The sequence below is a fragment of the Cohaesibacter celericrescens genome (assembly GCF_002866925.1).
GTDB classification, from domain to species: domain Bacteria; phylum Pseudomonadota; class Alphaproteobacteria; order Rhizobiales; family Cohaesibacteraceae; genus Cohaesibacter; species Cohaesibacter celericrescens.
The window spans coordinates 346,030-403,700 of sequence record NZ_PKUQ01000016.1 but is presented as its reverse complement, the minus strand read 5'-3'; the positions used below and the strand labels follow the sequence as shown (position 1 = coordinate 403,700).

The window sequence follows — 57,671 nt, the reverse complement described above, 5'->3', positions numbered from 1 at the left end:
AAGTCCAACACGGCGCAAGGCAGCACGCGCTTCAATCTCTGAGGCTTTGGCTGGAAGATCATTTAATCCGAACATCACATTTTTGAGAATCGACAAATGCGGAAACAATGCATAGTCCTGAAACATCAAACCAACACTGCGCTGCTCCGGCGGCACAAAAACCGTGTCCGATGACACTTCTTTATTGTTGATCAAGACCCTGCCGCTACTCAACCGCTCGATTCCAGCTGCGATCCGAAGCATGGTGGTCTTTCCGGATCCAGACTGTCCGAGCAAAGACACAACTTCTCCGGGCTCAACCGAAAGCGTAATGTCCCGCAAAACTTCTTTGCCCGAAAAGGAACAAGCAACGGCATCAAAGGCAAGGCCGGCAGCAATAGACGCACCCGCTGTGCCCCTGTGTCCCCAGCCAATGTTTTTGTCTCTCTCACCCATTCAACCACTCCGCAACCGCTCAAAAAAGATTAAATCGAACCATGCTTGTAGCGTCAGGAGCCCAACAAACTCAACTCTGATCTTCATGTTTTCATTTAAGTATTACAAAGCACGGTTTCAATCATCTGCAAAGGCGGCAGTTTCGAGCGCTTCAATCTCGTCGAATGGATCTTCATCGTCCGTGAGATCTTCATTGTCATCTGGCGAGGGCATGGAAAATGCGGGAGGTAGAGCCGAATCAAGCATTCCAGCACCTCTCAACTCTTCTAGCCCCGGGAGGTCTTGGATCGAATCCAGATCAAAATGCACCAGAAACTTATCGCTCGTTCCAAACGTAACAGGACGCCCCGGTGCGCGTCTTCGCCCCCTGACCCGAACCCATTGGGTTTGTAGCAATACATCAAGTGTGCCTCTTATGGTCGACACCCCGCGAATCTGTTCAACTTCGGCACGGGTTACTGGCTGATGATAGGCGATAATGGCCAACGTTTCCAATGCGGCCCGAGATAGCTTACGCGGTTCGAATGCTTCAGCTTGAAGCATAAAAGACAAGTCCTTGGCTGTACGGAACAACCACTTGTCTTCCACCTGAATCAAATTGACACCTCGGTCTGCATAATCGGATTGCAGCTGCTGCAAAAGCGCCAGCACATCGATTTTGTCGGGCATACGAGCGCGAATATCCAAAAGGCTCAATGGCTCCGCACTGGCAAAAAGCAAAGCCTCAAGCATCCGTTTAAGCTGAACACGCGCCTCATGAGCCAAGGCGGCAAAATCATCATCTTCATCAGGTGCGATATCCTGTTCCGCAATGCCATCATCCATTATTAAGAGCCATCTCTGTTTTGGTTGCTCTTGCCACGCAGATAGATGGTGCCAAATGCACCTGTTTGTTTCAACTCCAAATGCCCCTCCCGAACCAATTCCAGCGACGCGGCAAATGAACTAGCAAGCGCTGTGGCCCGTATATCTGAGAGTTTCAAATAACTACGCAAAATTTCATCCACGGGTGTCCAATCAGAGAGACCACCCACCAACCGTGTCAGCACATCTCTCGCTTCTTGCAGCGACCACACATCACGCTTGCGCACATGAACCAGAGAGACTGATTGTCTTTGCCGCAGCGCGGCATAGGCCGTCAGTAGATCATAAAGCGATGCTTCAAAATGTCGACTACGGCTAAGAGACATATCTTCAGGTTTGCCGCGCAAAAAGAAATCACTCCCAAGCTTTGGTCGCTGCATCAATTTATCGGACGCTTCCCGCATTGCTTCCAGCTTTTGCAGGCGAAACGCCAGCACAGCCGCCAATTCTTCGCCACTAGGTTCGTCTTCATCAGCCGTTTCGGGAATCAAAAGACGAGACTTCAAATAAGCCAACCACGCTGCCATCACCAAATAGTCTGCGGCCAATTCAAGACGCAGTTGTCGGGCTTTTTCGATGAAAAGCAAATATTGCTCCGCCAAAGCCAACATCGAAATTTTTGTCAGATCAAGCTTTTGTTGTCGAGCCATTGCAAGCAAAAAATCCAATGGCCCTTCAAACCCTTCTACATCAACGATGAGAGCAAGCTCGCCGACCCCCGCTTTTTGAACGAGGTCAATACCTTGCATCTGCGTCCACTGATCGAAGGCTCCCTCTTGGCCGTCGTTGGCCCAAGATCCATCTGTTTCAGCCAGCTGTGTAGACGCTGGCGCCGCATCATAATCCGCTGATCCATTTTCGCTGGTTGAACCATTGTTGGTTGACATTCACAATCCAAACCCAAACGAACCAAACCGGTATCGACAGCCTGATCCATTGCCAATCAAAAGAAGGTTACGAAGATTATCGTCACTGTAGGCCCAAACCAAGTGTAGATAAAGAAAAACCCGACCAATTGGCCGGGTTTCAAAATGCTTATATTTGTCGAAGCCTATTTTTGGGCGACCAAGCAATCGCCACCGGCGGCTTTGATCTGACTGCAGAAACTCGTTGCACCGGCACGATCAGCAAAAGAGCCAACGCGCACGCGATAATATGTTCCGCGGGCACCCAGATCAGCTTGCTTGATGTCAGGCTGATACCCTCCCAACACGCTGGGCAATTGTGCCTGAATGCTATTGAAACTAGCACGCGCCTGTTCGACCGAGCGCTGGGACGTCACCTGAACCGTATAACCGCCTGAGGTATTCGTCGCAGCAGGCGCAGTCGCCTGAGGTACTGGCGGTGCAAGCACCAATGGAGCAGTCTGCGTTTGCTGAACAACAGGAGCAGCTACAGTGCGATTGGCTGCTTGAAGAGCAACCAATTCTGCCGGTTTAGCCCGCGGCAACGGCGCTGTAGCACCATTGGCGCCCTGCGCATCTTGCGCGCCCAGCCCTGAAGCATTTCCAGCACCATCGACACCATTGTTGAAAGTCTGCGTCATCGCCTGCTCGGAGGGCGTTGCATTGAGCATCTGCGTGTCAACAGAGGCAACTTGTGTTTCATTGGCAGCAGCCCCATTGGTGTTCACAATGGTTCCATCAGGCCGAACAACAACCGTCCGCACTTGTTTGGGAGCAACCGCACTGGAATTTTGAGCCACGTTCGACTCACCGCCAGACAAAGAAATCACGCGCGGTGTTTGTCCATCCGCAGTCATGGCAAGAGGCGTTTCAGTGGCCGGCATCAAATTGCTTGGCCCTTCATCGCTCTCGGACCCATCGATCCGATCATAAACTGTTTTATTCTGATGCGGAATGACTTTACCACCGGGATCATCCGGCGTTTCTTTTACCGGACCGTTATCGGCCGTCAGCAAAGGAGGCGCTGTATCGCCGCCATTGCCACTATTACCGAATCCCCAAGCAATCAAACCACCAACGGCAACGACGCCCACAACGGCTAAAGCCGCTATAAGTCCCTTACGAGATTTGCGCGGCTGAACCGCAGCAGCAATAGCCGCTTCAGTCTCCAAGGTCTGATAGTCTTCATTCTGATAGTAAGGTGCACTCTCGGCTGCAGCATAGGCCACACCTGGATCAGCATAAGTGCCATAAGCGCCATTCGCCGTGAGATCATCGCGGCCAACGGAACCATTCTGCGCGTCATACTCCGCCGCATAGCCTTGCTCATAGGTTGGTTGTGCAGGATCAGCATAGGAAGCGGTATTGGGGTCTGCATACCGCACATCATCATGATAATGTTCCGTCGGAGCCGCATAATGAGGGCCCTGCCCTGAAACATCGACGGCAGGAGCCGCACCCGCAGCTCTGGAGCGTTCATCATAGCCTGAATAGGGATCAGCTGGTGCCTGATTGAAAGCCGCATAAGGATCCGTTGCCGGATCGCTTTCGATTGGTGCCGTCACCTCTGGCACACTCGCACTGGCGTAGTTGTCGCGATCAATAGAGGGCGCAACATAAGGCTCGCGAGGCGCTGACGCAGTCGGTGTTGCACTCGATACGTGCCTATAGTCAGGAGATGGATCAACTATCGGTGTCTGCCGCGCAATGATCTCGTTCCATGTCTCAGAAACACTTGTTTCAGGTGCCCTAATATCTGGGCCTCTGCTCGCAGAAACCGCGGGCGCAGTCGCCTCAGCCCTTTCTCGAGATTCTGTTTGCGCAGCACGATAGTCAACGGCGGCGGCGTCTGCATAACGATGCTCCGAAGCAGCTGGTGTGGCCGCAACAGCAGGCGCCTCATGAGGTGGTTGCCCTGCCTGTCGGCTTAACTGGCCATAACTTCCGCTGGTTGCCATCGCTTCGCCATGCATGGATGCCGGAGTCGCCGGAGCACTAGCTTCTGGCGCTGGTTCGTCAAACAGATTGCTCCAATCATCAAGGCTAGGAGCCTTGCGAACGGGCTCTGAGGTCGCGTTGGAAGTAGGCATTGTGGCAACTGGTACAGCGGGTGCAGGAACCTCGACTCTAGGTTCCACAAGCGCTTGAGGTGCGGGCCTATGTGTTGCATGAGCCAAAGGATGAGGGCGGCTCAACTGGTCAGCAACAGTCTCAGGTACAGGTGCTGCAGTAGGTCTTGGTGCCTCAACAGGTGCAGGAGCTCGTGTAGCGACCGGAGTGGGAGCTAACGGTTCAGCCTGCGTATGGCCATAGTCTTGAGGGGCAACAGGTTGCTCTGCCTCTTGATGCCCTCGTAATTCGCGAATTAATTCTTGTTCAAGAATACGCAAATCTTCGCTGGAAACAGATGCCGAACGGCCTTCGTTTTGACCAGTAAGACCAAAATCTTGATTTACGATTCGGTCTAGCTCCGCCAGAGGGTCCTCGATTGCCTGTCCAGCACCACGCCCCTCGCGGGCCTGTTCATGGGGAGCAGGCCAACCGGAAGGAGTGGAAGCTGGCTTTTTGTCATTATTATCAGACATGACGATTTGCCTTTTCAATCATACACTTAACTCATAACACTTGGCAAAAGTTAGTCTGGAGTAGCATCTTCATCAGACGAATTTATCTCATTTCTTCTGGTGCCGTCACACCAAGCAGACCAAGCCCCGAAGCTATAACGGAGGCCACAGCCTGAACAAGAGCCAAGCGCGCTTGCGTCAATTCTTCATCTTTAGCGTTAATAAAGCGTAATTGCGGCATTTCCTTGCCCTTATTCCACACAGAATGAAAATATCCAGCAAGCTCATAAAGGTAAAAAGCAACACGATGCGGCTCTTGTGTTTCCGCCGCTCCCTCTACAATACGTGGATATTCTGACAGTTTGCGAATAAGCGCCAATTCAACTTCATCTTTGATTCCAGACAAGTCTACCTTGGCCAAATCATCGGCTTTAGAAGACACATTTGGCACCTCTACAGCGGCTTGACGGAAAATAGATGCCGTCCGGGCGTGGGCATACTGAACATAAAAGACGGGGTTGTCTTTGCTCTGCTCTGTCACTTTGGCAAAGTCGAAATCGATAGTCGCTTCAGACTTGCGGTACATCATCATGAAACGAACCGCATCGACGCCAACTTCCTCAACCACATCACGCAACGTGATGAAGTTTCCGGATCGCTTGGACATTTTGAGCTGCTCTCCATCGCGCATCAGATTGACAAGCTGGCAAATCTTGACCTCAAGCCCGCCATTGCCTTCAGTGATAGCAGAGACAGCCGCTTTGAGGCGCTTGACATAACCGCCATGGTCGGCCCCCAAAATATCAACCTGTTGTGCATAGCCACGTTTGAACTTGTCAAAGTGATAAGCAATATCATTAGCAAAATAGGTATTGCTGCCGTCTGATTTTTTCAGCGGGCGATCAATGTCATCACCAAAGTCCGAAGAGCGGAACAAGGTCTGCTCTCGGTCTTCCCAATCATCAGGAAGCTGCCCTTTTGGTGGAGGCAATGTGCCAACATAGACCTGCCCCTTATCGGTCAGCCAATCAATGGCTTCCTTGACGCGATTATGCTCCCCATGAATAAGACTGCGCTCAGAGAAAAACACATCATGTTTGACATTGAGCGCGAACAGATCGCTACGGATCATGTCCATCATCGCATCAACGGCAAATTCACGCACCAGCGGTAACCATTCTTCTTCGCTTATCTGCTTGAGCTTGGCGCCGTGCTCCTTGGCAAGCGCTTCTCCTACAGGAACCAGATAGTCACCGGGATAAAGCCCGTCAGGGATCGCACCGATATCGTCGCCCAGCGCTTCGCAATAGCGCAGATAGGCAGACCGAGCCAACACATCAACCTGACCACCTGCGTCATTGATATAATATTCGCGGCATACGTCATAACCGGAAAAAGCCAATAGATTAGCGATACAGTCACCCAGAACAGCTCCGCGCGTGTGGCCGACATGCATGGGACCAGTTGGGTTCGCTGATACATATTCCACATTCATCTTGGCTCCCTTGCCAAGATCGCCACGGCCAAAATCCTTACCCATAGCGACGATAGTACCGACAACGCCGCGCCAGAAATCATCAGCCAAGGTTAGGTTGATGAAACCCGGACCTGCAACATCGGCCTTGGCAACGTCAGCATCTTCCAGCAGAATATCGACGATTTTCGTCGCGACATCCCGTGGTTTCATACCAACCTGCTTGGCCAAAACCATGGCCGCGTTTGTCGCTAAATCACCATGAGAAGCATCGCGTGGCGGCTCGACATTCACACGTGTGAGGTCTAGCGCCGCGCCATCACGGCCCGTAAGGTCACTTTTGCCAATGGCAGCAACAACCCGGTCGGTGAAAAGAGTAAAGACGTTCATCGTCGATCCTGTCTGATAGTCTGCCAGATGACTAAATGCGGACGGAACCGGCCTCGCCCAAATGGCAAGCCGTCCCTTTTCCCGCTGTGTCTGGCTCATTTAACATATTGGCGTTGGAACTAACGCAATTCTGGTGTTACGTCAAACAATCGTCTGTGTTCAAGAATGGCAAAACGGTCTGTCATGCCCGCAACATAATCCGCAACACGGCGTGCAAGCACCTCTTTGGAGGACCCATCCAGATCAAATTGCCATTCAAACGGCATTGAATCGGGATGTTCGAAGTGAAACACAAACAGCTCTTTGAGCACCTGCTCTGCATTGCCCATCACTCGCATCACATTAGTTTCGCGATAGACATTCTCGAACAGAAACTTTTTAATCTCAGCCACGGTCTTGGCCATTTCCCCAGAAAAGCCAACGATCGTTTCACTTGCGTTGCGCACTTCCCCGACATTTTGAGGCGAAATGCGCGTCAAATTGGCCATGGAAGTCTTGATAACATCTTCCACCATACCCGTGATCAAACGGCGCACAATTTCATGTACCACGCGAGAGTCATCCAATCCAGGATAGCGGTCATACACTTCCACAAGGGCAGCGCCAATCAAAGGCAAATCACGTAATTGCTTCAAACTGATCAATCCTGCACGCAAACCATCGTCGATATCATGCGCGTTATAGGCAATGTCATCCGCAATTGCCGCAGCCTGCGCCTCGATGCTCGCATATGACTCCAAAAGCAAATCTTGCTCTTGTGCATAAGATCGTATGGCAAACGGTAAACCATTCGCATATTGATCAATGCCCTGCCCTGATGCGTCGGTCAGTGGTCCATTATGCTTAACCAACCCTTCCAGCGTTTCCCATGCCAGATTGAGACCATCAAATTCCGCATAATGCCGCTCCAGAGACGTCACTATGCGTAAGGACTGGGCGTTGTGGTCAAAGCCCCCATAGGGCAACATCAAAGCATCCAGCATGCGCTCCCCCGCATGCCCAAACGGGGTATGCCCCAAATCATGCGCCAGAGCCAATGCCTCGGCCAGATCTTCATCCACGAGCAAGGCCCGAGCAATAGACCGAGCAATTTGTGACACTTCCAACGTGTGCGTCAGGCGCGTGCGGTAGAGATCCCCTTCGTGATACAGAAAAACCTGTGTCTTATATTGTAACCGGCGAAATGCGGAAGAATGAATAATACGATCCCTGTCACGCTGAAAAGGTGTCCGTGTCGGGCTTTCCGGTTCCATAAACAAACGCCCCTTACTGCGTCCAGGGTCCACAGCATAACAAGCGCGTGGTTGCGCACCAAAACCGATTGAAGGCGTCATGTTTTCTTCCATTTTATACTCAAGATTGAGCTCTCACAGAGTCAAAGTCATGGACATAAGGGTTGACTGAGAAAAATTCACCCTTAACTATCAGGCTAACGATAACGCCTTATGAAGGCCAAACCCTCGTGATATTTTATCGTCGGCGCGGCCAGAGGAGAGGCTTATTCACAACTCTATGCCGCACCACCAGGAAATGTGGCTCCGATTCTGCGGCTCAACCAACAATTTGAGCTATTCCAGTGATACTCGATTCGCTTGAATTGCGGCAAACCAATGAAACAAAGCGTCATCCTGTCCCTTGGAAACCCAAGTCGACACCGAAACGCTCAAGACAGGAATGCATCCTATGTCGAATACGATCCTTGTAACCGACAACGCCATTCGGCGCATCGCCACCATTCTCAAAAAAGAGGGCGATGGCTCCATGCTGCGCATTTCCGTGACCGGCGGTGGCTGTTCAGGCTTCCAATATAATTACGATTTGGTCAAATCTCGCGAAGACGATGATCTGGTGATTGAACGGGATGGTGCGATAGTACTCTTGGACCCGCTAACCCAGCAATATATGGAAGGCTCACAGGTCGATTTTGTCGATGATGTTATGGGCCAGTCTTTCCAGATCACCAATCCACAAGCCACAGCCGCTTGTGGTTGCGGCACCAGCTTCGCAATGTGACCCCTCTGACGATCCTGTCAAATCTGAACACATCCTCGACAAAGGCCCTCCCCATGCGCATCGCGACCTGGAACATCAATGGCGTAAAAGCCCGTCATCCCAACCTGTTGCGCTGGCTAGAAGAAGAAAAGCCAGATATTGCCTGTTTGCAGGAAATCAAATCCGTCGATGAAGCCTTCCCTCGCGCAGACATAGAAGCGCTTGGATATACACTGGAAACCCATGGCCAAAAAGGCTTCAACGGCGTCGCCTTATTGTCCAAAACCCCGTTCGAAGAGGTTAACCGGCGGCTCCCCGGTGATGACACAGACGATCAAGCCCGTTTTATAGAAGGCGTGCTCGCAACCGACAAAGGCCCGTTGCGGGTGGTCAGCCTCTATTTGCCCAACGGCAATCCCGTCGATAGTGATAAATATCCCTATAAACTTGCTTGGATGCGCCGCTTGATCGACTGGGCCAAGGATCGTCTCACACTCGAAGAAGCATTTGTTTTGTCTGGCGATTACAACGTCATTCCGACCGCTGAGGATGTGCATGATCATGCAGCTTGGTGGGGTGATGCACTATATCGGCAGGAAACACTGGATTTGTTTCGCGAACTGAAGGCGCTGGGCTTGACCGAAGCCTTCCGCGCAGGCAACGCCACCCCACACCAATATTCATTCTGGGATTATCAAGCCGGCGCATGGCCTCGCAATCTGGGCATTCGCATTGACCATCATTTATTGTCTCCGGAGGCAGCAGATTGGCTAACCGGATGCGTCATCCAAAAAGACACGCGGGATTGGGAAAAACCATCAGACCACGTTCCCGTGGTCCTGTCTCTCGATTGCAACGCCAGCTAATTTTCTAAAAAAAGATCAGACAAGTTGGGTCAGCGTGCGCCGTTGACCCATTCTTCCGCTAATGAGACGGCTTTTTGGCGCGTGGGTTCATCCGCCAGAGCAAAGGCAGCTTCCTGACGATCCAACACCAACGGATTGCCAGAATCCAGTATGCGCGCAATCGTCAACCATTTAAGACCATTCACCGGTTGCCTTGGTACTTGAGTGCCGTCAAGCAACAGATCGCCCAACTGCAACTGGGCTTGAATATGCCCTTTGCGTGCAGCTTTATTCAACCAACGCGCAGCTTGACGTGTATCAGACTTGCCATTTTCCTCACGCAAATACGATATAGCCAGATGATATTGCGCGTCAGGATCGCGGAAGTAGGATGCAGCATACTGCAATAATTCTCGCGCCTTGTTGCGATCCGGGCGGAGTTTTTGATCGATGCCGACAGTCAAAAATGCACTCAACTCTACAAAAGCATTGGATACATAGCGCGCTTCGATAGAACCAGGTCTCGCGTCGCCATACCGCGCCACAATGTCGTTGAACAGATCAAACGCGCGGCTGCGATCTTTTAAAACACCGTCCCCATCCGCATACATGCGCCCCAGTTTCCACTGAGAGACCATGTGTCCATTGTGGGCCGCATAGGTCAAAGCATTGAGCGCAGTGCTCTTGTCACCAGACTTGTAGGCCTGAGCACCAAATCGAAAAGCTTCGTCCGCTTGCGCTCCACCTTCCAGCATCGTGCGTGGGTCAAAGGCATGCGCTGACACAACACCGGCTAAAACCAAAAGGCCAGCCAGAGACACACCACGCAGCTTTTTCACAATACTCATTTGAAGCTTCATCATTTCCAATTCGCCCGTCTCACACAACTTTGATTATGCGCACAAAGCTTAAATTTTATTTTTGACCAGCAGACACTAAAAGCACAATTCCAATCGCGCAGGCCACAAACCAAACCATCGGGAATCATCCAACCGTCGATACGGCAAGACGTCGCTAGAAAAAATGTCAACATTCAGGCGCAACATCCATGTTCCGCAAATACCAGTCGCTCTGCTATGCCGGAATGTGCCAGCATATTGTGGCTGAAGACGGGCAAAAACCATGAAAGAGCATGGTTAACAAAGTATTTTCCAAATTTCCGTGGCTTTTCTGCAACGCTCAAGGACAGCTCTCATACCAATTGCATAGAGCTTCTTGGGTCTCAATCGTTGACAAGTATCACTAGGTGTTAATCTAATTGGCCTAGGTTGCAAATAATCAACAGCCCAGAGAGAAGGACAGGCCGATGCCGATGCAAAGCGAAGAAAAAGAGAATGAACAGCCTGCTCCAACATCTGACGTTGGCCAGACCATCAACCCGGATGAAATTGATGACATCCAATTGACGCCGGAACTAAGCGGAGAAAAATCAAGTTCAAGGGGGTCGGCATTGCATCAATTGGCTGAAATGCGCCACGACCCCAATGCAATCCATCGCGTTTTTGAACAGGGTCTTTATCCCTACAAAACAAAAATGAAACGAATGGCCTATGAAAAGCAAAAAGGCCTTTTGCAGGTAGAATTGCTGAAAGCGCAGAATTGGGTCGAGGAAACGGGCCAGAAGATCGTGGTTCTGTTCGAAGGACGTGACGCCGCAGGCAAAGGCGGCACCATAAAACGTTTCATGGAACATCTAAACCCGCGGACCGCGCGCGTGGTGGCACTGAACAAGCCAACCGACCGTGAGCGCACCCAGTGGTATTATCAACGCTATATTGAACATTTGCCATCCGCAGGCGAAACAGTTCTGTTTGACCGCTCTTGGTACAACAGGGCCGGCGTTGAGAGGGTGATGGGCTTTTGCTCTCCGTCCGAATACCTTGAATTCATGCGCCAAACACCAGAATTCGAGCGCATGATTTGCCGCTCAGGCGTGCGGTTGTTCAAATACTGGTTCTCTGTGACACAGGAAGAACAACGCAGACGGTTTGCCTCTCGCGAGCTAGACCCACTCAAACAATGGAAGTTGTCGCCGGTCGACAAGGCATCGCTAAACAAATGGGATGATTATACCGAAGCCAAAGAAGCAATGTTCTTTTATACAGACACTGCAGATGCACCTTGGACAATCATCAAATCCAATGACAAAAAACGCGCACGTCTAAACTGTATGCAGCATTTTTTAGCGTCCCTGCCCTATCCAAACAAAGACCACCATATCGTCCATGGCCCAGACCCGCTGATCGTTGGCCATTCCGGCTATGTAATCGGAAATGACACACAAATTCTTGGCAAAAGCTTGCATCCCGACACCAAGGAATAAGGGCGAAGAAACTATAAAATGCAAAAGGCCGCAGGGTTTCCGAAGCGACCTTTTGCATTTAAACACAATAAGAACAGTTGCCTTATCCGTAAATGCGATCAGCCCGTTGCTCAAACGCACTGGAGAACTTATGGAAGGCCTTATCAAACACGGCCCCCATAAGCCCAGCCAACATCCGGCTTTTAAACTCATAATCAATGTAAAACACGATCACACTGGCCGCAGCTAGTCCATCAATCGGCTCGAACGTCCAACGATTCTCAAGATGTTTGAACGGGCCGTCCAGATATTCCACCAAGATCTCATTGTCTTGCGGTTTCAGCGTCACCTTCGAGGTGAAGCTTTCGCTGATCAACTTGTAGGCAACCACCATGTCGGCGACCAGAACAGAGCCTTCCGATGTTTCCTGATGCCCTCGCACATGCAATGACTTACATAGCGGAACAAAATCGGGATAGCTCTGCACATCAGCTACCAGATCAAACATCTGACTGGCGGAATGATTGACTTTTTGTCGCGATTGAAATTTCGGCATTCTTTGGTGACAAGTCCCGATCAGTGACCCAGTTTGGTCATGCGTGCTGCCTTCAATTTGGCAAAATCATCACCGGCATGATGGGAAGAACGCGTCAGCGGGCTGGCCGAAACCAGCATAAATCCCTTGGTATAAGCGATGGTTTCATATCCCTTGAATTCATCGGGAGTGACAAAGTTCAAAACAGGATGATGCTTTTTTGATGGTTGCAGATATTGACCAATGGTCAAAAAATCAACTTCAGCCACCCGCAAGTCATCCATCAATTGTAAAATTTCATTCCGCTCTTCGCCCAGTCCAACCATGATGCCGGACTTGGTGAACATCGTCGGATCCAACTCTTTGACGCGCTGCAACAAACGAATGGAATGGAAATAGCGAGCACCCGGACGGACCTTGAGATAATTGGACGGTACCGTTTCCAGATTGTGGTTGAACACATCCGGTTTGGCCGCCACAACAATCTCCAGCGCACCGTCTTTACGCAGAAAATCGGGGGTCAACACTTCAATGGTCGTCTCTGGCGAAGCGGCTCGTATGGCGTGAATGACATCAGCAAAATGCTGTGCCCCGCCATCAGCCAGATCATCACGGTCAACGGATGTGATCACCACATGCTTGAGGCCCATTTGCGCAACAGCACGGCCTGTATTTTCAGGCTCTTTGGGGTCTAGCGCATTGGGAATACCAGTAGAGACATTGCAAAAAGCACAAGCGCGCGTACAGGTCTCGCCCATGATCATAAAACTGGCGTGGCGCTGGGACCAGCACTCGCCCATATTCGGGCAACCCGCTTCTTCACAGACTGTGACAAGATTGTTTTCTTTTACGATACTGCGCGTTTCTTTATAAACCGGTGACCCCGGCGCTTTGACGCGAATCCAGTCCGGTTTGCGCATCACAGGATTGTCAGGCTTATGGGCCTTTTCAGGATGACGAGGGCGAACAGACACAGAGTCGATTGCCTTTGCCTTGTTTGAAACGGTATCAATAATGGTAACCATTCAGCTTTCCTCGTCATCCTGTATTTTTTTGAAGCACTGAGCTTCATACGGTCAGTTGCGACCGGTGGCTCATTCAGCTTCGAATTTTTTGATAGACAAACAGCACCAGAATTGCGCCAAGTGAAGCAACAATGATGCTATCAACCCAACCCATTCCTGTCAGTGTCAGTATTCCAGGAAGTACTTTCTGAGCAAGAAAGCCACCAACCAAGCCACCAATCACACCAACAATTAAGTTGGTCAACAAGCCATGATTGGAGTTCATAACTTTCTCTGCGACAAAACCGGCAACGATACCGACGACGATTGAACCGATTAGACCAAGTCCCAACATTTCTCAAGCCTCTCTCTTTAAGTATGCACCCGGACCACACTTAAGCCCCGCCTTCTACATAACACTTCAATAAATGAGTGCAAGCACCAGACAATGAGGCGGGATAAAATTTCCCGCCTCTTTCGATGCATTTACTTGCAAATTTTGTCTGTCTGGTAGGGTAGAACCCGAACAGCTTAGCTCTGGATCACCATGCCATAGGCATCGCGTACTGATTCAGGCATCATTTCTGACAAGGTCGGATGCGGGAAGATTGTGTGCATCAAATCTTCTTCAGTCGTCTCCAGGCTCATGGCAACAACAAATCCTTGAATAAGCTCTGTCACTTCAGCACCAATCATATGAGCACCGAGCATTTGACCTGTCTTTTTATCAAAGATGGTTTTGATCATGCCCTCAGGTTCGCCCAATGCAATTGCCTTGCCGTTGGCAATGAAGGGGAAGCGGCCAACGCGCACATCGAGGCCTTTTTCCTTACATGCCTGCTCTGTGAGCCCCACCGAAGCCACCTGCGGATGACAATAGGTACAACCCGGAATCTGGCTTTTATCCATCGGATGCACATTTTCAACACCAGCGATTTTCTCGACACAGACGACGCCTTCATGCTCGGCTTTGTGCGCCAGCATCGGAGGGCCCGCCACGTCTCCAATGGCATAAACGCCGGGAACATTGGTGCGACCATAACCATCAATGACAATGCAGCCACGATCGGTTTTGATACCCATTTTTTCAAGGCCTAGATCTTCGATGTTTCCGACCACACCGACAGCAGAGATAATACGATCCGCCTTGATGGTCTCGGTTTTTCCGCCTTTTTTCTCGACATTGGCAACAACATTGTCGCCGCCTTTGGTGACACTGGTCACCTTTGCTTCAGTCAAGATTTTGATGCCCTGCTTTTCAAGCGATTTGCGCGCCATGGCGGAGATTTCATCATCTTCCGGCGGCAAAATTTTGGGCATCATTTCGACCACAGTCACTTCGGCACCCATAGTGCGATAGAAGCTGGCAAACTCAATACCGATTGCACCCGAGCCGACAACCAACAAAGACTTAGGCATGATATCGGGCTTAAGGGCTTCAAAATATGTCCAGATCAGCTTTTTGTCAGGCTCAAGACCGGGTAGAATCCGAGGACGAGCACCCGTGGACAGAATGATGTGAGGCGCTTTGTAAACACCCGCATCATCACCGGTGACCTTGATAGCGCCTTTGCCATCAAGAACAGCAGTGCCTTTGATCACGGTTACTTTGTTCTTTTTCATCAAAAAGCCAACGCCGTTGTTGAGCTGTTTGGAAACGCCTCGCGACCGCTCGATCACTTTATTGATATCAAAGCTTACATTGTCTGCTGACAGACCATAGTCTTTGGCATTCTGCATAAAGTGATAAATCTCGGCAGACCGCAACAAAGCTTTGGTCGGAATACAACCCCAGTTGAGGCAAATACCGCCCAGATCTTTCTTTTCGACGATTGCAGTTTTAAGACCCAATTGCGACGCGCGGATAGCGGTCACATAGCCCCCCGGGCCAGAGCCAACCACGATCACATCAAATTCATTTTGTGCCATTTCCCAGGTTCCTCTACATTGTCTGTTCTTAAAGACAAAAGGCTATAGCGCCTTCTCTCGTTAAACTGATGGCCAGATTGCAGCGTAATGCCAACCTGCTAGCCTGAGTTTCTTTAACCAGCCGCACGGGACATCCCATGACGATCATTTCCATTAAGAGCCGCTCTCTGGCTCTGTTGTGTCTTAGCCAAGTGGCTGTCCTGTCGCTGTGGTTTTCCGCCTCGGCGGTTGCGCCCGGATTGGCCAGTGAATTTGCACTCAGCGGCGATAAAGTCGCGCTTCTGTCCTCGTCCGTTCAGGCGGGCTTTGTCATCGGATGTTTGATCAGCGCCGGTTTTGGTTTGGCTGATCGTACCGATCCTCGTGTTCTCTACGCTGTTTGCGCAGTCTTGGGTGCGCTGGCAAATTATGCCTTTATCTATTCCGAGCCCGGCTCCAACCTTTCGATTGTCTTGCGGCTTGCCACCGGCGCGGTCATTGCCGGCGTGTATCCCGTTGGCATGAAGATCGCCATGAGTTGGGCCAGAAAAGACGCTGGCATGCTGGTAGGCATGTTGGTCGGCTCGTTGATGATCGGCTCTGCAGCCCCTCACCTCATCGCCTTTTGGGGCGATGTGGACTGGCGCGCCGTGCTTCTGGCCACCAGCTGGATATCGGCAATTGGTGGACTGTCTGTCATGCTGGTGGCGATCGGCCCCAACTTTGCCAAAAGCCCCAAATTCAAACTCGGCCTCGCCTTTGAATCCCTGACCAACAAACCCATTCGATTGGCCAACTTCGGATATTTTGGTCACATGTGGGAAGTTTATGCCATGTGGGCGTGGATCGCTTTGTTCCTTGGCGCCAGTTTTGAGTTCTCCGGCGTTGAAAATCCTCAGCGTTGGGCGTCCCTGATGACCTTTTTCACCATTGCGGCAGGCGCTCCGGGTTCCATGATCGGCGGCATGATTGCCGATCGCATCGGACGCACCTTGATGACCAGCGTCGTGCTGGCCATGAGCGGCACTTGCGCCTTGATCATCGGCCCTCTGTTTGGCGGCCCCGTGTTTCTGGTCTGCCTCATAGCCATCTTGTGGGGCGCAACCGTCTCGCCGGACAGCGCGCAATTCTCCACCGCTGTGGGAGAATTGTCCAAGCCAGAAAATCGCGGCACGATGCTGACCATGCAGACCGCCATCGGCTTTTCTCTTGCGCTTGTCTCTGTTCAACTCATGCCCCATTGGATCGCTCTGGTTGGTTGGCACTGGGCTTTCACCCCATTGGTGGCAGGCCCGGTTTTTGGAATAGTGTCGATGCTGAAACTAAGAAAACTACCTCAGTCCCAGCAGCTCGCAGGAGGCAAGCGGTAGAACTCAATCCAACCCAGCTATTCTTCGCACTTCTCTCACTCGATTTGCTGAGAGCCTTCGACACATTTTAATCAATATCATCGGATTCCGGTTTCCCGCGACTTCCTTCGGAGCAAGACTTGACTTGGTAGACAAACCAAACTTATTTCCTTCACAGGCACCTGCTTGCCAGTCAAGACTTTTACTAGTCAGTGAATAACAAGCGTTCCGGCCACTGTTACGAAAATCGAAACAAACTCTTGGCTTCGGACCTTTAGTAACGGACCACCGACCATACCGCAGTTTTTTCATCCCGCTCTGGGCACGGATAGCTGAACCATTCTTACCCAAATAGTAAATAGATACCCTACGCCCCGTTTCCCAAAAAACACGAGAAGTTCCCGCAAGTAAGTGTTGAACTGCCGAACTGCGATCGCCGGGAGCACGTGCTAACTTGGTATAAGTCACCGACCCGCCGAAGCTTGGACCGAAACCAATTATTGAGATACAAATAAACGTAGAAATTGCTATCAGATTATTTTTTGTCATCATTAACCTCTTGATATTGATGCACAGCCAAATGGTAGTTTGGAAAGCTTTGCACCCTGAGGTCGCAGGAGCCAATAGACACCCTTCAATTTCGTTCACTTATTCGCAATTACTTGCAACCATGTAGTGTCAGTCTGCAACAAGCATCAATTACTGACACCACACTTGTTTCTCTAGACCAGCATGCCCATGGGGCTTTCAATATAGCCTTTGAAAGCAGCCAGAAGCTCGGCACCCAATGCACCATCAACCACTCGGTGGTCACAGGACAATGTCACAGACATAACGGTGGCCGCAGCCACTGCACCGTCTTTGATCACAGCCCGCTGTTCACCAGCGCCAATTGCAATAATCGTACCGTGCGGTGGATTGATCACAGCTGAGAAGCTTTTGACGCCCATCATACCGAGGTTGGACACAGCAGTTGTGCCACCCTGATATTCTGCAGGTGTCAGCTTCTTATCGCGCGCACGTCCAGCCAGATCTTTCATTTCATTAGAAATGGCAGAAAGAGATTTCTGTTCGGCCTTGCGAATAACCGGAGTGAACAGCCCGTCAGGCACAGACACGGCAACACCAACATCAGAATGCGTGTGCAACAAACGCGAACTCTCGGTCCAAGTGGCGTTGGCCATAGGCACTTTCTGAAGCGCCATTGCCATACCCTTGATGATGAAATCATTCACCGAAAGCTTATAGGAAGGCTTATCCTCTTTGTTGACAGGGGCCTGACTATTGATCTGCTTACGCAGAGCCAACAGAGCATCGAGCTCAACATCAACTTCGAGATAGAAGTGCGGCACAGTCTGCTTGGATTCTTGCAAACGCTGTGCAATCACCTTGCGCATACCTGAATGAGGGACTTCCTCATAAGAACCCTCTTCATACAGCGCCTTGATAGCATCATCACTTGGAGCCGATGGAGCGTTCGCAGCCTGAGCAGGTACTGCTGCGGCAGGAGCCGGAGCAGAAGCCGATGCAGTTCCGGCTTCAATCGCCGCATCCACATCACGCTTGACAATACGGCCACGAGGACCTGACCCAGCAATCTTGGACAGGTCCAGATCGTTCATTTTGGCTAAACGACGCGCCAAAGGCGAGGAGAAAATGCGATTTCCATCAGCAGCCGTGGCCACAGGGCCAGCGGAAACGTCTGCAGCAGGCGCAGCGACGGCTGTATCCGCTGCCGGAGCGGAAGGCTCAGGTGCAGGAGCCGCAGCAGCTGGAGCAGACGCATCCATTGCCGAGGCGTCTTCGCCTTCTTCCAGCAAAATCGCAATCGGTGCGTTGACAGGCACGTCGGTTGCTCCGGCTTCCACCAGAATTTTACCAATCACACCTTCATCGACCGCTTCCACTTCCATGGTTGCTTTGTCGGTTTCAATTTCAGCGATGACGTCCCCCGAAGAGACCTCATCACCTTCTTTAACCAGCCATTTGGCCAGATTGCCGCTTTCCATAGTAGGAGAAAGGGCCGGCATGGTAATGGTTACGGGCATTATACTCTCTCCTTAAGCGCTATAGGTCACAGCTTTAACAGCCGCGATCACATCACCAATATTAGGCAGCGCCAGTTTTTCAAGATTGGCAGCATATGGCATTGGCACATCTTTGCCAGTCACACGAGCCACCGGAGCATCAAGATAATCAAAGGCATCCTGCATCACGCGGAAACCAACCTCTGACGAAATGGAAGCCTGCGGCCACCCTTCTTCCACGGTGACACAACGTCCGGTTTTGATAACCGAACGCAAAACAGTGTCCATATCCAGCGGTCGCAGCGTGCGCAAATCAATCACTTCGGCTTCAATACCATCCTTGGCCAGCTCTTCCGCAGCGCCAAGCGCATAGGACATGCCGATACCAAAGGAAACGATAGTCACATCTTTACCCTTGCGCGCAATCCGCGCTTTGCCAAGAGGAACGATGTGATCTTCAATGTCAGGAACATCAAAGCTCTGGCCATACAGGATTTCATTCTCAAGGAAGACAACAGGATTGTCTGAACGGATTGCCGACTTCATCAGGCCCTTATAGTCAGAAGCCATATAAGGATGCACGACTGTCAAACCAGGGACCGAACTATACCAGGCAGAGAAATCCTGTGAGTGCTGAGCACCCACGCGCGCAGCGGCACCATTTGCACCACGGAAAACAATCGGGTTGGTGATCTGACCGCCGGACATATAAAGCGTCTTGGCAGAAGAGTTGATAATGTGGTCCATCGCCTGCAGAGCGAAGTTGAAGGTCATAAATTCAACAATCGGCCGCAGACCCGCCATAGCAGCACCAGCAGCAAGGCCAGTGAAGCCATGCTCGGTGATTGGCGTATCAATCACACGGCGTTCGCCGAATTCATCCAGCATACCTTGGGAGATTTTATAAGCGCCCTGATATTGCGCCACTTCTTCACCCATCAAGAAAACACGTTCATCAGCGCGCATTTCTTCCACCATCGCGTCACGCAAAGCTTCGCGCACGGTCTGGGTCTTCATTGGAGTGCCTTCGGGAATTTCCGGATCTTCGTCAACATCAGGCAATGAGATCGGGGCAGCAGCAACAGGCGCCGCAACGGCAGGCGCTTCAGCTTTGCCCTCGTCAGCAGCAGGAGCCGTCGAAGCGGAGGCGGCGGCATCAAGAGAAGATGCATCTTCGCCCTCTTCCAAAATCAAAGCGATCAGGCTGTTTACCTTCACACCTTGCGTACCTTCGGCAACAACGATCTTTCCAAGCGTGCCTTCTTCCACCGATTCCACTTCCATTGTGGCTTTATCGGTTTCAATCTCAGCAAGCACATCGCCGATAGCGATTGAATCGCCTTCACTCTTGACCCATTTGGCCAAATTACCTTCTTCCATCGTCGGAGAAAGGGCTGGCATCAAAACTTGAATTGGCATGATTTCTATCCCTTTTCCTTAAATGGTAATATCGGTCCAAAGCTCGGCAGCATCTGGTTCAGGATTTGACTGAGCATATTCGGCAGCTTCCGAAACAACAGAACGAATAGATTTATCAATCGCCTTCAATTCGTCTTCGCTCGCCATGCCACCTTCAATCAAGCGCTGACGCACCTGCTCAATTGGGTCATGTTCGTTGCGCATTTTCTGCACTTCTTCTTTGGAACGGTATTTTGCCGGATCAGACATAGAGTGACCACGATAGCGATAGGTCAGCATCTCAAGGATATAAGGCCCCTTGCCTGCGCGCGCCCATTCGATAGACCGCTCGGCTGCAGCCAAAACAGCACGCACATCCATACCATCGACTTGCTCACCGGGAATACCAAACGAAGCACCGCGCTGAGAGAGGTCCGTATTGGAAGAAGACCGCTCGATCGAAGTCCCCATGCCATATTTATTGTTTTCAATCACATAAATCGCAGGCAAATTCCAGAGCTTCGCCATATTGAAGCACTCATAAATCTGACCCTGATTGGATGCACCGTCACCGAAATAGATCATCGAGACATTGTCATTGCCTCGGTAGGTATTGGCAAAAGCCAGTCCGGTACCGATCGACACCTGAGCACCAACGATGCCATGACCGCCAAAGAAATTCTTTTCGCGGCTAAACATATGCATCGAGCCACCCTTACCCTTGGAATAGCCATCGCGACGCCCCGTCAACTCAGCCATAACCCCTTTGGGCTCCATGCCACAAACGAGCATGTGACCATGGTCACGATAAGAGGTGACAACCTGATCGCCCTCTTTCGATGCCATCTGCATCCCAACTACAACGGCTTCTTGACCGATATAGAGATGACAGAAGCCGCCGATCAGGCCCATGCCATACATTTGGCCGGCCTTCTCTTCAAAACGCCGAATCATAAGCATTTCACGATAAGCGTGAAGCTCTTGATCTTTGTCGAATTCTACGATTGTACGGTTGATTTGGGTGCGAGTTGACCCTTTTGCCACCTGTTTCTTGGTGGCACTTGTCGCGGATGCTGCCATGCTGCTGCTCCCTAAAGCGTTTCCCTAAAGGCACAATACTTGAGATTGAGGTAATCCGCAATTGCGGAAAAGACTAACTAAGAGGAGGGATTTTATACGGCAAGGTAATGAAAAACATAGACTTTCAAGAATAAACCAATATTCAGTTAACTAAAATACGTAAACTAAAAACAAGTTAATTATTGAAAATTACAATTTCATCCGGATGCGCAACATTCATGTAAGCACGAGCGCGCTCTTCCATCATATCCGGATCAAGCGTTTCACGACGAAACAAAGCAATGCGGTGTTCATTGGTCTCTCTAGCAAGCCGCAAAGCAAGCAAATCCGCCTCCAGACCATCAGTCCGCGCCTTCATATCAGTCAGTGCATACACACCATACCCGCCATGAAGCGCATGGAATACAAAATACCCCAAAATCAGGAGAAAACTAAAAGGAAGCGCCAACTGACGCAAAACAGAATTTCTTCTTTGGCGAGTTGCCATGCCGTACACCCTACAAAATCGGCAACCAAGCAGTACGCAAAACCTTTTCTGCTTGGTTCGACATCCATTAAGCCCCACTAGCGTTAACAAAGGCTTTCCCAAACAAGACTTCTCGCATATTTCTGACACTTTTTTGGTTTACTAAAGATTAACAAAATCAATTGCTTAACGAAGAGTTTACACAATTGACTCAACACGACACATCTTGCGTAATACCCCTAAGAATAAGGCGCCATTCAAAAGCAAGTCATGTAGCATCCATTCGCAATTGATCTTTGTCATAGGATTAAGGCGGCACAACAGCAACAAAGAGAGATACATTGTGTCTGGCGCAACATAATGCCATCAGCACCAAGAGACACACAGCCAATCAAGCGCCCACCGCAAGGCCATGTCATGCACATACACACCCGAAGCCAACCCGTTTTTTCTGACTTGCGCGACTTTATGCAGTTTTGTGAAGAACACGGCGCCCTGATCCGCATATCTGAACCAGTCAGCATGAACCTGCAAGCGACTGAGCTACAAAAGCGTATCATGAAGAAAAATGGCCCTGCCCTCCTGCTAGAACACCCCATCAAGTCAGACGGCACACCCAGCGACATGCCCGTCTTGATCAATTTGTTCGGCACAGTTGAGCGCGTCGCTTGGGCTCTGGGCTGTAAAGACAGCCAATTGGAACAACTAGGAGATTTTCTTGCCTACCTACGCCAACCTCAACCACCCGAACGTTCAGAGATACTTGGCGCAATTGGACCTCTTTTCAAAGCAGCCACCAGTTTGCGCGGCAAAATCCAATCTTCAGCCCCTTGCCAAGAGATTATAAAGACAGGCGACGATATCGACCTTGGTGCGCTACCGATCCAAACCTGCTGGCCAGGCGAACCCGCTCCGCTCATCACATGGCCCATTGTCATCACCCACCCGGAAGATAACGATGACATCAAAGCCTACAATTGGGGCGTCTATCGCATGCAACAAGCAACGCCCAACAAAGCGATCATGCGCTGGCTGGAAAATCGCGGGGGCGCGGCACACTTTCGCACATGGAAGCAAGCAGGCAAAGACATGCCAATCGCCATCGCCATAGGCAGTGACCCCGCAACAATTATGGGCGCCGTCACCCCGATTCCCGAAACACTCAGCGAAGCTCAATTCTCGGGTCTCTTCCGCGGCAAACCAACACAGCTGGTCAAGGCCAAGACTCAACCGGTCCTTGTGCCAGCAAACGCAGAGATCGTCATTGAGGGGACCATCTCTGCGACAGAGACGATGCAAGAAGGGCCGTATGGCGACCACACAGGCTATTATAATTCGGTTGAGGCCTTCCCCGTCATGACAGTAACCGCAATCACCCACAAGCGCGCGCCTATCTATCTATCCACCTATACAGGCCGGGCGCCTGATGAACCCTCCGTAATTTCAGAAGCTCTCAACGACGTTTTTTTGCCACTGGTCAAACAAGCCTTCCCCGAAGTGGTCGATTGTTGGTTGCCACCAGAGGCAGCCTCTTACCGCATTGCCGTCATATCAATCAACAAACGCTACGCAGGACAAGCCCGACGCGTCATGATGGGTATGTGGTCAATGTTGCCACAATTCAATTTCACCAAGCTGATCATCGTGGTAGATGCGCATATCAACGCCCGCAATTGGGATGACGTCATGTGGGCGGTAGCCACCAAGACCGATCCGGGCCGCGATTTACTGCAGGTGAACAACACGCCGATTGACTATCTCGATTTTGCCTCCCCCCTGGAAGGGCTGGGCGGAAAGATGGGCATCGACGCGACCAACAAAATTGACAGCGAGACGAGTCGAGAATGGGGGCGCGAGCTAAAAATGGACGAAGATGTCATCAAAAAGGTCGATGATCTGATGCTGAAAATCGGATTAGAATGACAGCACCACACCGTCGCCACACCATCTCCTCCATGACCAAATGAAAGTTACCCAATGAGAGAACAATCTCCATCAAAGATTGGCATCGTCATTTCAGGTGCGTCAGGGTCGCTGCTGGCACTGCAAGCCTTGCGCATCCTCAAAGCCCTGACCAACAAAAACCCGACGCTTAGCAGCCATTTGATCATCACCCAAGGCGCAAGACGCACTGCAGAGCTTGAGCTGAACGCATCTCAACGTGTAGAGCTGACCGCACTTGCCGACCATATTTATGATGACAACAATCTGACTGCGACGTTTGCCAGTGGCTCCAACCCACTCAGTGGACTGCTCGTTGTCCCCTGCTCCATTCGCTCACTGTCTGCCATCGCCTACAGCCAAACAGATCGCCTGTCGATCCGTGCAGCAGACGTGATGCTAAAGGAACGCCGCCCGCTCGTCCTGGCGGTTCGCGAAACCCCTTTCCACGCAGGACATTTGCAGGCAATGCAATTGATCACTCAAATGGGCGGCATCATCGCACCGCCCGTTCCGGCCTTCTACCTTGCACCCAAGAGCATTGACGAACTAGCCGAACAAAGTGCCGCCCGCCTTCTTGCTCTGCTTGGCCTAGATATGGGCAATTGGCTCAAACAGTGGCAACCGCCGAGCTCGGATTAACCCGTATAAATGGGCGAAAAGAACCTGACAGCATGACTTTGATCCTTTATGGTCACACCCGCAGCAAATCCGAGCATAAGGACAAACCATGTTGTTACTGACAGCGATTAGACAAACCCTTGCAGGCTTCTGGCGCCTTATGGTTGGCATTGTCTTGGGCACCATGCTCTATGTCTATTGCTTTTTATATCGCGAGACCATCTTCACTACGGTTCACCTCTGGACCCGTGATGCGGTTAATTGGCTTGAGGCCCAACCCTACTTGATGGATTATGCCAAATGGTATGAACTCCTGAAAATCGATGACAAGCTAGCCTTTGCACTCTACGTGCTGTTTGCACGCCTCGTTTGGATGTTTTTTGAGTCCATAATAACATTCCTATTCCGCAAGATGCGCCACGGCTGAGCGAACCAAAGGCGGCCGCTCGCTAAAATTCCGCATGCCGCACGACCTTCGCAGGATTTGCTTGCGAAGCATTTTGATGTAATAGAATTACAGTCACCACCAATATGCAAACTTAAGCACCACAACACGGTAGCTGCATACAGGCACCCCGAAACCTGTCAGCGCCTTCTCCTGCACATCACAGACTGCGCTTAACCTCCAAAATCCCGAAAACCAAACAACACAACAAAAGCCCCAGCAAGGCTCAGCTCAAGGTCTGCGTTGAGATTCATTTCATATGCATTGAAATATAATTATTTCATTTCTTATGAAATGCAATACAATGTATCTTCAGCAATTGCTTGTGCTAATCAAATAAAAACCCGGATGCCAGACGGCAAACCGGGTTTAATAAAGCAAATCAATAAGCCAGAGGAGCTTGATTACTCAGCGGGTAAGTGCGTTGCACCGACGGGCTCAACGACAGCAGCATTCAACAATTTACGATACACAGCAAACCAATAAACAATGTAGGCAATGCCGAAGGTGACAAACGAAAGCAATAGCCAGATCAGCGCATGCACAATGATCTGAGCCAGACTAAAATCTACATAAAGACGGCCAATTTTTTGGCCCGCAGAATCAATCACATAGGTCTTGTTGATCGGCGCTTTGGCCAAATAGTAGGGCATGACAAATGCCCCCAGACCGAGCGTTAAAACAGTCAGAATAATCCAAAGAATAACAAGAACGAATGCCTCCAGCAGCTCGAACTCACATTTCAACCCACTCATCTATCTCTCCTGTTTACAATAGCCTCCCTTGCTTAATGCGGGTAGCCAACCATTGCAACCAACATAGCAGCAACCACTACACCCGATTTTGTTACCGCCATGACAAAAACCGGCATACCAATCAAGGTACGCCGGTTTTAAATAGTGCAGTCATTGGCGGCGAAAACCGCCAGCTTCAAGACTGAATTAGCCTTTGAGGATAGAACGGCCAGCGAATTTCGCCATTGGGCCAAGCTCTTCTTCAATGCGGATCAGTTGGTTGTATTTTGCCAACCGGTCTGAACGGGAAAGCGAACCGGTTTTGATTTGGCCGCAGTTAGTTGCGACAGCCAAGTCAGCGATGGTTGCATCCTCGGTTTCACCAGAACGGTGAGACATAACAGCGGTGTAAGCAGCCTTATGAGCCATTTCAACAGCTTCCAGTGTCTCGGTCAATGAACCAATTTGGTTCACTTTTACGAGGATGGAGTTGCCGACGCCCATTTTGATGCCGTCTTTAAGACGCGCGGTGTTGGTTACGAACAGGTCATCACCAACCAGCTGACATTTGTCGCCGATTTTTTCGGTCAGCAGTTTCCAGCCTTCCCAATCGTCTTCGTCCATGCCGTCTTCGATGGAGATGATTGGGTATTTCGCAACCAAAGCGGCCAAATAGTCAGCCATACCAGCGGAGTCCAGAACGGTACCTTCGCCTTTGAGGTTGTATTTTCCGTCATTATAGAATTCAGAAGAAGCACAATCCAAAGCGAGGAACACATCTTCGCCAGGTTTGTAACCAGCAACTTTGATGGATTCCATAATGAAGTCCAACGCAGCTTCTGTTGATTCGATGTTTGGAGCAAAACCACCTTCATCGCCCACAGCAGTGTTGTGACCAGCAGCTTTCAAGCCTTTTTTCAAAGCATGGAAGATTTCTGCACCCCAACGGATTGCTTCAGCAACGGTTTCTGCCCCAACAGGCATAACCATGAATTCCTGAATGTCGATTGGGTTATCAGCATGCTCACCACCATTGATGATGTTCATCATTGGTACTGGAAGAACACAAGCATTTGCACCACCAACATAGCGATACAGTGGCAGGCCAGATGCTTCAGCAGCGGCCTTGGCAACAGCCATAGACGTACCCAGAATAGCGTTGGCGCCAAGACGGCCTTTGTTTTCGGTACCATCAAGCTCGATCATCACCTGATCAATCTGGATCTGGTTTTCAGCATCAAGACCAATGAGCGCGTCAAAGATTTCATCGTTGACAGCTTCAACAGCTTTGGTGACACCCTTGCCCAAATAGCGATCTTCACCATCGCGCAATTCATGTGCTTCGTGCACACCAGTGGAAGCGCCAGACGGTACTGCAGCGCGGCCCATAGAGCCGTCTTCCAATATTACGTCCACCTCAACGGTTGGATTGCCGCGGCTGTCCAGGATCTCGCGAGCCAGGATGTCGATAATTGCGGTCATGGTCGTACCTCAATTTGAATGGATTGAATTAAATCAGATGCCTGCTATCTAGCGAATCTTGAGCCAGAATCATAGAGCATTCGAAACTTTTTATCTGCAAATGGACCCTATGGAACCATTTTGACAGTCCGATTACAGTGTTTTTCCGAGGTCCACATTGATCTGTGTAAAATCAAGCTTTAGTCGTAAGCCTTTTTGCGCAATAGCAGTTATGCAACCAACGCAACGCTCATTTTATAGGTCGAATCATTTCTGTTGGATTTAGCACTTTTTCAGCGCCCACAGTCCTTAAGCGTCAAAAATGGCAGGACAATAGCATCCATTAAGCATGCACCGAATTTTGTACGAATCGGGTATGACCAACAAAGGCAATTCATACGATAGCGAGGCAGCCGGTGAACAGATTGATCATCACAAATGGCGACAGTGCAGCAGACCTTCTCAAAGAAGCAGGAATAGGCGACACAGTTCTACCATGGCGCGATATCTTGCATGAAGGCCCAGTGCCTGACGCTGACGACGATTTGTTTGGGGTTATCCGCGCAAAATTTCTGGCTGACGGACACTTCAATAATGAAGCCGACATTCAGCGCGATTTCAAAGAGCGCCTCAACATCATCAGAAACCACGCAGTCTATGATCGGATCGAGCTTTGGTTTGAGCATGATCTGTATGATCAGCTGCAAATTCTGCAAATTCTGGACATGTTGAGCAGATTCGGACGGATCAACAACGTGTTCATCATACAGGCGCCGACTTATTTGGGCATGCAGAGTGCTGAGAATATTGGCCGCTTTAAAGAGCTTTGTCTGCCCGTTCTGGATCGCATGTTCGGTTTCGCCGCCAAAACATGGAAAGCCTATGTCTCAGGTGGTCCAGAAGCGATCAATGAATTGCGGCAAGAACCGATTCCCGGATTTCCCTTTTTGGAAATCGCCCTTCTGCGCATCCTACAGGAATTGCCTGGAACCGATGGGCTGTCCCGCACCGAACGTCAAATAATCTATAGCTTGGATCGCGGCGTATCTCGCCCAGGCATGTTGTTTGCGCAAGTGCTCAATATGGAAGAAGCCGCCTTCTTGGGTGATTTGAGCTTCTTTAGAATACTGTCTGGCCTTCAATATTGCACACGCCCCGTCTTGAGTGGCTTGCCTCAAAAATTCAATACAAAGATCTTCTCTGACGGCAATCAACGCAAAGAGTTCATCACATCTCCACTCAGTCTCACTGATTTTGGCAAGAATATCCTGACCAAACAGGAAGATTTTTTGTCAGAAAACGGCATTCATCGCTGGTGGGGTGGCACGGAGCTTACAACAGCCAGCCACTGGCGTTGGGACGATGAAGGCGAGCAGCTAACCCACCACAGGGCGTCATAACAGGGCGCCATAAGCACGCTGGCACGCCATGCCCCAACCATGAGAAGGTTATCCGCGTGTAATAAAGACCAACACAGCCAAAGCCGAGAAAGTCAAAGCCAATGCAGGCAGAATAATCGCCGCATAACCCCAAGCCGCAATCGCCAAGCCCCAGACGACAAGCAACACAGTCGCTGCCAGCAAAGACAACAGGCCAACTTTGGTCAATTCACCATTTACAATTTTGCTCATCACAGCTCCTCTATCCATCGCTTTATGAATACGAAAATTTACGTATCTATCGATTCAAAATAAGGCCTCCTGCGCCGATGTCCATCGCAATTACTCAATCTGAGCCAATCTGTCGCACTCAAGCCAAGGTCAACGAAACACATCCAGTAATTGACAGCGCGGTTTGATACAAAAAGCCCCCGAATGGCCATCCATCCAGGGGCTTTTTGCGTTCATCCAGCGATCAAGCCCCAGGGCATCAAGCTTTGGCGATCGCATCAAATTGTTGAAGCTGTTTCAAAAGCGCCTCCAATTCCTGAATCGGAATCATATTCGGGCCATCGCAGGGCGCATTGTCAGGGTCCTGATGGGTCTCCAAAAAGACACCAGCCACTCCGACAGCCACCGCAGCGCGCGCCAAGACAGAGACGAATTCCCGTTGACCACCCGATGTCGCCCCCTGCCCACCCGGTTGTTGCACCGAATGGGTTGCATCAAAAATAACAGGGGCACCGGTTTGCGCCATAGTCGGCAAACCGCGCATGTCGGTGACCAACGTGTTGTAGCCAAAGCTGGTGCCACGCTCCGTCACCATCACATTGGCGTTGCCGCTATCTGTGATTTTTGACACCACATTGCGCATATCCCAAGGGGCAAGAAACTGACCTTTTTTAACATTGATCACAGCACCGGTTTCAGCTGCCGCAATCAACAGATCGGTCTGACGGCATAAAAACGCCGGTATTTGCAGAATATCCACCACTTCAGCAACTGCAACACATTGCCCTGCATCATGAATATCGGTGACAATCGGCAGGCCAAATTTCTCTTTGATCTCAGCAAAGATAGGCAGTGCCTTATCCAAACCGATGCCGCGCGCCGAAGAAAGACTGGTACGATTGGCCTTATCAAAGGATGACTTATAGACGATGCCAATATTGAGATTATCAGAAATTTCTTTCAACGCAGCGGCCATTTCCAAAGCATGGTCACGGCTTTCCATTTGGCAGGGTCCAGCCATAATGGACAAAGGCAATTGGTTGCCGAATTTCACAGAACCGGCAGAAACAACACTGTTGGGTGCAGTCATATCAAAGTCTCTTCAATTGGAGTTTATTCAGTCTCATTTGGCCCGCATCAGCAAACCACACCCGAAAAGCGTTTCCGGTTGGACGACGAGAAGGTCGTTATGACGGAAATAGTCAATCTGCGCAGCAGCTAGTAACTCTTCGGTTTTTTGCAAATCAACACTGATGTTTAAAGCAGCTATACCACCTTCTAATGGCATATTGGTCGGAACATCCAAATCGTAAAAAACCTTCGCAGCAGATGGTGTAAGCACTTCCAAAAGCCCGTGGCCGGTATCGACCACCACACCCGCACTGGTCGAACGCATAATACGCTGCCCAGAGAAGCCACCAAGAAATTCATGGTGATCCGATGGATTGTCAGCCAGAAACAGGACCGACTCGAGGCGTTGTGCCCCATTGGCATGATACTGATAATCCGGCTTCCAAAAATGCTCAGGATCATGACGGTGATGACACACAAAAAATCCTGTGTGTTTCATCAACGGGTGGTGCAGGAAGCCATTTGAAAAACTGACGGTCTTCTTTGAGCCATCCGGCTGCTCTGCTTCGCGCTCAAAGTCAAATGGCGGATAAGTCTCCAGCTCCAACTCATTGAAGATCACGAGATCGCGCGCCACATTGTCCGACTTAAGCACCAGCATGGAAGCCCCCTGCCGATCGTGAAGGAAAGATTGATTAAAACGAGCGAAGGAGAAGCTTCCCTCTCGCGGTTCAGGCATCAAGCTTTCGTCATGGACAGCCAGCAACTCCAAAAATGCGCCATCAAGCTGAACCAACGCGTTCTTGGTGCCAAAAGGGTGATAAGCCGTTGGGGTGACAATAAAACCTAACGCTTCATAAAGCGTGCGCGCTGCATCCAGATCAGAAACAGCCAGCACAATATGATCCACTCCACGCAACATAACCGCTCTCCCTTAATCGCCCTTCGATATTGTATCACATTTATGTGAAAGACATCCAACAAAAGGGATACAACATAGGGCGCGGCCAAACATTGGAACGCGCCCTAAATATATTTGATCAAACAAACCGGCTTTGCAAAACAGCCGCTTCAATGAATGAAGCAAACAAAGGGTGCGGAGCAAAGGGGCGAGATTTCAATTCGGGATGATACTGAACAGCAACAAACCAAGGATGATCGTTTATTTCAACAGTTTCAGGCAAAACGCCATCTGGTGACAGTCCTGCAAAATTCAGCCCGCAAGCTTCAAGCCGCTGTTTGAAATCAATATTGACCTCATAGCGATGACGATGGCGTTCATGAATTACAGTTTCATTGTAGATTGCGGCAATGTGAGACCCCGGTGTTAAGTGAGCTTCATAGGAGCCAAGACGCATGGTACCACCCAGATCGCCATCTTCTTCACGCACTTCTCTTGCGTTGCCTTTACTCCATTCGGTCATCAACCCAACAACATGCTCGCCGTCGCTGGTGAATTCCGAAGATGTCGCATCTGCAATGCCAGCCAAGTTACGTGCAGCTTCAATAACGGCCATTTGCATACCAAAACAAATACCAAAATATGGAATTTTGTTTTCACGCGCATATTTGACTGCGGCAATCTTGCCCTCAGATCCACGCTCACCAAATCCACCCGGCACAAGAATACCGTGCACATTTTCAAGGCGTGGTGTCGGATCATTGCCTTCTTCAAACAAATCACTTTCGATCCAGTCGAGATTGACCTTTACCTTGTTGGCGATACCACCATGCGTCAAGGCTTCGATGAGAGATTTATAGGCGTCAAGCAAAGAGGTATATTTGCCCACGACCGCAATGGTCACCTCACCCTCAGGGTTGCTCAACCGGTCGACGATATTCAACCAAACATCAAAATTCGGCTTTGGTGCACCATCAATACCGAAAGCGGCCAATACTTCATTGTCCAACCCTTCCGCATGATAGGCAAGCGGCACTTCATAGATATTCTTGACATCCAGAGCCTGAATAACAGCTTCAGGACGCACATTACAAAACAGGGATAATTTACGACGCTCCGCCTCGGGAACTTCCCGATCACACCGCACCATCAGAATATCGGGCTGGATACCGATGGACCGCAATTCCTTGACGGAGTGCTGGGTCGGTTTGGTTTTCAATTCGCCCGCACTTGGGATGAAGGGCACCAATGTGAGGTGAATATAGATCGCCTGCCTACGTGGCAGTTCATTGCCTAGCTGACGAATCGCCTCGAAGAACGGTGTCGCTTCAATGTCGCCGACCGTGCCGCCGATCTCGCAAAGGACAAAATCATAATCCTCATTGCCATCAAGAACAAAAGCTTTGATCTCATCGGTCACGTGCGGAATCACTTGCACCGTGCCACCAAGATAATCACCACGTCGTTCCTTGGTGATAATATTCTGATAGATCTTTCCGGTCGTAATGTTGTCCTTCTTGTTTGAAGGTCGACCGGTAAACCGCTCATAATGTCCCAGATCCAGGTCCGTTTCCGCACCATCATCGGTAACGAAGCATTCCCCATGTTGGTAGGGAGACATCGTGCCCGGATCGACATTGAGATAAGGATCAAGTTTGCGTAGCCGAACTGAATAGCCACGCGCCTGTAGAGCCGCCCCAAGAGCCGCAGACGCAAGCCCTTTGCCAAGCGAAGACACCACACCGCCAGTGATAAAAATATAACGCGCCATGGACCTGCAGATTATTCCCTTTGAATCGATTCGACAAACAAATCGATAGAGTTCCAACAACAAATGCGCCCCAAACAAACCGCAGACAGGCTTTTGGACACGAAATGCAATGAATTCGAAGAAGTGGGAGACCAAATTGTAAAATTCTGCCACCCAATAGAAACCGGCCCTCGCATGATTAGCAAGGGCCGGTTGAAACAGTCATATTTAAAGCCGAGTGACTTACGGCCCCTGATGCAACACGGGCCTTACTGAGACGTGGGGACCTGAGGTCCGCTTGGTGTCAGCTTGTTCAGTTCATCAAGGATGCCGCCCTTTCCATCAGTGCCGGGCGTTGGAGCAGTGCTCTCAACTGGCACATTATCCAGAACATCAGACGGCTTGTCTTTCATTCCAGCCAAGATACTCAGCCCCAAAGACGTGATAAAAAAGCCACCGGCCAAAATAGCGGTCGTGCGGGTCAACAGGTTCGCTGCGCTGCGACCCGACATAAAGCCACCACCGCCACCACCGCCGCCGCCGATGCCAAGTCCACCGCCCTCAGAGCGCTGTAAAAGCACGACCACAACGAGCGCGGCAACAATCAGCAAGTGAATGACAATTACTACAGATTCCATAGTCCAACCGTTTCAAAAACAGCCAATCGGGCCAACAAGTAGCTGCGGCCCGACGCAAAAGGTTCATATTTCTAGCGCGTCTTCTACAACAAGACTTCCCGCAATTCCAGTCCAGCGGACCATTTTTCCGGCGTTTGTCTGTATTTGGTGCGAACCACCGTTAAGAACAACCCCCAAAGTCACAGTTGAGGCGACTTTGGGGACAAATCTGTAAAAGCGCAGTCATCTTATTTATAAGCAGCCAGAATGCCCAAGAAGTCAGCGGCTTTCAAGCTGGCACCACCCACGAGTGCGCCATCGACATTGGCGACGCCCATCAGCTCAACCGCATTGGAAGCTTTCACAGAACCACCATACAACAGACGCATGGATGCGCCTTCGTCGCCAAAAGCTTTGGTCAATTCGTCGCGCATAAAGGCATGCACAGCTGCCACATCATCCGCAGTTGGCGTCAGGCCCGTACCAATTGCCCAGACAGGCTCATAAGCAATCACGGTATTAGCCGCTGTTGCGCCAGCAGGAACAGAACCGGCCAATTGTGAGCCAACAACTTTGAGGGTGTCGCCAGACTTGCGCTCGCCTTCGGTTTCGCCGACACAAATGATTGCAACAAGACCTTGGGCCCATGTGGCCTCTGCTTTTGCTTTCACAATTTCATTGCTTTCACCATGATCGGCGCGGCGTTCAGAGTGCCCCACGATAATGGCAGATGCACCGGCATCAGCAAACATTTCTGCGGACAAATCACCGGTATGAGCACCGGACACATTAAAGTGACAATCCTGAGCCCCAATCGCCACTGCCGAATTTGCTGTTTTGTCAGCAAAAGCGCCGACCAGCGTAGCAGGTGGGCAGATCATGGTGTCCACTTTGGCGGCCAAGTCGGCATCAAAGCCAGCAGACAAAGCTTCCAGTTCTGCAACAGCGGCCTTAAGACCATTCATTTTCCAGTTACCGGCGACAAGAGGTTTGATGCTCATGAATCTGCTCCTTTAAAGCTGACATAGACGAAACGAAAAGGCCCATAAGACATAGCACAACCGGCCTGAGAGCCGACGCTTCCTTCTACGCCTTTGGTATATTGCCCCTGTCATACCCCATCTTTTGCAAAGTTGGGACATCACAGCGGGTGTCTTTGGCCGGTTACCCCCTGATTTTCACAAACAAATTACGGTTTTTGCTGACACGAACCGCTTTTTGAACACAAAATCGTTAGTCGCCCCATTTGTGCCCCCTTTTCTGAGCTGTCTGGGTTGCGGGTTTGGGTCGAGCTTTCTATGATCCGGCGAACATTTTAAGAAGGCAGGTGGACAGACATGATCCCGGTTTCCAAGCACATGGGAAAAACTGCTCCGCACTGCGCGAAAGAAGGACACACCATCTCATGATGGAAATAATGCGTTCAATGGCATCAGGTTTTGTTGCCAAAATCCTTATGGGTCTGCTGGTATTGAGCTTTGCAGTCTGGGGAATTGCAGATATTTTTACCAATTTTGGCCAAGGAGCCGTCGCTACGGTTGGTAAAACCGAAATTGATGCCCGCGATTATCAGAGCGAACTGATTCTGGAGGTCAACGCCCTATCCAACCAGCTCGGTCAGCGATTAACGACGTCCCAAACCGCTGCTTTTGGTTTGCCCAATCAGGTTCTGGGCCGGATGATTAGTGAAGCGACGCTAAATGATATGGCAACGAGCTTCAATCTGGGTCTGTCTCCAACGGTTCTGGCAAAAGAAATCTCGACTGAGCCCGCGTTCCAGTCTTTGGGGAAATTTGATCGCAACCAGATGAATTTGGTTCTGCGCAATGCCGGAACCACGGAAGACCGGTATGTGCTAACCCGCGAAGCGCTGGAAACTCGCCGCCAGTTGGCTGCAGCCTTAACCGGCAAATCCACCATACCGACAGCCGCGCTCAAAGCCTTCAACGGTTTTACCTTCGAAAAGCGTGACGTCAATTATATCGCGCTGAAAGAAGAAGCCATCGGGGACATTGAAGAGCCATCTGATGACGCTTTGAACAAATATTTCGAAGAAAAGAAAATCGCCTTCCGCGCACCAGAATATCGCTCTTTTGAAATCCTGAAACTCGAGCCAGGCGACATCATCGACACAGAGTCTGTCACAGATGAAGATGCCAAGATCTTTTATGAGACAGCAGCCAGCCGTTTTGTACAGCCTGAGAAGCGCCAGATGCAGCAGATTCTTTTCAACTCCGAAGAAGAGGCCAAGGCAGCCGCTGACAAAATTGCAGCTGGCGCGAGCTATGAAGACATTATGGCAGAGCGCAATTTGGCCGAAGCCGATGTTGATTTTGGCCTACTCACCAAAGAAGAGATTACGGATCCAGCAGCAGCCGAAGAGATCTATTCCCTAGAAGAGGGTCAGATATCTGGGGTCATCAAAGGTCGTTTTGGTAGCCTGCTGTTGCGGACAGCAAAAATTGTCCCCTCTCAGGCATCTCCCTTTGAAGAACTCAAAGAACAGCTAAAAGCCGAGATTGCAGCTCAACGTGCAACAGGTGAAGTGCTGGATGTTTTTGACAAGGTAGAAGACGAACGCGCTGGCGGGTCAACCTTGAAAGAAATTGCCAACAAGCTGAATTTGCCGCTGCGCACTGTCAATTCAATTTCAAAAGTGGGTGAATTGCAAAATGGCGACAAAGTCACAGATTTGCCAGAGCAGGAACAGCTTCTGCCATCCGTTTTCGAAAGCGATATTGATTTTGAAGCTGATCCCGTTGAAATCGACAATTCCGGTTTTGCTTGGTTCATCGTGACAGACATAGTCAACAGCCGTGATCGCACCATCGACGAAGTCAAAGATGATGTGATTGCTGCGTGGAAAAAAGATGAACTCACCAAACGCAACGCGGCACTGTCGGCTGAAATCCTCAAAGAAGTTAAAGGCGGTAAGAGCCTTGAAGCTGTAGCAACAGAGCGCGGCCTCACCATGGAGACAGCAACAGATGTAACCCGTCAAGCAGGCGGCGCATTGCCTGCATCCGCGGTTCAACAAGCATTCAATGGTCCCCTCGCCTACAAAGCATCTGCAGTGGATGGCGACACCCAATATATACTTGAAGTCGCCAAAGTTACCGAGCCGGAATTTGATGCTGACGCACTGCAACTCAATGCCCTGCGGCAAAATCTCGATACCAACGTTGGCACAGATATGCTCAGCCAGTTGAGCAGCACAGTGCTAAGCGACATTGGTTACACAATCAACGAAGCCTTGATGCAACAGATCGTCAACGGCACCAATTGATGAACCAATAAGCATAGTCCGGGGCTCGCTCTAAAGTGGATCACGTCACCAACGAGCCCCGGAAACGACGACCAAGGCGTATAAGCCAGTTGCCGACAAAAGCAAAGGCAGGTGACAGATGGGAAATGATCAATGGATGATATGAAGCCATTTCTGGCCAAAGTCGCAGCCGGCAACAACCTAAGCCAACAAGAAGCCACAGAAGCGTTTGATGTCCTGATGAGTGGTAAGGCAACTCCGACCCAGATAGGCGCCTTTCTTATGGCCCTGCGCTTGCGCGGAGAGACCGTTGATGAAATCACAGGCGCTGTCGCACAGATGCGCGAGAAGATGACCCGTGTAGTGGCACCTAATGGCGCGTTAGATATCGTAGGCACCGGCGGCACCGGTACCAAGACTTACAACATCTCCACCTGTTCAGCCCTCGTGATCGCAGCCGCTGGCGTCCCTGTCGCCAAACATGGCAATAAGGCGCTTTCTTCTCTATCAGGCTCTGGTGATGTATTGTCCAGCCTTGGCGTTAATTTGGCACAAGATCCCGATGGGGTGAGCCGCTGCATCACATTGGCCAATATCGGCTTTATGTTTGCACCCAATCATCATTCCGCCATGCGCTTTGTCGGACCGTCCCGCGTTGAAATGGGGACACGAACCATATTCAATTTGCTTGGGCCTTTATCAAACCCCGCAGACGTCAAACATCAGCTCATCGGTGTCTTTGACCCGCATTGGCAACTCCCCTTTGCCCAAACCCTTAAAAATTTGGGCGCAGAAACAATCTGGGTGGTGCATGGCGAAGGCGGCCTCGATGAAATTTCGACCTTGGGTGAGACAACGATTGTCCAGCTCAAAGACGGTGCGATCAGCGAATTCACAATTACACCCGAGCAATTTGGCATCAAGCGTGCCACGATGGAGGACATCCGCGGCGGCACTGGCGATTACAACGCCAAGGCGCTAACCGAATTGCTAGAAGGTCAAACTGGGCCTTATCGTGATATCGTTCTGATGAATGCCGGAGCTGGTCTGGTTGTGGCGGGCAAAGTAGACAATTTGCAAGACGGTATCACACTGGCAGCAGAAACCATCGATTCGGGCAAGGCCCTTGAGACGCTTAAAACATTGGTCGATGTTTCAAATCGTGCCTGATGTGATATCGTTAAAAAGAAACGGATGAACCATGGCCGATATTCTCAAAAAAATCGAGTTATACAAGCGCGAAGAAATCGCAGCTGCCAAACTCCACACCACCATAGCAGACCTTGAAGCGCATATTGCTGAACAAGGCCTCGTTCGTGGCTTTTATAGCGCACTAAAAGCAAAAATAGACCACGGTCATTATGCTTTGATTGCTGAGGTGAAAAAAGCGAGCCCCTCCAAAGGCCTGATCCGAGCAGACTTTAACCCGCCCAAACTGGCCAAAGCCTATGAAGACGGTGGTGCTGCTTGCCTGTCCGTTTTGACCGACAGCCCTTCCTTCCAGGGCCACCCAGATTTTCTTATCGCCGCCCGCAACGCTGTCTCGCTTCCGGTCTTGCGCAAAGATTTTCTGTATGAGCCCTATCAGGTCTATGAAGCCCGCGCTTGGGGAGCTGACTGCATTTTGGTAATCATGGCATCAGTCAATGACGATGAAGCCAAGGCACTGGAAGAAACGGCATTGGAATTGGGCATGGATGTCTTGGTCGAGGTGCATAACAAGCCGGAACTGGAACGTGCCTTGTCTCACCTCACATCGCCCATGATCGGCATCAACAACCGCAACCTCAAGACCTTTGAAACAAGCCTACAAACGTCGATTGATCTGGCTCCACTGATCCCCGACGACAAGCTTATAGTCGGGGAAAGCGGCCTGTTTACACCTCAGGATTTGGCCCTTTTGGCAACCAACGCCAACATTCACAGCTTCCTGATAGGCGAAAGCCTGATGCGGCAAGATGACGTAATGGCTGCGACGAGAGACCTACTGGCGCGCTAGTGGAAAGATCTCAAAATTCCACCTGAGACGCAGAGTTTGCCTCCCCACTATTGAGCCCGGGATTGAGCCATCAATGAGCGACGCAAAACTGACCCATCTCGACGAGACAGGCGCAGCCAACATGGTGGATGTCTCAGAAAAAGCGCCAACCACACGCATTGCCATTGCCTCTGGCTCGGTAGAAATGCTACCTGAGACATTGCAACTCATCACCTCGGGCAATGCCAAAAAGGGCGATGTTCTGGCAACCGCCCGCATTGCGGGGATCATGGCAGCCAAACGTACCCACGAGTTGATTCCCCTGTGTCATCCTCTCGCTTTGTCAAAAGTGTCCGTCGATATTACAGTCAATGAGAAACTTCCGGGCCTCACCGTGACCGCTATGGCCAAACTTACAGGCCAAACCGGAGTGGAAATGGAAGCCTTGACCGCCGTTTCCATCGCCTGCCTCACCATCTATGATATGGCCAAGGCGGTAGACAAAGGCATGACCATCCGCAACGTCCGTTTAATGGAAAAATCTGGTGGCAAATCCGGCAATTGGAAATCAGACCCAGAATAAGGAATCCATCCATGTCGCTGATGAAAGTGGAAGATGCCCTGTCTCAATTGCTCGAGAATGCAGCGCAAATTGGCACTGAGAACATCCCTCTTCATGACGCATTGGGACGCGTGTTGGCCCAGGATCTTACCGCCAACAGAGATCAGCCGCCGTTTGATTCCTCCGCGATGGATGGCTACGCCGTGAAAGCCGCAAATTTGGCCAATATTCCCGTCCGGCTGCAGGTGGTGGGTGAAGTACCAGCAGGCCACAGATTTCCCGACCGCCTATCCAACAGAGAAGCCGTGCGCATCTTCACCGGAGCGCCCGTCCCCGAAGGCGCAGACGCCATCCTCATTCAGGAAAACACTGAACGAGACGGAGCATTTTTGACAGCGCTTGAAGGCGTCACGACGGGACAGTATATTCGCCCTGCTGGGCTTGATTTCAAAAAAAATGACGTGCTCATTGTCAAAGGCACACTGCTGGAGCCTGCCCATTTGGCGTTGGCCGCCTCCATGAACCACCCAGAAATATTGGTCCTAAGGCGCCCCAAAGTCGCGATATTAGCGACGGGTGACGAACTGGTGCTGCCCGGAGAGACGCCATCCGACAATCAAATCATCGCATCCAACAATTTCGGAGTTGCGGCATTGGCCAAAGTGGTCGGGGCGGACGTGCTGGATCTTGGCATCGCACGTGATGACAAACAAGCAATCGCATCCAAAATAAAACAGGCGCAAGATGCAAAGGTCGATATTCTTGTCTCCAGTGGCGGCGTATCGGTTGGTGAGCACGATCTGGTGCAAGATGTGCTCAAAGAGATGGGTATGGACCTCGCATTCTGGCGCATCGCAATGCGCCCCGGCAAACCGCTTATGGCAGGAAAACTGGGGGATTGTCAGGTTCTTGGCCTTCCCGGCAATCCCGTCTCGGCGATGGTTTGCGCCATTTTATTCATGCAGCCTTTGATCCGTAAGATGCTGGGGGACAGCATCCCTCAACGCATAGAGCGCGCCATCCTTGGCGACGCGCTGGCGGAGAATGATAAACGGCAAAGCTATTTGCGCGCGACTTTATCCATTGACGACTCGGGAAAATCTGTAGCCACGCCTTTCGCAGGTCAAGATAGTGCAATGATGGCAGGCTTGGCCCGCGCCAGTTGCCTCATCATTCGCCCGCCTCACGCCAAAGCCGCAAATAAGGGTGACCCCTGCGATTTCATCCGGCTGTAATGCAAAAACGTTAGCGAGCGGCACTTAAATAAGTGGGTGTCAGGTATGCGGACTTTTTGGACATTCGCGTCCCGGGAAACAATGACCGGTCCCTGCCCCCCTTTGCTTGCGGGCAATAGTCCGGCGATCAGTAAGGATGGGATGCAAAGCATCCTCACGGAACGAGATCTGCTTCTTTCGGCAGAAATCCAGTCTCGATGCATTTGATCAGCAACCTATTTAGCAAGTTCGCAGATTCAGATGCTGCCGTAGAAAGATTGTCCTTAAGTTTCCCGCCATGAACAGCTGTGGATCGGGTGTTGTATAGCTTTTTTACTAAATCAAAAATTCGCTGCCTTTCGATCTCATCATCTGGAGATAGAAAGCGCGCCATATAAACGCTGATCCTGAAACGAATTTCCGATTGAGCGCCAAATATTCCTTCAATGCCGGCCCAAATCATGGCGAGTTTGATTCTTGGATTTGGATGCCAATAGTGCGTTGATAGGCATTGCACCGCGGTTTGGAAGCTATCGTTCTCCAGAAGGTCGCGAGCTCCATTGTAATATTTTGCTATCCATATTGCATCTTCATTCGTCACCACGTAGGGCTGTTTGTCATGAAATCCGCTCATATTCCGGTGTATTGCTCGCAAGACGCTGTTCGCAGAAATTTTAGCGGACGTTACGTCGGATTGAAGGTTGAAGCCGACTTCTGTCTGAAAAATAGCAGACAATAAAAGCGCGTCCCATGATGAGTTCCACGCAATGATTGACGTTTCTCGAGGTGAGCTGGAAGTTATTCGAAACTGAGAAGTAATCCGAGGAATGAATGCCGCCACTACTGCTATGTCATCAGGCCGCGAACAAGTCGAAAGGGCACTATTGAAGTCCAGATGGGAAGTATCCGCTGGCTCAAATTGGATGCCCTCACCAAGCTGAATATCACTTTGAACTGTAATGCCATTAAGCAGAACGAAGGTTTCTTTTTCCTTCCCGAGAATTTCCATATCGTCTCAACTTTCCAACAACAAATTAATCACAGTTTATGTGATTTGCAGATTGAGGGATAGCATTCTTCGGATTCTCGGTAGGGTACTACCTGCCATTGGATCGCCCTGCAACATCCGTTACTAAGGGCTCCTTACGGACCTGGGTCGGCGTGGCCTTACAACAATTCTTACATTATTATGATCGCAACCAACTGCACACCAAAATCAAAAAAGGCTGCCTCATCTCTGAGCCAGCCCTTCAAATTCAAACCCAATCGCCTTAAACCATTAATCGACGAAAGCACGTTCGACAACAAATGTGGCAGGACGCGCATTGGAACCTTCGACGAGACCAAAGTCTTCCAATACATTCTTGGTGTCATTGAGCATAGCCATTGAACCACAGATCATGCCACGATCGGTTTCAGGATTGATTGGCGGCACGCCAAGGTCCGTAAACAACTTGCCCGAAGTCATCAAATCTGTGATGCGGCCGGTGCGAGGAAAGTCTTCGCGAGTGACCGAGGTGTAGTGAACAAGACGGCCCTTAGCAAATTCACCCACGAGCGGATCGTTGTTGCACAAATCCACCAACTCCTCACCGTATTTCAACTCTGAAATCTCGCGGCAGGTGTGGGTTAGAATAACTTGGTCAAATTTTTCATAGGTTTCAGGATCGCGAATGAGTGATGCAAACGGGGCAATGCCGGTACCAGTCGAGAACATATACAGGCGTGTGCCAGGGATAAGCGCATCATTGACCAACGTACCGGTTGGTTTTTTGCGCATCAAAATGGTGTCACCAACCTTGATTTTCGACAGGTGCTCAGTCAGCGGGCCATCCGGCACCTTGATCGAATAGAATTCCACCTCTTCATCCCATGATGGGCTGGCGATGGAATAGGCACGATACACGGGACGCTCTGCGTTTGGCAGGCCGATCATAACAAACTCACCAGACCGGAAACGGAAGCTGGCCGGGCGTGTGATACGGAACTTGAACAGCCGATCCGTATAATGCTCAACCGACGTAACTGTTTCGGCAAATACGTTTGCAGGTATCGGAAAAGCCGATTTACTGGCTGCTGTAGTGGCCGCAGCCGCTTTGTTGGCTTCACCTTGCTGCATCGCTGCATACTCCTCTAATCAATTTCGAACCAGTTGGGCAGCTCGGTCAAAACACCAAGCGCTTCGTCAACAGGTTGGCTTCGCGGTATGTTTGCCTACAGCCAGACTATACTCTTTAGGTAAATTCATTGAAAACGAAGAAACTCGGGCAACTTCGTCATCCGGCAGCAGATTGTTCATAGGGCTCTTTACTGTGATGCAGGCAACCAAGCCTTGATCTTAGTCACCTATTCGCTTGAGACCGCTAAAATTCCTTTAACTTGCATATTTTCGCATATTTAAAGTTTTTGCCAGAGACAAAAAGACGCGAAGCCAGATTTGTCAACAAAGCGTGACTGTCCTGATAAAAGGCCGCGCAAGAAAGATCAAGTCCAATCCTGACACCTTAGATTACCTTCATTCGCTTTGTTTGCTTCGCAACCATGGTCTACGAGCAATGGTTTTATCCCCATCGGCCCCCGTCGGCTGATAATAATTGGTCACCTCGGGCCAGTCCCCGCGTTCTAGCCCAACTCTCACCTTGGGGCTGGAAATCACAAAGCTATCTACACCGCAGCGCACCAAAAATGGCATCTGGTCGAGAATATAATTACCAACAGCACGAATTTCGCCGTTGAATCCAAAGCGTTCCTTCAACAGGCGCGCCGATGAAAAGCTGCGGCCGTCTCCAAATCCGGGGAAAGACACATCAATTACGGCGATCTTGTCCAGATAAGGAGCCAACTCTGCAACATCATCTTCGGCACCGACCACAACCCCAAAGGCTTGCGGCAGGTTCGTGCGGGCAACAAACAACTCCAGCGCCTGTTTGAATGGCACCAACACATTGTTCATATCAGAAAGGTCTGCCCCCTCCTCCAAAGTCGTCCACAGATCCTGATGAAAGGCACCGTCACGATAAAGAGTGGGCGCGGTCTCGGCTTTTAAGTCACTCATTTCCCATCACTCCAATCAAATATGCAGACCACATTCTGTCTTATCGGTGCCTTTCCAACGGCCAGCTCGGGGGTCTTCTCCCTCTTTGACCGGACTGGTGCAAGGAGCACACCCGATGGAAAGATAGCCGCGAGGCACCAAGGGATGACCGGGCAGGGAATGCTGCTTGATGTAGTTGGCAACATCCTTAGGGCCCCAGGATGCCAAAGGATTGACCTTTAGCTGGCCATTGTCCAACTCGAGTATTGCGAGATTGCTGCGATCACCGGTCTGGAAATGCTTTCTGCCCGTAATCCAGCCAGCATGATTGATCATGACATTGGCAAGAGGCTGCGTCTTGCGCAGATCACAGCAGGCATCGGCATCCGAAATCCAAAGCGATCCAAAAGGATCCTTGCCTTTCAAGGCAGGCCGATCCGGTTGTATCGATTGCAAATTCTCGAGGCCGAAATGTTCTTTGAGCGTATCACGGTAACGCAAGGTTTCCATAAAATGCTTGCCCGTATCGATGAACAGCACGGGGAAATCGCGATCAATCTGCGAAATCATATGCAGCAGCACAACAGAATCCGCGCCGAAGGAGGACACCAGAGGCACCTCCCCCTCGGTAGCATTCGACGCAAGCCATTCCAAAACCCTCTCAGGCCGTTCCCCATCAAAGGCAGCGTTCAAATCTGCCAGGGATTTATGGTCAGGAACAGTAAAGTTGCTCTTTTTCAACATTTATTCTCCCTTCACGCGGCTTTTTTATCGGTTGGATACAGAGCTGCTTTGAAAGGAGCAGGCCCAACCCGTCGATAGGCATCGATAAAGATTTCATCATCAGACAGACGCAGGCCGATATAGGTATCAATCACCAACTCGATCGCATCGGTTAGTTCTTCAGCCGGAAATCCGCGCCCAAGAATGGCACCGATTGATGTCTGTTCGTCAGCCGATCCACCAAGCGTGATTTGGTAATGCTCCTCACCCTTTTTATCGACACCGAGAATACCGATGTGACCAACATGGTGATGTCCGCAGGCATTGATGCAGCCAGAAATTTTCAGCTTTAGCTCGCCAATCTGCTTTTGACGTTCAATCGCCCCCAACCGTTCGGAAATCTCCTGCGCGATCGGGATAGAACGGGCATTGGCCAGGGCGCAATAATCCAAACCGGGGCATGCAATAATATCGGTCACCAAACCGGCATTGGCTTCGGCCAAATCGCCTTCTACCAGCGCTTGATAAATGGCATAAAGATCACTTTTGGCCACATGCGGCAGGATCAAATTCTGTTCATGACTGACCCGCACTTCATCATAGCCGTAGCGTTCGGCAAGATCTGCCACCAAATGCATTTGGATGTCGGTTGCATCCCCCGGCACGCCACCGACAGGCTTGAGAGAAACCGTAACGCTGACATGATCGGCGACTTTGTGGCCATGGGTATTCTGACCGACCCACTGCGAGAAGGCAGCATCAGATGCGCGCACCTGTACCAGTTTGTCAGCCCCGTCTCTATCGGCTTTCAAGTCTGGCATCGCAAAATAGGCGTTGATGCGCTCGATCTCTTCGGCAGGCACATCCAGCAACGTAGACTTCACATGTTTGTATTCTTGCGCAATATCAGCCTGTAATTCTTCAACACCGGTTTCATGCACAAGGATTTTAATACGGGCTTTGTATTTGTTGTCGCGGCGGCCATAGCGGTTATAGACGCGCAGAACGGATTCGAGGTAGCTCAGAATGTCCTGCTCGGAAACGCCTTCTGCCACTGGCTTGGCAATCATAGGTGTGCGCCCCTGCCCGCCACCGATATAGACATCAAACCCAATTTTACCATCAGCAAGCTCAACAAGCTGTAGCCCAATATCATGCACTCGGATCGCAGCACGATCTTTCTTGGCCCCATTGATGGCAATTTTGAACTTACGCGGCAAGAAGGTGAATTCTGGATGCAAGCTGGACCACTGCCGGATGATCTCTGCATAGACCCGAGGGTCTGCGATTTCATCATGAGCAGCACCGGCAAAATGATCAGTGGTCACATTGCGTATACAGTTGCCTGACGTCTGGATGGCATGCATGTCCACTTCGGCCAATTCATCCAGAATATCTGGCGTATCAGATAGTTTGGGCCAATTATACTGGACATTCTGGCGTGTCGTGAAATGGGCATAACCACGGTCGTATTTGGTCGCAACATCTGCCAAGCGATGCAGCTGGCGACTATCCAGCGACCCATAGGGAATAGCAACCCGCAGCATATAGGCATGCAGTTGCAAATACAGACCATTCATCAAGCGCAGAGGTTTGAACTCGTCTTCGGTCAATTCACCCGATACACGCCGAGCAACCTGATTGCGAAACTGGGAAACGCGCTGCTTAACAAAAGCAGTGTCAAATTCGTCATAGCGATACATGGTCAGGTCCTATTCTCGGATAACACAGTCACTTGGCAACCACATCAAAGCGGCGCACCAAATCAATAGACGCAAATGGATTGATGGTTGGTCCCTCTGCGCGAATGCGCTCGCGTAAACCAGACGCCACAACATCACCCAAATCATCTTTTGCAACGGGAATGACTTCAAGGCTGACGACCATATCAATCTGGACGTCAAGCGCGGCCTGCGCCTCCTCTTGGCTCTCAAAGCAATGAGACAGCTTCAGATCTTCAACCCAAGCATGGCCAGAAGCGAGATAAACCACAATGCCATCAAGCAGGCGATTGCCAGTAACAACAAACATCTCAAAGTTCCTCACGCTAAAAATCCCGCAGAAGAACCCCACGCGACCGCAAATCTAATTTGTTATCCGATAGATAGTGCCTTTAAAGGATCCCAGCAATCCAAGGCTGGATAATCGCAAAAGCGATTTAATGCGAAATCCATTCTCCGAAAAGCAAACCAATCCCGAGGACAGAAACATAAAAATATTCCAATTTAAACAGCAAGACTGAAAGCCGTCTTGTGTTTGCTATTGAGCTGTCTCGCAGATAAACGGTTCAACCACTTGGCGCACAGCAAAGAAAAACCCGAAGGACACAATCCCTCGGGTTCTCACTTGTTCGTTCGGACCGCTCAAAGGCCGGCGGTGAGGTCAAATCACCCAACCTGTTTCACAGTACCTTTTGACACAAGCTCAATTGATCTCAGAACAATCGCGGCTTGATAAAAGGCTTCCTGATTTGGACACATCCTTGATTGCGCACAAACCGGCCACCGGGATTGCAACGACAGGCCGTCGGGGATGTCTTATGCATAAATTCGAACCGACATTCACACCGTCCGTCCATAGCAACACTGGTCCGCCGGTCACATCGCAACGCTGGCGGCTGTCTACGCTCAAGACATCCCTGCCCTTTGACAAAGCGTGTACCTCTGGGGCAGGCGCATTCGGTTTGAGAGGCTTTGCGCATACGGTCATAACGGCACACACAACGGTTTCCCCGTTTTACAGTGGTGGCACGATCACAGGTTGGGCCCATGGCTTCGACCGGGTCTGGCGGAAGAATAATAATCGCAGGCTCCTCTTCTATCGGAGACACGTCATAAACCGGAGGCAAAGCCATTGACTTCAACACAACCGGAGCACAAGAGAGACCAGACGTGTCTGCCATGGGCGTGCCCAACGCATCAAACAGCTCTGGGCTGATTTCGCCAGTTACAGCCAGCCCCAACTGCTCCTCAAGCTCGCGCAGCCCATTGCGCGTGTTTGGCCCCATGAGGCCATCCACACCCCCGGATACAATGCCTCTGGGTTTCATGGAGAGCTGAACAACGGTAATCTGCTGACGGTCAGTTGATCCCACGCCCAGCATGGCACAGTTGTTATAGCGCACGTCTCGCGTCTGCCCCGCAAGCTGCATCTGCGTCGTAACCGTGACTGTTTTTCCCGGTTGAATGATCAATCGCTCATGCAAACAACTAAAGGATCCCGCTTTTGGTTTTGAGCATTGCCAGCCTTCCCCCCGTATAACGGAGGCATCTATCGGTGCTGGTTGTGCAAACTGATCCGTAATGACCAATGGCCCGTCAAACAGCTTGTCTCCGCGATTGCTGATGGTCAGAAGAAAATCACACGAATAAGACCGGTTCTGGCGATTGGCAAGGCACTCACCAATGCTTGTCTTTTTGATATGCAGGTTGGCCACGGTCTGGTCTACAGATACCTCTGGCTCCACGGGCACCTCTAAGCCAGCGCAGCCAAGCACCTCGACGTCTCCCATCTGTCCATCCACGCTCTGGTCTGGATAAGTCCCGTCAAAATCATGAAAAGAAGAAGCCCATGGAGGAGTATTGTCGTCGCGATACCGCCCAATGGGCTGAACTTGCACACCGGCAATTTCTAGCGCTCCGCCCCGCGACAAGCGAGTGGCCAATTGTGGTCGATTACGCAAATGGTCTCCAGTGGCCCAAAGCACGCCGTTGCAAGCATCCTCATCTATGCGTCCATCAGCCCCATAGGCCGGCCCGACAGCCACACCACCAGTGCCATTGCGCATTTGATTGGCAAAGCCAATGGCGTAGCTTTGCGGTTTTGCCCGCCACGTTCCATCGCGTCTTTTTAACACGCGGATTGTTTCGGCCCGCCGTGCTTTGGTGATACGCGTAAAGTCATAAGACCCGACACGCTCGCCGCGCTGGGCCAGGATCATCGACCCATCAGGGCCAAAAGCAATGTCTGATATCTCAAACGATGGATAAGACGCCGGAAGCCAGTATTCTTTGCGCGCATCGAACAAAAAGGCGCCGTCATTGGGCGCAATGCCGACGGACCAAATTTCCGGCCCTTCAGCCACGGCATAATAGAGCCGGCCATTATGAGCAGCCAGCCCCCAAACCCGTCGCCCCTCAGCAGCGAAATGCCAGCTATCGGGATTTTCAACATCGAACGACGGGCTCGTAATATCAAGGCGGTTAGAGGGGTCAAAAACAACAGGGCTCAATCCAGCAAGGCCGCGAGCGGTCCTGCCATGATCAAACGTTTCCAGAACACGTCCTTCCATATTCAAGCGGAAAATCATGCCGGTATCCAGATCGGAAACGAACAACTGCTGGCTTTGCGCATCGAAACTGATATTACCAAGCCCCGGACCCGAGTTTGCCACGCCATCAACAGTAAGAGTGGCAAACAAGCTGACTTGCCCCGTTCGCCCATCCACTTTCCAAACGCTACCGGGGCCATTGCCCCGATTGGGGCCAAACAATCCGGGCATGAATTCCGCATCAGGGCGCCCCACATAGAGTTTATCGGCATGCCCATCGCCATCCCGATCACGCCCCACGATGGGAAGCCCATATGCGGAGGTTGCCGCTAAATAGAGATTGGCAGCGTCAGCGTCATCAATAGCAAGGCCAAAAATCTGACCTGTATCTCTGGCTTGCAAGCCATCATAAGGACGCCGCTTGATTTCAAGACCTTTGTATTCCGCCCCCATTTGATCAATAGCGGTCAATGAAACTGAAACGCCGTGCGGATCAATGAACCCTTCAGATACACGAGCAGCCCCTTGCAGACTATCTGACGCCGGCGTCCCCACACCGGAAAACCCGCTGCTGATCAGCGTCGGCCCTTTAAACAGCGGTGCACTCGAGCGATCGCCACCAAACCTATCGGCATCCTGAGTGCTTGTTGAGACCGTGATCGCTGGCGTCCTAGCCGCATAAGACTGCTGAACAGCACCATCCGCCAGAGCATGGGAAAAGCTCAGGCCGCAAAGGACAATCATTCCAATGCCACAGGTCAATATCCTACCTATGGCTGATAAGCATAAAGCTGAAAAACTCCGACAGCTGAAATCCGTCATCTCGGTTGCTAACATAACCCTGTGCTCCTTTTGCCCACACTCCCAGTTGGCTCTGCCACGAGATACCAGACAATCATGTCACAAATTGGAAGCCGGTCTCTCTACAGCCTCAAGCTCGCCACCCGTCTCAAGCCCTAAACAGCGCGCGCAAACCAACCACGCCCGCAATTTTGCAACTTACAATGCTTCATGCACTTACATATTTATCTATAGGTGCAGCAAATTCGCAACACACGCAAAAGCTCCACAGCCTGACCTGCCTAGTTTGGGCTGATTTAAGAAAATCAAATGCCAGCATAAATAATGCAATCATTTCAGAAATTTAAATATTTTCACTTGAAATAATCAACCAAACCAATTGCAACAACCAAGCGCAACAAAGGCTATTAAGCAATATATTGGTGTAATATTGACTCACACCAACCCATGATATAAATGTCTTTAAGTTGCATTATTATTTAATACAATTTTAAATTTTTCACATCTGCCCCGGCAGCTCGTTTCACCGATGCAACAAGCTCTCCCAGCCCCCAACGTAGGGCTTAGAGAGAGGCATATTTTCCCGACAAGCAGTCGGACAACTATTATGGAGTGTTGACGTGAAGGGAATTATCGCACTAACCGGCTTTTTGTTGTTCACCGGTCCTGCGCTGTCAGCTGAACTAACTTACACACCCGTGAATCCGTCTTTCGGCGGCAACCCACTCAATTCATCGCATCTTATTTCCACTGCGAATGCTCAGCGCACAGCAACAGCGTCCGATGCAAACAGCAGCATTTCCGGATCATCTTCGTCTAGTTCCAGCAGCAGCACGTCTGCTGACTTGTTCGTAAGACAACTTGAAGGGCGTCTGTTGTCCGCTTTGGCCAGTCAGGTCACGGAAGCGATCTTTGGCGATAACCCGCAAGACAGCGGCACTGTCACTTTTGGTGACACCGAAATCAGCTTCAATCGCGGAGTAGACTCTATCACCCTTTCGATTACCGATTTTACCGACGGCACTGTCACCAATATCGAAGTGCCCGTACTGGTTTCAAACTAGGATCAGGCAGTCAGATGTTGAATATAGCGTACGCCCAATCTGCCAACCCCCGCCCCAAAGGCCGTTTAATCGTGCTTGCATCATCAATGCTGTTTCTCGCATTGGGTGGGTGCGCCTCTCACAACACCATGTTTACCGAAGAACCTATCGTGGCAAAAATTACACCGGTGAATATGAAACTGCGCGAGCTTCCTCCGCCGTCAAAGCGAATACCGGTTGCAGTGTATGAGTTTCAGGATCAAACGGGCCAATATAAAGAGGCCAAAGCCTATCAACAATTGTCACGCGCTGTCACACAAGGTGGCGCGGCGATATTGATCAAGGCCCTGCAAGATGCGGGCAATCGCCAGTGGTTTACAGTGGTTGAACGAACCAGATTGCCCAATCTGCTCAAAGAGCGCCAGATCATAACCGAAATGCGCCGGCTCTATCGGGGAGAAAGACAGATCAATCCCAAAGTGCTGCCACCGCTAAAACACGCATCGGTCATCATTGAAGGCGGCATCGTCGGTTACAACTCAAACATCAACACCGGTGGCATTGGCGCCCGGTATCTCGGCATTGGCGCCGATACAAAATACTCAAAAGATGAAATCACCGTGGCTCTGCGCGCTGTATCCACCAAAACCGGCGAGGTTCTTGCCACGGTAACAGCCCGCAAGTCCGTCGTCTCGGTCGCGTTACAAGCCGGCGTCTTCCGCTTCATTAAACTGGATGAACTGCTAGAGGGCGAAGCGGGCGTCACCAACAACGAACCTAGACAGCTTGCTGTGGAATCGGCCGTAGAGAAGGCTGTCGAAGCGCTTATCGTTGAGGGGATAGAATTGGGTATCTGGAATTTTCGCGACCCAAAACATGGACATGAATATGTAGAAAGACAGAAAAGCCAGCAGTATGGAGCCGTCAAAGCGCGGCCAAAAACGGTTAAAATGAAACCGGAAACACAAAAAGCAACAACCATATCTGCAACGCTGCCAAGTATTTTTAGAAAACGAGTCACAAAAAATACAAAACCAGTTGTAAAATCAATAAAACGTCTACCTCCGACTTACTCGAATTCAGAAGATCCAGTCGGATAATTGTCAAATCCGACTATACCAACAATATAATGCTGTTTCGTTTCTCGCGAGGCAGCATTTTTTATTGAGCATATAGACACCCAATCAACCAAACACATCAATTCACCGAAATTAACTCTGATTAAAATTTTATTCTAATTCAGAGTTAGATGGTTTTTTTCATATTGACTTGCAAAGTTAACAGGGGGTAAATGATTGCAATGCTGTTTTATACATTTTTAAGTTGCAGCTTTTGCATGTCGCAAAGTTGTGGGGGACGAGTTCAATCAACGGCAGCATGGTTCGAACTCAGAATTGAATAAGACTAATTATTGGAGACTTGATATGAAAAAGTTTCGCTTGGCTCTTCTCGCCGCGACGGCAGGTATCGCGGTTGCGTCCGCCGCAGTAGCGGCCGACAACAAAGCAAATGTTACACAATCCGGTAATTCCAACACCGCAATCGTCGATCAAACCGGCGGTACCAACAACACGGCCACGGCCGAACAAATCAACGATAATGATTCATCATCCAACACCCTAAGCGTAACACAGTCCGCGACATGGTCATTGGCAACAGGTATCGTTCAAGACTCGACCCGCGGGAGTGGCCGAAATAGTGCAACAATCGAACAAATCAAAGCCGCTGGAATTCCATCCTACTCAAATGCGATCCGTAGCCTCACCCAGACAACCAACTCATCGGGTGACAACTCCGCCTCCATCACACAAGCCGGTTATTCCAATGCGCTGCATGGTGTCTCGCAAAACAATACAGGCTGGTTCGACAACACCATCGAGGTGACAATTACCGGTAGAAGCAACGGCTCCACTTACAACGGCGGTGTGCGCGCAGAACTAAGCGGCAACGCCGATGCTGCAGGTGTCCGCAACGGTTATCTGTCCCAAGATGGCTCTGCCAATGACATTCAGTTAAGCGTTACAGGCAATGACAACAAATTCGGCGTGGCACAAGAGGGCTCAAACACCCTCAGTGCGCTGAATATTGAAGGCAACAACAACCAGCTTGGTGTCTTTCAAGATTTTCTGAATACCCTGTCTGTTAGCTCAATCATTGGCAACGATAACAACATTGGCGCCCGTCAAATTGGCATGAACAACGGCAGCATTAGCCTTGGCACGACGAGCAATAACAACCAAATCAGTCTGTCACAGGACAATATAAACAGCGCCAGCATCACGATCACATCCGGTGATGATAATGTCATCAGCCTGAGCCAGACCGGAATCAATGGTGCAAATGTTCTGGTGACAGGCAGCGGCAACGCCATTGAGTCCAGCCAGGTCGGCCTGAATATGCTGACAGCCAACGTTATCGGCAGCGACAACAATCTCGTCACAGAGCAGGAAACCGGCTTTACCTTTTCTGCCAACACCCTGACCGTGAACATCACCGGCAACACCAACGGCAGCGGTTCGTTCACCACAGGCAACGACGCCAATACAGTTGCGGCTGCGAATGGCCTAACCTCTGGAAAACTGAGCCAGTCTGGCCGTGGTAACACCGCGACTTGGGAAATTGGCTCGAGCCTTGCTGATAGTAACAGCAACCAGTTCGCTATGTTGCAAGACGGTAATTTCAACGAAGTTGTTGCGTCGATTGCTGGCGATAACAATCAAATGGCAATCGCCCAAGTCGGCAATGGCAACTACGCCAATGTTGCGCAAATGGGCAACGGCAATGTCGTTGGTGTTACCCAATAAGCCAGAATTTAAAACAACACCAAACGGTCGGGCGGCTCCATCGCCCGACCATTCGCACTCCCAATGTTTTATTCATTCAGTTTTTGAGGTGGCATCATGAAAAAAATCGGTCTTTCCAGTCTTGGCACCGTTCTTTTGATGCTGGGCACATGCGGGTCGGCCTTGGCGGACGACAATTCGGTCTATATTGGCCAAACAGGCTTCACTAACTCGGTCAGCATTGATCAATTGGGTGAATCCAACAAAATTGGCAGTGATGACATATCCATTTTTGTCTCACAAGATGGCAGCGGTAATGCGCTGACTGTCTCCCAAACGGGCTACACCAACGAAGCTGGCGCCACCTCATCGGCAGGTGCGCTTGGTCTGTTAGGGCTTTACCAATCCGGAGACAACGGCGTCATCAATATCACTCAAAAAAACACCGCCCTCTCCGGCCTCAATATCATTGGTGCTGTTTCCCAGTCTGCGCCAACCAATGTGAGCGCGGCCACCAGCAACAGTCTGACCATATTGCAAACAGACGACGCCTTGGGTGGAACCACCAATACAGGCAACGGTGAAGGCAACCATGTCATTGGCGAAATACAACAAATCCAAACAGGCACCGGTGCCAACATTGCGAGCATTTCCCAATATGACGGAGCATCCGGCGGCGGAGGCGGCAATCGGGTGCAATTGTTGATTCAAGAAGGCAGCGCCAATCAGGCCACCCTCACCCAACAAGATTCAGGCAATACCATCGGCGATTTTCGCCAATATGGCACAAACAATCAGACCACAGCCATTCAGCGCGATGGCACCGATAATGTGATTGACAGTTTCCAGCAGGATGGGGAAGCCAATCGCGCGCTGCTATCGATGACAGGTTCCCGTAATGTGCTTTTCTCTATTATACAAAGAAATGCTCTCTTAGGCGTCGCTGGCAACATTCTCACCGTCACAATGGGCGGCGACGACAATGGCGGCGACGGCATGGGAGGACTGGGCCAATTCCAATTTGCAGCAACAAAATTGTTGCAGGTCGCTCAAGCCCAGATTCAACAGCTGGGAGATGAAAACCATCTCAACTTCGTCACCTCTGCTGTCGCCTCGACCAACAGATTTGGTTTCGTACAAGATGGCGATGGCAATGCGCTGAGCGGTACGGTCGATGGAACGGAGAATGAGGCTGCGGTTCTGCAAATTGGCGATGGCAATCGCCTGGATTTCACTCAAAGCGGCGACAAAAACGCCATTGCGATCAGCTACCGTGGTGACGACAATGTTTTGAATGTCGAGCAATCGGGCGATGAAAACGCGATTGAAGTGACTTTTGATGGCGCTATCAACCCCATAACGCGCAGCAATCAAAACAATGACCCTGCATTGGGTGGCTTCACCGACTTGGTTTTGGCCCATGCTGGCAGTCTAATGCCAGGTGTCGCTCTGCAAAGCGGCAATCTAAACACAGCCAAAATTTCGATCAGTGCAGGCAATTTCAACAAGTTTGCTTTCTCGCAAACCGGTGATCAAAACATCATCAACGGTGCGGTAACCGGAAATTCGAACCAAGCACTGGTCGTTCAGACCAACGCGATGAACACCGCATATTATCGACAAAGTGGAAATAACAACCAGCTTATAATCCTACAGTAGTATCCGGTTGTATTTTTTGTAAATAAACCCAATAGTTTAAGACGATATTCACTTTGAAACCAAGAAATGGCGTAAATCCGCGCATCACAAGAGGCTAATAAAACCCGATTAAAGATTTCCCTGTTCTTATGGTGGCAACCAAAGAGCAAAAGGACAGGGACATGATCAAACATCTAACCACAGTAGCCGTAATGCTGATGTCAGGCACGATGGCACACGCGACTTCAGAACCGAATGTTATTGAGCTGCTTGGACAGGCAAACGATCAGGGCAACTATATTGAGACCAACATCACCGGCTCTAACAATGCGCTGACACTGCGCCAGTCCATGGGCAGTGCAAGCCTAGGCAACAATGTGATGAATATCTCAATCAACGGCGACAGTAATGGTGGCCCATCGGGGTTCAGTTTCACCGGAGTTGCCTTGCAAAGCGGTTTGCAGCCAGGCGTCTTGCTACAGGAAGGATACAACAACTCAATGCTTGTCGACGTTACCGGGTCAAGCAACTTGTTTTCCTTCTTGCAAAGTGGATCGAACAACGCGTTAACCGCAAAAATTTCAGGAACGGGCAATCAAGCCGCCGTTCAACAATATGGGCAAAATAACCACGTCAGCCTCAGTCAGATGGGAAGCGGCAATAGTATCAGCATCTCACAGAGGTCATTTTAGCGGTCATTTTGTGCCGCGCCAACAGGAGAAGGCACATGCATAAAAAGACATCATTCTTTGTCATCACTTTGGCGGCACCTTTGCTCGCACTTGCAGCTGGCGTCGCCAACGCAGGCGATGAAAATATATTGATCTTGAAGCAGGAAGGGGCTGGCAACGAAATCACAGTTGATCAGCACAACGCGACCGACAGTCAAGTTGGCGGCGTCGCCTTCAATGAAGCCAATTCTCTGGATCAATCCAGTTTCAACATCCTCGATTTCGACACCAATAAAGCCGAAGCACTTGCTCATCCGCTTTTGCAAATCGGTAATTACAACAGTGCGTCGGTCACCCTAACAGGTCGAGCAGGCGCTGTATTTTTGCAGCAAGGTGGACAAATCACCGATGGCAACAACCAAGCGCAAATCGACATCAATTCCGGTAGCGCAGGCGGTTCGCTCGCCGCAGTTTTGCAAGACGGCAGCAACAATAGCGCCACAGTCACCATCAATGGCAGCCTCTCACAAGGCAACGTCTTGCAACAAGGTGATGGTAATCAAGGCACCGTCGAGGTCGGCACCACCAATGGCCTCGTCGACAATGTGAAGGCCTCCCTCACCCAGACGGGCGACAACAACGACACCTCGCTCAGCGTCATAGGCATTAGCGCAGGCGAATATAGCTATACGGTAGTGGGTAACAATACGACCACCTCTGTGCCTGCGGTCATCGTCACCAATGGCGCGTCCGTCAGCATTACGCAGTCCCAGTTCTAGGACCAATCGGGAGCGTGCGCGAATGTGGTTTCATCGCTTTTTCAGTGTGGTTTTTACCGCCCTGCCGGTGGTCTTGAGCAATGGAAGCCATGCTATGCCCCAAATCGCGATCGCCGAAATCTTAATCACCCAAACTGAGCACCGAACAATCGTTTCAGATGAAATAAAAGTGATGAAATCCGGCACGTTTGCGATTGAGCTTGTGGTGGAAAAATCAGGTGCCAGCGGCAATGCCAAAACCAAACAGAGAAACAGCATGAATGCCGTCGCTGGCCACGCCTATCATAACAGCTGGATCGCTTTGACGCTGCATGAGGGAGACCGCGTAAAGGCTACCCTGAAGCTCTTACAAAATGACGCCATTTTAGTGAGTAAAACACGAGCTCTGATCTTCCGATCAGGCGCCCTTGAAGATGAAAATCCGTTGTAAACAATTTAGAATTTGAACTGGTGATATCTATGTCTCGGCTTGCCCCTTCCTTCTCGCTCACTCTGTTTTTGTTTGCCGGTGTCATCGGCTCCCCCGCATTGGCTCAATCAACAAATGCCGTCGCAAAAGCATTTGCAGGCCAATGGGTCTCCTATGATCATAAATTCTCTGCGCAAGCCAGCTGCAACCTAGACTTTAGCGCGAGCAAACAAGGGGATTTATATCCCATCAAGCAAAGCAATTGCATCGGCGAAATGGCGACCATTTCTGGCTGGAAAATTCAAAATAACCAATTGCTTTTCATCGGCACCAACAAAGCACCGATTGCCGTTGTTGGCGGCAATCAGGAGCGACTGAGCGGCACAATGGTCACCTCCAAGCGTCCAGTGATTTTTGAGAAATTGGCATTGGCCCAAAAGATCGTCAAGGCGCGAAAAGCCATAGGCTGCTCTTATGTCGGCTACAGCAAAACATGTGCCTCACCGAGACAGTTTTCTCCGCCCAATATTGCAGAAGGCACGACCGCACCTCTTAAGATTTTGGTCAATCTAAACACCCGAAGCGAACCCAGAAACAATGCAAAAGTCGTTTCAGTGCTCAAACCCAATACTTGCGTCAGCGCCACCGTTTGTACCGTTGCGTCGGACGGATTATGGTGCAAAATAAAGACAGGGCAAACAGAGGGATGGATTAAAAAGCAAGCTGTTCGGCAAAAAAAATGGCCTATTCTCACGTTTGAGAACGGCTGTTGAGCCTTCACCAGACATCGGCCTCCCAAATCAGTCAGAAGACGGTACCAGCAACGCCGCCTTAAGGGCGCGGACTTTACTGGCGTCCGTATGCTTGGAGCTTTCGCTCGCAAAGCCCAAGGCCGTTACCTTGGCGTGAACGGCCTCAGAAGGGCTGGAGCAGGACCCGTGCACCTCTTTGATACCATCAAGCGCCATAAACTGCGGCACATTCAAAGCACCAACGCCCCCACCGGGCATAATGGATATTCGGCCACTACTGCGCTTACAGAGGTGACGCAACATGGCGAGCCCCTGCTCCGCCGACAACGCACCGCCTGATGAGAGAATGCGCGAGAACCCAAGTGTGATGGCTTGCTCCAACGCGACATCGAAATCGGGAACAAGATCAAAGGCGCGATGCAAGGTGCAATCAAGCCCTTTGGCTGCGGTTTTCAACCGCGTTAAAGCCCCAATGTCCAACCTTAGGTCCGGTAGGCTCACGCCGATCACAACACCATCCAGCCCGGCAGCCCTTGCCTGCTCAATATCGCGCTCGATCAAGTCCAGTTCCAAAACAGAATAGACGAAATCACCGCTTCTGGGGCGATTCAACGCATAGACAGGAACAGGGGATATGTGTGCGGCGGTCTGCATGAAGCCCGCAGAGGGCGTCAAACCACCCAACTCCAAAGATGAGCAAAGCTCAATCCGGTCGGCACCACCCTCGATCGCGCATTCCAGTCCCGCGACACTATCGACACAAACTTCTAGCAAGCAGTTTGATTGCACAGGCCTAACATTCTCAACACTCATCTCATGCCCCCTCAGAGTCAACGCATGCCCAGAGCATGAAATAAAAAATTTGAATCCCTCATATTCTTCGGGGTTTCACAACAAGCCAATCCCATGCTTCGCTAAATCTATCCACACAAGCGCTAGGGAAATGCACGATGTCCCAAAACAGCAGCACCGATAATACCGGGCTCGATTTTATTTTCCGCGGGCACCACAAAGGGGTTTTCTGGAGGCAACAGCATTCTTTCTTTTACCACCCTGTCAA

53 protein-coding genes (2 of these 53 only partly in view) are annotated in these 57,671 nt (G+C 50.6%); 21 read left to right on the top strand and 32 right to left on the bottom strand.

Features of this window, described 5'->3' with window-relative positions; all coding sequences use genetic code 11:
• The 6 genes from C0081_RS09775 to C0081_RS09750 form a co-directional block, all read right to left on the bottom strand.
• A protein-coding gene (locus C0081_RS09775; RefSeq protein ID WP_101533604.1) for an ABC transporter ATP-binding protein crosses the window boundary here: on the bottom strand, nucleotides 1–435 show its beginning. 681 nt of this gene lie to the left of the window's left edge; 435 of the gene's 1,116 nt are visible here — the first part of the coding sequence; it begins with the start codon at nucleotides 433–435; the stop codon falls past the left edge of the window.
• 117 nt (nucleotides 436–552) lie between these two features.
• Complete coding sequence (gene scpB / locus C0081_RS09770) at nucleotides 553–1,260, bottom strand: SMC-Scp complex subunit ScpB (RefSeq protein WP_101533603.1); 708 nt, start codon at nucleotides 1,258–1,260, stop codon at nucleotides 553–555.
• 2 nt (nucleotides 1,261–1,262) lie between these two features.
• Nucleotides 1,263–2,048 carry a segregation and condensation protein A gene (locus tag C0081_RS09765; protein ID WP_101533754.1) on the bottom strand — a complete coding sequence of 262 codons (786 nt, stop codon included), beginning with the start codon at nucleotides 2,046–2,048 and terminating at the stop codon, nucleotides 1,263–1,265.
• 302 nt (nucleotides 2,049–2,350) lie between these two features.
• Nucleotides 2,351–4,789 (bottom strand): SPOR domain-containing protein, encoded by a 2,439-nt coding sequence (locus C0081_RS09760; protein ID WP_101533602.1) that lies wholly within the window; start codon nucleotides 4,787–4,789, stop codon nucleotides 2,351–2,353.
• A gap of 82 nt (nucleotides 4,790–4,871) precedes the next feature.
• Nucleotides 4,872–6,632 (bottom strand): arginine--tRNA ligase, encoded by a 1,761-nt coding sequence (argS, locus tag C0081_RS09755; RefSeq protein WP_101533601.1) that lies wholly within the window; start codon nucleotides 6,630–6,632, stop codon nucleotides 4,872–4,874.
• 119 nt (nucleotides 6,633–6,751) lie between these two features.
• Nucleotides 6,752–7,966, bottom strand: coding sequence for a deoxyguanosinetriphosphate triphosphohydrolase (locus C0081_RS09750; RefSeq protein ID WP_101533753.1), 1,215 nt, complete (start codon nucleotides 7,964–7,966; stop codon nucleotides 6,752–6,754).
• Nucleotides 7,967–8,315: 349 nt separating this feature from the next.
• Between C0081_RS09750 and erpA the strand changes: the two genes are divergently transcribed.
• A complete protein-coding gene (gene erpA, locus C0081_RS09745) occupies nucleotides 8,316–8,645 on the top strand; it encodes an iron-sulfur cluster insertion protein ErpA (protein WP_101533752.1) in 330 nt (109 codons plus the stop codon).
• Nucleotides 8,646–8,698: 53 nt separating this feature from the next.
• Entirely contained in the window at nucleotides 8,699–9,490 is a 792-nt protein-coding gene (xth, locus tag C0081_RS09740) for an exodeoxyribonuclease III (RefSeq protein WP_101533600.1), read from the top strand.
• A gap of 29 nt (nucleotides 9,491–9,519) precedes the next feature.
• Here the strand turns inward: xth and C0081_RS09735 are convergent, their stop codons facing one another.
• On the bottom strand, nucleotides 9,520–10,317 hold the full coding sequence (locus tag C0081_RS09735; protein WP_101533751.1) for a tetratricopeptide repeat protein: 798 nt from the start codon (nucleotides 10,315–10,317) through the stop codon (nucleotides 9,520–9,522).
• Between the two features lie 458 nt (nucleotides 10,318–10,775).
• On the opposite strand from C0081_RS09735, the gene ppk2 reads away from it, so the two are divergent.
• A complete protein-coding gene (ppk2, locus tag C0081_RS09725) occupies nucleotides 10,776–11,792 on the top strand; it encodes a polyphosphate kinase 2 (RefSeq protein WP_210200450.1) in 1,017 nt (338 codons plus the stop codon).
• 82 nt (nucleotides 11,793–11,874) lie between these two features.
• Here the strand turns inward: ppk2 and C0081_RS09720 are convergent, their stop codons facing one another.
• From C0081_RS09720 to lpdA, 4 genes are all read right to left on the bottom strand, one after another.
• The gene (locus C0081_RS09720; protein WP_101533598.1) at nucleotides 11,875–12,327 is read right to left on the bottom strand and encodes a type II toxin-antitoxin system RatA family toxin; all 453 of its coding nucleotides are present in this window, start codon (nucleotides 12,325–12,327) and stop codon (nucleotides 11,875–11,877) included.
• A 20-nt stretch (nucleotides 12,328–12,347) separates the two neighbouring features.
• Nucleotides 12,348–13,331: a lipoyl synthase gene (gene lipA, locus C0081_RS09715; protein ID WP_101533597.1), complete on the bottom strand. Its 984-nt coding sequence runs from the start codon at nucleotides 13,329–13,331 to the stop codon at nucleotides 12,348–12,350.
• A 73-nt stretch (nucleotides 13,332–13,404) separates the two neighbouring features.
• Nucleotides 13,405–13,665, bottom strand: a complete 261-nt coding sequence (locus C0081_RS09710; RefSeq protein WP_101533596.1) for a GlsB/YeaQ/YmgE family stress response membrane protein — start codon at nucleotides 13,663–13,665, stop codon at nucleotides 13,405–13,407.
• A gap of 176 nt (nucleotides 13,666–13,841) precedes the next feature.
• Nucleotides 13,842–15,239, bottom strand: coding sequence for a dihydrolipoyl dehydrogenase (gene lpdA, locus C0081_RS09705; RefSeq protein ID WP_101533595.1), 1,398 nt, complete (start codon nucleotides 15,237–15,239; stop codon nucleotides 13,842–13,844).
• A 137-nt stretch (nucleotides 15,240–15,376) separates the two neighbouring features.
• On the opposite strand from lpdA, the gene C0081_RS09700 reads away from it, so the two are divergent.
• A complete protein-coding gene (locus tag C0081_RS09700) occupies nucleotides 15,377–16,588 on the top strand; it encodes an MFS transporter (protein WP_101533594.1) in 1,212 nt (403 codons plus the stop codon).
• A 701-nt stretch (nucleotides 16,589–17,289) separates the two neighbouring features.
• Here C0081_RS09700 and C0081_RS09695 read toward each other — a convergent pair.
• From C0081_RS09695 to C0081_RS09680, 4 genes are all read right to left on the bottom strand, one after another.
• The gene (locus tag C0081_RS09695; protein ID WP_101533593.1) at nucleotides 17,290–18,615 is read right to left on the bottom strand and encodes a pyruvate dehydrogenase complex dihydrolipoamide acetyltransferase; all 1,326 of its coding nucleotides are present in this window, start codon (nucleotides 18,613–18,615) and stop codon (nucleotides 17,290–17,292) included.
• A gap of 12 nt (nucleotides 18,616–18,627) precedes the next feature.
• Nucleotides 18,628–20,013 carry a pyruvate dehydrogenase complex E1 component subunit beta gene (locus tag C0081_RS09690; protein ID WP_101533592.1) on the bottom strand — a complete coding sequence of 462 codons (1,386 nt, stop codon included), beginning with the start codon at nucleotides 20,011–20,013 and terminating at the stop codon, nucleotides 18,628–18,630.
• A gap of 18 nt (nucleotides 20,014–20,031) precedes the next feature.
• Nucleotides 20,032–21,072 (bottom strand): pyruvate dehydrogenase (acetyl-transferring) E1 component subunit alpha, encoded by a 1,041-nt coding sequence (gene pdhA, locus C0081_RS09685; protein ID WP_101533591.1) that lies wholly within the window; start codon nucleotides 21,070–21,072, stop codon nucleotides 20,032–20,034.
• Between the two features lie 175 nt (nucleotides 21,073–21,247).
• On the bottom strand, nucleotides 21,248–21,559 hold the full coding sequence (locus tag C0081_RS09680; protein WP_101533590.1) for an FtsB family cell division protein: 312 nt from the start codon (nucleotides 21,557–21,559) through the stop codon (nucleotides 21,248–21,250).
• Nucleotides 21,560–21,898: 339 nt separating this feature from the next.
• On the opposite strand from C0081_RS09680, the gene C0081_RS09675 reads away from it, so the two are divergent.
• The 3 genes from C0081_RS09675 (at nucleotide 21,899) to C0081_RS09665 (ending at nucleotide 24,527) form a co-directional block, all read left to right on the top strand.
• Nucleotides 21,899–23,461, top strand: coding sequence for a UbiD family decarboxylase (locus C0081_RS09675; protein WP_101533589.1), 1,563 nt, complete (start codon nucleotides 21,899–21,901; stop codon nucleotides 23,459–23,461).
• 54 nt (nucleotides 23,462–23,515) lie between these two features.
• Nucleotides 23,516–24,121 carry a UbiX family flavin prenyltransferase gene (locus C0081_RS09670; protein WP_101533588.1) on the top strand — a complete coding sequence of 202 codons (606 nt, stop codon included), beginning with the start codon at nucleotides 23,516–23,518 and terminating at the stop codon, nucleotides 24,119–24,121.
• 88 nt (nucleotides 24,122–24,209) lie between these two features.
• Nucleotides 24,210–24,527: a hypothetical protein gene (locus C0081_RS09665; protein ID WP_101533587.1), complete on the top strand. Its 318-nt coding sequence runs from the start codon at nucleotides 24,210–24,212 to the stop codon at nucleotides 24,525–24,527.
• Nucleotides 24,528–24,949: 422 nt separating this feature from the next.
• Here the strand turns inward: C0081_RS09665 and C0081_RS09660 are convergent, their stop codons facing one another.
• Together C0081_RS09660 and eno are read right to left on the bottom strand one after the other, a co-directional pair.
• Nucleotides 24,950–25,300: a DUF6693 family protein gene (locus C0081_RS09660; RefSeq protein WP_101533586.1), complete on the bottom strand. Its 351-nt coding sequence runs from the start codon at nucleotides 25,298–25,300 to the stop codon at nucleotides 24,950–24,952.
• A gap of 186 nt (nucleotides 25,301–25,486) precedes the next feature.
• A complete protein-coding gene (gene eno, locus C0081_RS09655) occupies nucleotides 25,487–26,761 on the bottom strand; it encodes a phosphopyruvate hydratase (protein ID WP_101533585.1) in 1,275 nt (424 codons plus the stop codon).
• A 404-nt stretch (nucleotides 26,762–27,165) separates the two neighbouring features.
• Here eno and C0081_RS09650 point away from each other — a divergent pair, with 404 nt between their 5' ends.
• Entirely contained in the window at nucleotides 27,166–28,140 is a 975-nt protein-coding gene (locus tag C0081_RS09650) for a DUF1835 domain-containing protein (protein WP_180966823.1), read from the top strand.
• A gap of 48 nt (nucleotides 28,141–28,188) precedes the next feature.
• Here C0081_RS09650 and C0081_RS09645 read toward each other — a convergent pair whose 3' ends face one another.
• The 6 genes from C0081_RS09645 to tpiA form a co-directional block, all read right to left on the bottom strand.
• Nucleotides 28,189–28,371 carry a hypothetical protein gene (locus tag C0081_RS09645; RefSeq protein WP_101533583.1) on the bottom strand — a complete coding sequence of 61 codons (183 nt, stop codon included), beginning with the start codon at nucleotides 28,369–28,371 and terminating at the stop codon, nucleotides 28,189–28,191.
• Nucleotides 28,372–28,609: 238 nt separating this feature from the next.
• A complete protein-coding gene (gene kdsA / locus C0081_RS09640; RefSeq protein ID WP_101533582.1) occupies nucleotides 28,610–29,440 on the bottom strand; it encodes a 3-deoxy-8-phosphooctulonate synthase in 831 nt (276 codons plus the stop codon).
• Between the two features lie 33 nt (nucleotides 29,441–29,473).
• Nucleotides 29,474–30,343, bottom strand: a complete 870-nt coding sequence (locus C0081_RS09635) for a VOC family protein (RefSeq protein ID WP_101533581.1) — start codon at nucleotides 30,341–30,343, stop codon at nucleotides 29,474–29,476.
• Between the two features lie 118 nt (nucleotides 30,344–30,461).
• Nucleotides 30,462–32,093 (bottom strand): CTP synthase, encoded by a 1,632-nt coding sequence (locus tag C0081_RS09630; RefSeq protein WP_101533749.1) that lies wholly within the window; start codon nucleotides 32,091–32,093, stop codon nucleotides 30,462–30,464.
• Between the two features lie 248 nt (nucleotides 32,094–32,341).
• Entirely contained in the window at nucleotides 32,342–32,710 is a 369-nt protein-coding gene (gene secG / locus C0081_RS09625) for a preprotein translocase subunit SecG (RefSeq protein WP_101533580.1), read from the bottom strand.
• A 227-nt stretch (nucleotides 32,711–32,937) separates the two neighbouring features.
• Complete coding sequence (gene tpiA / locus C0081_RS09620) at nucleotides 32,938–33,690, bottom strand: triose-phosphate isomerase (RefSeq protein WP_101533579.1); 753 nt, start codon at nucleotides 33,688–33,690, stop codon at nucleotides 32,938–32,940.
• A 404-nt stretch (nucleotides 33,691–34,094) separates the two neighbouring features.
• On the opposite strand from tpiA, the gene C0081_RS09615 reads away from it, so the two are divergent.
• From C0081_RS09615 to C0081_RS09595, 5 genes are all read left to right on the top strand, one after another.
• On the top strand, nucleotides 34,095–35,975 hold the full coding sequence (locus tag C0081_RS09615) for a peptidylprolyl isomerase (RefSeq protein ID WP_101533578.1): 1,881 nt from the start codon (nucleotides 34,095–34,097) through the stop codon (nucleotides 35,973–35,975).
• A gap of 132 nt (nucleotides 35,976–36,107) precedes the next feature.
• On the top strand, nucleotides 36,108–37,124 hold the full coding sequence (gene trpD, locus C0081_RS09610) for an anthranilate phosphoribosyltransferase (protein ID WP_101533577.1): 1,017 nt from the start codon (nucleotides 36,108–36,110) through the stop codon (nucleotides 37,122–37,124).
• Nucleotides 37,125–37,155: 31 nt separating this feature from the next.
• Complete coding sequence (gene trpC, locus C0081_RS09605; protein ID WP_101533576.1) at nucleotides 37,156–37,953, top strand: indole-3-glycerol phosphate synthase TrpC; 798 nt, start codon at nucleotides 37,156–37,158, stop codon at nucleotides 37,951–37,953.
• Nucleotides 37,954–38,026: 73 nt separating this feature from the next.
• Nucleotides 38,027–38,515 (top strand): cyclic pyranopterin monophosphate synthase MoaC, encoded by a 489-nt coding sequence (moaC, locus tag C0081_RS09600; protein WP_101533575.1) that lies wholly within the window; start codon nucleotides 38,027–38,029, stop codon nucleotides 38,513–38,515.
• 11 nt (nucleotides 38,516–38,526) lie between these two features.
• Nucleotides 38,527–39,729, top strand: coding sequence for a molybdopterin molybdotransferase MoeA (locus tag C0081_RS09595; RefSeq protein WP_101533574.1), 1,203 nt, complete (start codon nucleotides 38,527–38,529; stop codon nucleotides 39,727–39,729).
• 154 nt (nucleotides 39,730–39,883) lie between these two features.
• Here the strand turns inward: C0081_RS09595 and C0081_RS09590 are convergent, their stop codons facing one another.
• The 7 genes from C0081_RS09590 to C0081_RS09560 all read right to left on the bottom strand — a co-directional run bounded on the left by C0081_RS09590 (nucleotide 39,884) and on the right by C0081_RS09560 (nucleotide 48,479).
• Nucleotides 39,884–40,717, bottom strand: a complete 834-nt coding sequence (locus C0081_RS09590; protein WP_101533573.1) for a HEPN domain-containing protein — start codon at nucleotides 40,715–40,717, stop codon at nucleotides 39,884–39,886.
• A gap of 270 nt (nucleotides 40,718–40,987) precedes the next feature.
• Complete coding sequence (locus tag C0081_RS09585; protein WP_101533572.1) at nucleotides 40,988–41,827, bottom strand: ferredoxin--NADP reductase; 840 nt, start codon at nucleotides 41,825–41,827, stop codon at nucleotides 40,988–40,990.
• Nucleotides 41,828–42,223: 396 nt separating this feature from the next.
• Nucleotides 42,224–42,763 (bottom strand): DUF934 domain-containing protein, encoded by a 540-nt coding sequence (locus tag C0081_RS09580; RefSeq protein ID WP_101533571.1) that lies wholly within the window; start codon nucleotides 42,761–42,763, stop codon nucleotides 42,224–42,226.
• 15 nt (nucleotides 42,764–42,778) lie between these two features.
• Nucleotides 42,779–43,486: a phosphoadenylyl-sulfate reductase gene (locus C0081_RS09575; RefSeq protein WP_101533570.1), complete on the bottom strand. Its 708-nt coding sequence runs from the start codon at nucleotides 43,484–43,486 to the stop codon at nucleotides 42,779–42,781.
• 11 nt (nucleotides 43,487–43,497) lie between these two features.
• Nucleotides 43,498–45,168 (bottom strand): nitrite/sulfite reductase, encoded by a 1,671-nt coding sequence (locus tag C0081_RS09570; RefSeq protein WP_101533569.1) that lies wholly within the window; start codon nucleotides 45,166–45,168, stop codon nucleotides 43,498–43,500.
• Between the two features lie 28 nt (nucleotides 45,169–45,196).
• Nucleotides 45,197–45,496 (bottom strand): DUF2849 domain-containing protein, encoded by a 300-nt coding sequence (locus C0081_RS09565; RefSeq protein WP_101533568.1) that lies wholly within the window; start codon nucleotides 45,494–45,496, stop codon nucleotides 45,197–45,199.
• 403 nt (nucleotides 45,497–45,899) lie between these two features.
• Nucleotides 45,900–48,479: a peptidoglycan-binding domain-containing protein gene (locus tag C0081_RS09560; protein WP_101533567.1), complete on the bottom strand. Its 2,580-nt coding sequence runs from the start codon at nucleotides 48,477–48,479 to the stop codon at nucleotides 45,900–45,902.
• A 677-nt stretch (nucleotides 48,480–49,156) separates the two neighbouring features.
• Between C0081_RS09560 and C0081_RS09555 the strand changes: the two genes are divergently transcribed.
• From C0081_RS09555 to C0081_RS09520, 8 genes are all read left to right on the top strand, one after another.
• Entirely contained in the window at nucleotides 49,157–49,600 is a 444-nt protein-coding gene (locus C0081_RS09555; RefSeq protein ID WP_245417904.1) for a curli assembly protein CsgF, read from the top strand.
• Nucleotides 49,601–49,614: 14 nt separating this feature from the next.
• A complete protein-coding gene (locus C0081_RS09550; protein ID WP_101533566.1) occupies nucleotides 49,615–50,679 on the top strand; it encodes a CsgG/HfaB family protein in 1,065 nt (354 codons plus the stop codon).
• Between the two features lie 324 nt (nucleotides 50,680–51,003).
• Nucleotides 51,004–52,383 (top strand): beta strand repeat-containing protein, encoded by a 1,380-nt coding sequence (locus C0081_RS09545; RefSeq protein ID WP_101533565.1) that lies wholly within the window; start codon nucleotides 51,004–51,006, stop codon nucleotides 52,381–52,383.
• A 96-nt stretch (nucleotides 52,384–52,479) separates the two neighbouring features.
• A complete protein-coding gene (locus tag C0081_RS09540; RefSeq protein WP_101533564.1) occupies nucleotides 52,480–54,021 on the top strand; it encodes an autotransporter outer membrane beta-barrel domain-containing protein in 1,542 nt (513 codons plus the stop codon).
• A gap of 161 nt (nucleotides 54,022–54,182) precedes the next feature.
• On the top strand, nucleotides 54,183–54,692 hold the full coding sequence (locus C0081_RS09535) for a hypothetical protein (protein ID WP_180966822.1): 510 nt from the start codon (nucleotides 54,183–54,185) through the stop codon (nucleotides 54,690–54,692).
• 35 nt (nucleotides 54,693–54,727) lie between these two features.
• A complete protein-coding gene (locus tag C0081_RS09530; protein ID WP_101533562.1) occupies nucleotides 54,728–55,450 on the top strand; it encodes a hypothetical protein in 723 nt (240 codons plus the stop codon).
• A 22-nt stretch (nucleotides 55,451–55,472) separates the two neighbouring features.
• Nucleotides 55,473–55,880 carry a hypothetical protein gene (locus tag C0081_RS09525; protein ID WP_101533561.1) on the top strand — a complete coding sequence of 136 codons (408 nt, stop codon included), beginning with the start codon at nucleotides 55,473–55,475 and terminating at the stop codon, nucleotides 55,878–55,880.
• Nucleotides 55,881–55,909: 29 nt separating this feature from the next.
• Nucleotides 55,910–56,632, top strand: coding sequence for an SH3 domain-containing protein (locus C0081_RS09520; RefSeq protein WP_101533560.1), 723 nt, complete (start codon nucleotides 55,910–55,912; stop codon nucleotides 56,630–56,632).
• 27 nt (nucleotides 56,633–56,659) lie between these two features.
• Here C0081_RS09520 and C0081_RS09515 read toward each other — a convergent pair whose 3' ends face one another.
• Nucleotides 56,660–57,424, bottom strand: coding sequence for a copper homeostasis protein CutC (locus tag C0081_RS09515; RefSeq protein ID WP_101533559.1), 765 nt, complete (start codon nucleotides 57,422–57,424; stop codon nucleotides 56,660–56,662).
• A 122-nt stretch (nucleotides 57,425–57,546) separates the two neighbouring features.
• Nucleotides 57,547–57,671 carry the 3' end of an ROK family protein gene (locus tag C0081_RS09510; RefSeq protein WP_101533558.1) on the bottom strand. It continues 784 nt past the right edge of the window, so 125 of the gene's 909 nt are visible here — the last part of the coding sequence; its start codon lies beyond the right edge, outside the window; the stop codon is at nucleotides 57,547–57,549.

Excerpts from the sequence above, each read along its gene's own strand:
- scpB (WP_101533603.1), bottom strand. The coding sequence starts at position 1,260 with ATGGATGATGGCATTGCGGAACAGGATATCGCACCTGATGAAGATGAT.
- C0081_RS09765 (WP_101533754.1), bottom strand. The coding sequence starts at position 2,048 with ATGCAAGGTATTGACCTCGTTCAAAAAGCGGGGGTCGGCGAGCTTGCT.
- C0081_RS09760 (WP_101533602.1), bottom strand. The coding sequence starts at position 4,789 with ATGTCTGATAATAATGACAAAAAGCCAGCTTCCACTCCTTCCGGTTGG.
- argS (WP_101533601.1), bottom strand. The coding sequence starts at position 6,632 with ATGAACGTCTTTACTCTTTTCACCGACCGGGTTGTTGCTGCCATTGGC.
- C0081_RS09750 (WP_101533753.1), bottom strand. The coding sequence starts at position 7,966 with ATGACGCCTTCAATCGGTTTTGGTGCGCAACCACGCGCTTGTTATGCT.
- erpA (WP_101533752.1), top strand. The coding sequence starts at position 8,316 with ATGTCGAATACGATCCTTGTAACCGACAACGCCATTCGGCGCATCGCC.
- xth (WP_101533600.1), top strand. The coding sequence starts at position 8,699 with ATGCGCATCGCGACCTGGAACATCAATGGCGTAAAAGCCCGTCATCCC.
- C0081_RS09735 (WP_101533751.1), bottom strand. The coding sequence starts at position 10,317 with ATGAGTATTGTGAAAAAGCTGCGTGGTGTGTCTCTGGCTGGCCTTTTG.
- ppk2 (WP_210200450.1), top strand. The coding sequence starts at position 10,776 with ATGCCGATGCAAAGCGAAGAAAAAGAGAATGAACAGCCTGCTCCAACA.
- C0081_RS09720 (WP_101533598.1), bottom strand. The coding sequence starts at position 12,327 with ATGCCGAAATTTCAATCGCGACAAAAAGTCAATCATTCCGCCAGTCAG.
- lipA (WP_101533597.1), bottom strand. The coding sequence starts at position 13,331 with ATGGTTACCATTATTGATACCGTTTCAAACAAGGCAAAGGCAATCGAC.
- C0081_RS09710 (WP_101533596.1), bottom strand. The coding sequence starts at position 13,665 with ATGTTGGGACTTGGTCTAATCGGTTCAATCGTCGTCGGTATCGTTGCC.
- lpdA (WP_101533595.1), bottom strand. The coding sequence starts at position 15,239 with ATGGCACAAAATGAATTTGATGTGATCGTGGTTGGCTCTGGCCCGGGG.
- C0081_RS09700 (WP_101533594.1), top strand. The coding sequence starts at position 15,377 with ATGACGATCATTTCCATTAAGAGCCGCTCTCTGGCTCTGTTGTGTCTT.
- C0081_RS09695 (WP_101533593.1), bottom strand. The coding sequence starts at position 18,615 with ATGCCCGTAACCATTACCATGCCGGCCCTTTCTCCTACTATGGAAAGC.
- C0081_RS09690 (WP_101533592.1), bottom strand. The coding sequence starts at position 20,013 with ATGCCAATTCAAGTTTTGATGCCAGCCCTTTCTCCGACGATGGAAGAA.
- pdhA (WP_101533591.1), bottom strand. The coding sequence starts at position 21,072 with ATGGCAGCATCCGCGACAAGTGCCACCAAGAAACAGGTGGCAAAAGGG.
- C0081_RS09680 (WP_101533590.1), bottom strand. The coding sequence starts at position 21,559 with ATGGCAACTCGCCAAAGAAGAAATTCTGTTTTGCGTCAGTTGGCGCTT.
- C0081_RS09675 (WP_101533589.1), top strand. The coding sequence starts at position 21,899 with ATGCCATCAGCACCAAGAGACACACAGCCAATCAAGCGCCCACCGCAA.
- C0081_RS09670 (WP_101533588.1), top strand. The coding sequence starts at position 23,516 with ATGAGAGAACAATCTCCATCAAAGATTGGCATCGTCATTTCAGGTGCG.
- C0081_RS09665 (WP_101533587.1), top strand. The coding sequence starts at position 24,210 with ATGTTGTTACTGACAGCGATTAGACAAACCCTTGCAGGCTTCTGGCGC.
- C0081_RS09660 (WP_101533586.1), bottom strand. The coding sequence starts at position 25,300 with ATGAGTGGGTTGAAATGTGAGTTCGAGCTGCTGGAGGCATTCGTTCTT.
- eno (WP_101533585.1), bottom strand. The coding sequence starts at position 26,761 with ATGACCGCAATTATCGACATCCTGGCTCGCGAGATCCTGGACAGCCGC.
- C0081_RS09645 (WP_101533583.1), bottom strand. The coding sequence starts at position 28,371 with ATGAGCAAAATTGTAAATGGTGAATTGACCAAAGTTGGCCTGTTGTCT.
- kdsA (WP_101533582.1), bottom strand. The coding sequence starts at position 29,440 with ATGACTGCACCCAACAGTGTTGTTTCTGCCGGTTCTGTGAAATTCGGC.
- C0081_RS09635 (WP_101533581.1), bottom strand. The coding sequence starts at position 30,343 with ATGTTGCGTGGAGTGGATCATATTGTGCTGGCTGTTTCTGATCTGGAT.
- C0081_RS09630 (WP_101533749.1), bottom strand. The coding sequence starts at position 32,093 with ATGGCGCGTTATATTTTTATCACTGGCGGTGTGGTGTCTTCGCTTGGC.
- secG (WP_101533580.1), bottom strand. The coding sequence starts at position 32,710 with ATGGAATCTGTAGTAATTGTCATTCACTTGCTGATTGTTGCCGCGCTC.
- tpiA (WP_101533579.1), bottom strand. The coding sequence starts at position 33,690 with ATGAGCATCAAACCTCTTGTCGCCGGTAACTGGAAAATGAATGGTCTT.
- C0081_RS09615 (WP_101533578.1), top strand. The coding sequence starts at position 34,095 with ATGATGGAAATAATGCGTTCAATGGCATCAGGTTTTGTTGCCAAAATC.
- trpD (WP_101533577.1), top strand. The coding sequence starts at position 36,108 with ATGGATGATATGAAGCCATTTCTGGCCAAAGTCGCAGCCGGCAACAAC.
- trpC (WP_101533576.1), top strand. The coding sequence starts at position 37,156 with ATGGCCGATATTCTCAAAAAAATCGAGTTATACAAGCGCGAAGAAATC.
- moaC (WP_101533575.1), top strand. The coding sequence starts at position 38,027 with ATGAGCGACGCAAAACTGACCCATCTCGACGAGACAGGCGCAGCCAAC.
- C0081_RS09595 (WP_101533574.1), top strand. The coding sequence starts at position 38,527 with ATGTCGCTGATGAAAGTGGAAGATGCCCTGTCTCAATTGCTCGAGAAT.
- C0081_RS09590 (WP_101533573.1), bottom strand. The coding sequence starts at position 40,717 with ATGGAAATTCTCGGGAAGGAAAAAGAAACCTTCGTTCTGCTTAATGGC.
- C0081_RS09585 (WP_101533572.1), bottom strand. The coding sequence starts at position 41,827 with ATGCAGCAAGGTGAAGCCAACAAAGCGGCTGCGGCCACTACAGCAGCC.
- C0081_RS09580 (WP_101533571.1), bottom strand. The coding sequence starts at position 42,763 with ATGAGTGACTTAAAAGCCGAGACCGCGCCCACTCTTTATCGTGACGGT.
- C0081_RS09575 (WP_101533570.1), bottom strand. The coding sequence starts at position 43,486 with ATGTTGAAAAAGAGCAACTTTACTGTTCCTGACCATAAATCCCTGGCA.
- C0081_RS09570 (WP_101533569.1), bottom strand. The coding sequence starts at position 45,168 with ATGTATCGCTATGACGAATTTGACACTGCTTTTGTTAAGCAGCGCGTT.
- C0081_RS09565 (WP_101533568.1), bottom strand. The coding sequence starts at position 45,496 with ATGTTTGTTGTTACTGGCAATCGCCTGCTTGATGGCATTGTGGTTTAT.
- C0081_RS09560 (WP_101533567.1), bottom strand. The coding sequence starts at position 48,479 with ATGATTGTCCTTTGCGGCCTGAGCTTTTCCCATGCTCTGGCGGATGGT.
- C0081_RS09550 (WP_101533566.1), top strand. The coding sequence starts at position 49,615 with ATGTTGAATATAGCGTACGCCCAATCTGCCAACCCCCGCCCCAAAGGC.
- C0081_RS09545 (WP_101533565.1), top strand. The coding sequence starts at position 51,004 with ATGAAAAAGTTTCGCTTGGCTCTTCTCGCCGCGACGGCAGGTATCGCG.
- C0081_RS09540 (WP_101533564.1), top strand. The coding sequence starts at position 52,480 with ATGAAAAAAATCGGTCTTTCCAGTCTTGGCACCGTTCTTTTGATGCTG.
- C0081_RS09535 (WP_180966822.1), top strand. The coding sequence starts at position 54,183 with ATGATCAAACATCTAACCACAGTAGCCGTAATGCTGATGTCAGGCACG.
- C0081_RS09530 (WP_101533562.1), top strand. The coding sequence starts at position 54,728 with ATGCATAAAAAGACATCATTCTTTGTCATCACTTTGGCGGCACCTTTG.
- C0081_RS09525 (WP_101533561.1), top strand. The coding sequence starts at position 55,473 with ATGTGGTTTCATCGCTTTTTCAGTGTGGTTTTTACCGCCCTGCCGGTG.
- C0081_RS09520 (WP_101533560.1), top strand. The coding sequence starts at position 55,910 with ATGTCTCGGCTTGCCCCTTCCTTCTCGCTCACTCTGTTTTTGTTTGCC.
- C0081_RS09515 (WP_101533559.1), bottom strand. The coding sequence starts at position 57,424 with ATGAGTGTTGAGAATGTTAGGCCTGTGCAATCAAACTGCTTGCTAGAA.